Raw genomic sequence first — 55690 nt, 5'->3', positions numbered from 1 at the left:
GCTGCGCCCGAGGTCGCGCGCAAGGTGTTCAACCGGCAGCCGCTCTGGCGCAGGGTCGCGGTCGTTTTGGCCGGACCTGCCGCCAATTTGTTGCTGGCTGCGGTGCTCTATGCTGTTCTGGGAATGTGGGGCAGCCAGGAACCGGTCGCTGTTCTCGCAACCCCTCCAGCGCATAGCCCGGCCGCCGAGGCAACGATTGCGGCGGGCAGCGTATTGACGACAGTGGATGGCGCCCCCGTCGAATCCTGGACGCAGGCGCGCTGGCGGCTCATGGAGCCGCTGGCCTTGGGCGGTACCGTCACACTCGGCACTCGCTCTCCGGAGGGCGTAGACCGCATCGTGAAGCTTCAGGTACCTGGGCTGTCGCATGCATCAGCCCAAGGAACCGATCCCCTTTCGGCCGCTGGCCTGATGCTTGCCTCGCCCGTCCCTGTGGTGGGCACGCTGACCCAGGGTGGGGCTGCGCAGGCCGCTGGTTTGGAGCCTGAAGACCAGATTCGATCGGTTGGGGATCTCTCGCAGCCCACGGTGCAGCAGTTCGTCTCTGCCGTGCAGGAGCACGCGGGTAAAAAGCTTTCTTTGACGGTGTGGCGCCATGGCGCTTTAGTGCCGCTGGTCGTGACTCCCCGGCCAGAGCAGGACGCGCAGGGTCGACCGGTAGGTCGAATTGGAGCTCTCATCCAGGCGCAGAGACCACAGGTGCTGGTTCGGGAGGGGCTTCTGGACAGTATCGCGACCGGGGTCAGGCGCACGGCACAGATGAGTGCTCTCACACTGCGCATGTTGGGCCGCATGGTGGTGGGTGAATCCTCGTGGCGCAACATCAGCGGCCCTGTCACCATTGCAGAATATGCGGGGCAGACTGCGCGGCTTGGACTGGAGGCCTATCTGGGGTTTCTGGCTCTCATCAGCATCAGCATCGGCGTGCTGAATCTGCTGCCCATTCCCATGCTCGATGGCGGGCATCTGCTGTTCTACGTGATTGAAGCGCTGAGGGGTGGTCGGCCTGTCTCGGCAAGGGTGCGCGACGTGGGCCTGCGCCTGGGGCTGGCGACCGTTGTGGGGCTCACCGTGCTGGCCTTGTTCAACGACTTTGAGCGGCTTTTCAGCTGACGGGGTTGTGACTTACAATCGCGCATCGTTTGTTGCCTTGTCTCCTACGGGTTAAAGAGGATCTCCAGGATGTTATCTCCGCGGAAGTTTCGTTTGTCCAAACCTGCACTTGCGCTGATGTTGGCGACATTGCTCGTGCCGGCGGTGGCTTCGGCCTTCACGCCGTTCGTCGTGCGGGATATTCAAGTCAAGGGACTTGAACGCGTGGATCCAGGCACCATTTTTACCTATCTGCCGGTTAAGGTCGGCGAAACCTTCACAGAGCAAGAGGCTTCCGCAGCCATTCAGAAGCTGTACGGAACCGGGTTCTTCAGTGACGTCAAGATCGATGCCAAAGGAAACGTCCTGGTGGTGTCGGTAGCCGAGCGTCCCACCATTGCCTCGATTTCTTTCAACGGCATGCGTGAGTTCGATGCCAAAGAGCTGACCAAGGCGTTGGCTGGTGTTGGTTTCGGTGAAGGTCGCATTTTTGACCAGGCCATGCTCGACAAGGCCGCTTTCGAACTCAAGCAACAGTATCTTTCCAAGGGAAAGTACGGCGTTCAGATCAATCCGGTCATTACGCCGTTGCCGCGCAATCGCGTTGGGGTCAGCTTCGACATCTTCGAAGGCAGTGTTGCCACCATTTCGCGCATCGAATTCATTGGCAACAAAACGTTTTCTTCCGGTACGCTGGAAGACCAGATGGAGCTCACGACCGGCGGCATCATGACCTGGTACACCGGTACCAACAAGTACTCGCGCGAGAAGCTCGAGGGCGACGTCGAGCGCATTCGCTCGTATTATCTGGATCGCGGTTACCTCGAGTTCTCGATGGAGCCTCCCCAAGTCACAATTTCTCCAGACCGCAAGTCGATCTACCTCACGTTCTCTCTGCACGAAGGCAAGCCGTACAAGCTGGGCAAGGTTGAACTTGCTGGTGACCTGCTGGGGCTCGATGCCAAGCTCAAGCCGCTGGTAACAGTCAAAGAAGGCGAGACTTTCTCTGCCGAGAAGACCAATGCGATTGCAAAGTCCATCACTGATTATCTCGGGTCGCTGGGCTATGCATTTGCCAATGTCAATCCGAACCCGGTGCTCGACCGTGAGAAGCATGTGGCGAGCCTCACGTTCTATGTCGATCCGGGCCGGCGCGTCTACGTACGTCGCATCAACATTGGTGGCAATACCCGTACGCGTGACGCAGTAGTGCGGCGCGAGATGCGTCAGCAGGAGTCCGCCTGGTATGACGCCTCGAGCATCAAGACATCCAAAGATCGTATCGATCGTCTGGGCTACTTCACCGACGTAAACGTCAAGACCGACCCCGTACCGGGTTCTCCCGATCAGGTCGACGTCGACGTGAACGTGAAAGAAAAGCCCACTGGTATGGTGAATCTTGGCGTCGGGTATGGATCCACCGACAAGGTCATGCTGTCAGCCGGCATCAGCCAGGACAACGTTTTCGGCAGTGGCAATTCGCTTTCCCTGAACGTCAACACCAGTGCGTACAATCGCGCCGTGGTTCTGTCTCATACCAATCCTTACTGGACCCAGGACGGCATCAGCAAGACCACATCCTTGTACTACCGCCGGGTGACACCATACGATGTAGCAGGCAGTGGGTCGCTGGGTTGGTATCAGGTGCAATCCCTGGGCTTTGGCCTTAATTTCGGGGTGCCAATTTCTGAAACGGACCGTGTCTTTGCGGGGGTGACGCTTGAGCGTAATGCCTTGCAGGACATGAACATGGGGACGGACCTCAGCACCAATCCCGCCCCGTTGGCCTACCAGAATTTCGTGGATCAGTATGGCGACACCACCAACGCCGCGATCTTCACGGTAGGGTGGCAGAAAGATACGCGCGACAGCGCGCTGGCGCCGCACAAGGGCAGTTACACCCGCGTGTCGACCGACGTGTCGACCATGGACCTCAAGTACTATAAGTTCAGCGGGCAGCAACAGTTCTATTGGCCGATTGGTCGTGCGTTCACCTTTGCACTGAATGGCCAGGCTGATTGGGCCAAGACGTATGGTGAATCCGGCAAGGCCTTCCCTGTAATCAAGAACATGTTTGCCGGTGGTATCGGGTCGGTGCGCGGGTTCCAGGGGGCTTCTCTGGGGCCACAGGACACCTTGACCGGGACCTTCCTGGGGGGCTCCCGTCGTTATGTAGCGAATGCGCAGCTGTATCTGCCGTTCCCGGGCGCTTCGCGTGACAAGACGTTGCGCTGGTTCGTGTTCACCGACGCGGGGCAAGTCGGAAACACCGATGGGTCGGCTTGTGCACAAGGGATCGATGGCGCTGTAGCAGACCCATGTGGATGGAAGTATTCTGCGGGTCTTGGCTTGTCCTGGGAATCTCCGGTCGGGCCGCTGCAAATTTCTTTTGGCCATGCCTTGAATGCAAAGGAAGGCGATCAAAAGCAGATCTTCCAGTTCCAGATCGGCACCGGCTTCTGAAGCTAGCCGTTTAATGGCAAAATAGACCCTTTTACGTTGTCTGTCCCAGGTGGATTCCACATCATGTTTCTTTCAGGTTTGAAGTTTTCAGCCGTGGCTTCTCGCGTTTCGCGCGGGCCCTTTGTCTTTATGCTGGCTGCAGTCGTTGGGCTTGGCGCACTGCCCGTTTCTGCCTCGTATGCCCAGGGTACCAAGATCGGGTTCGTCAGCACCGAGCGTATCCTAAGAGATTCCAAGCCTGCCAAGGCGGCTCAAGCCAAGATCGAGGCCGAATTCAAGGCGCGCAATCAAAGTTTGCAGAAAGAGGCAGATGATCTGCGCGCTCAGGCACAAAAGCTCGACAAGGACGCCCCGGTTCTCTCCGAAGCCGATCGCATCAAGCGTCAGCGTCAGCTCCAGGACATGGACTCCGACCTGCAACGTAAGCGCCGCGAATTCCAGGAAGACTTCAACCGTCGGCGCAACGAAGAGTTCTCGGCCATCGTCGAGAAGGCCGACGCGGCTATCAAGAAGATCGCGCAACAGCAAAATTACGATCTGATCATCCAGGATGCCGTGACGGTCAGCCCGCGTGTGGACATCACGGACCAAGTCATCAAGGCGTTGGGCGGCTGATCGCCAATGCCTGTGCTGCTCCTGCCCGAGAGGGCTCCTGCGTTATCGGAGCTTCTTCGCGCAGCCGATACGGTAGGGCTGGGTTGGTCGTTGGACCTTCCTTCGGCCAGGCCCGACCCGCATATTGGCGGGATCGGGTCGCTCTCTTCTGCGGCTGGCAGCGAGATCAGCTTTCTTTCGAATCCGCGTCTGCACGCGCAGCTGGATGCGTGCCGCGCTGCCGCAGTGATTCTTCGTCCCGAAGACTGGAAAGCCTTTCGCGCGCGGCATCAGGCCCCAGTGGACTGGGTCGCGGTGCTGTGCGGGCAACCCTACCTGATGTATGCGTTGCTCGCGCAGTGGTTCGATCATCACCGTCTGGCGGGGCTGCCGACCGGTATTCACCCTAGTGCCGTCGTTGCAGACGACGCCGTGCTGGACGATGGCGTGAGCATTGGACCCCTGTCGGTCATCGAATCGGGAACACACCTGCATGCGAACGTCCGTGTCGGCGCGGGTTGCGTAATTGGCCCTGGCTGCGTTGTGGGCCCCGACAGTCTGCTGCACGCGCATGTCACGCTCTATCACGGGGTCCGGATAGGTGCCCGCGCCATTCTTCACGCGGGTGCAGTGATCGGTGCGGATGGCTTTGGCTTCGCCCCGGACCCTCGCACGTCCGGCGCTTGGGCCAAGATCGCACAGCTGGGGAGCGTGACCATCGGAAACGACGTCGAAATCGGCGCCAATACGACGGTGGACCGTGGTGCTGTCGAAGACACGGTGCTGGGAAACGGGGTCAAGCTCGATAACCAGATCATGATCGGCCATAATTGCCAGATTGGCGATCATACGGCGATGGCTGCGTGTGTTGGCGTGGCCGGGTCTACCACCATGGGCAAGCGCTGCGTCATTGGCGGGGCGGCCATGTTCGGCGGCCACTTGACGCTTGGAGACGATGTGCATATTTCAGGAGGAACTGCCGTTACCTCCGACATCCTGGAAGCCGGGCGCTACACAGGGGTATTTCCAGTGGCCGAGCATTCGGCCTGGCAGCATAATGCGGCGGTGATTGGTCAACTGGCACGGCTTCGGAAGCGCGTGCGTGCCGTCGAACGAAACGGTTGCGTCCAGGGGGCCGATCGGCCAACGGATAACCAGCAGGACAGAGAATAATGGAACTCGATATCAAGGACATCATGGAACGGCTGCCGCACCGACAGCCGATGCTGCTCGTGGACCGCGTCCTGGAAATGGACCCTGGCAAGAGCATCGTGGCCATCAAGAATGTCACCTACAACGAGCCTTTTTTTCAGGGGCATTTTGCGCACCACCCGGTGATGCCGGGCGTGCTCATCATCGAGGCCCTGGCACAGGCTGCGGCGCTGTTCTCATTTGCGGATGCGGGCGCTCCGAATCTTGCCAGCACCAAGATTGCATACTACCTGGTCGGTGTCGATGGCGCCCGCTTTCGCCGCCCCGTCGTGCCGGGCGACCAATTGCGCATGGAAGTCTCGGCCGACAAGCTCAGCCGTTCGATTTGCAAGTACACGGCAGTGGCCAAAGTAGGCGATCAAGTGGCCGCCGAGGCCAAAATCATGTGTGCGGTGCGCATTCTGGAGGAGTGATGGCCGCAGCACAGATTCACCCCACCGCAATCGTGGCGCCAGGGGCCGTGCTCGAAGAGGGCGTCACGATTGGGCCTTACAGTATTATCGGAGCACACGTTCACCTGGGGGCCGGTACGCGGGTGGGCGAGCATTGCGTCATCGACGGGCATACCACGGTAGGGCCCAACAGTCATTTCTATCGTTTTTGCTCCATTGGCGGGATTCCCCAAGATAAAAAATATGCAGGCGAAGAGACGGCACTCACGATAGGTGCAGGTAATACGTTCCGAGAATTCGTGACCGTCAACACCGGTACTGCACAAGACGTCGGTACCACTCGCTTGGGCGATGACAACTGGGTCATGGCCTACGTGCACATTGCCCACGACTGCCAGATTGGCAATCACACCGTCATCGCCAATTCGGTGCAACTCGCCGGCCATATCCACATTGGGGATTGGGCGATCCTGGGCGGATTGTCGGCCGTGCACCAGTTCGTCCATATTGGCGCCCACGTCATGATCGGCGGCACCAGTTCTGTGCGGCAGGATGTGCCGCCTTACATGATCGGTGCGGGTGATTCCTTTCGGCCCATCGGCATCAATTCCGAAGGCTTGTCTCGACGGGGCTTTACCGAACAGGACATTCAGGTGCTCCGTGAGGCATACAAGATTCTCTACCGTCGCAAGCTGAAGATCGATCAGGCCATCGAGGCTTTGTTGGCTCTGCAAACAGAGCATCCGGCCGAGCGGGCAGCGGTACAGGCGCTCGTGGAGTTTCTCCAGGCATCTGATCGGGGCATCGCCCGCCCATGACCGTGCGCGCCGCCATCGTGGCGGGCGAGCCATCGGGTGACCTGCTGGCTGCTCGCATGATTCGGGGCCTGCAGGCGAGCGCATCGCAGATTCAGGTCATGGGCATCGGGGGGCCGGAAATGACCCGCGCCGGGCTTGAGGCCTGGCATCCCATGGATGCCCTGTCCGTGTTTGGTTATGTGGATGCACTCAGGCGCGCGCCCAGCCTGATTCGTATTTGGCGCGATACTCGGCGCAGGGTGCTCGCGCAGCGCCCGGATGTCTTCATCGGAGTGGACGCGCCCGACTTCAATCTGCGCCTCGAGGAAAAGATTCGGGTGGCTGGCATTCCTACCGTGCATTTCGTGGGGCCTTCGATCTGGGCTTGGCGTTTCGAGCGCATTCACCAGATTCGGCGGGCGGTGTCTCATATGCTGGTGCTGTTTCCCTTCGAAGAATCTCTGTATCGCGAACAGGGTATTCCGGTGACCTATGTCGGGCATCCGTTGGCAGAACTTATTCCTGTACGACCCGACAGGCAGGCGGCCTGCGCACGCCTTGGGCTGGACGCGTCGCGGCGAGTCCTGGCCGTGTTGCCAGGCAGCCGCGAATCCGAGATTCGATTGTTGGCACCTCGATTCTTGCAAGCGGTCCAGCGCCTGAAATCGCAGGACCCCACATTGCAGGTGGTGGTTCCCATGGTCAACGCGCAACGACGTGCACAGTTTGAAGCAATCCAGGCTCAGTACCTGGTTTCGGGGTGCCGCGTCCTCCAGGGGCTTGCAGTGCCCGGAGAGTCTGGCAGCGGTCCGTGCGCTGACGGGGTGGATCGGACCGCCTGGCCCGTGGGTTGGCATGCAATGGAGGCTGCCGACGCAGTCCTGGTCGCCAGTGGAACCGCAACCCTGGAAACAGCGTTGTTCAAGCGGCCTATGGTGATTTCGTATGCAATCACGCCGTGGATGCGGCGTCTGATGGCCTGGAAATCGGGGCAGAATGGCCCCAGTCTTCCGTGGGTGGGGCTGCCGAACATTCTCGCGCGGGAATTCGTGGTGCCTGAGCTCCTGCAGGAGGCGGCCACGCCTGACGCTCTGGCTGCGGAGACCTGGAAGGCGCTGACCGATGTTCAGCAGAAGGTTCGTGTGCAGCAGCGCTTCACCGAATTGCACCAGAGCCTTTCGCGCGACACTCCGGCCCTCGCCGCTCGTGCCATTCTCGAGGTCTGCGGTGCCTAGGCGCGTACAAGCCGATCTGTTTGATACCCGCCCAGAAGCCGCATGGGTGGCCGGAATCGATGAGGCGGGCCGCGGACCACTCGCGGGGCCGGTCTACGCGGCAGCGGTCATTCTGAACCCGGACGCGCCCATCATGGGCCTGGATGACTCGAAGCGGCTGTCACCGCTGCGACGCGAGGGGCTGGCTCAAGAAATTCGTCAACGTGCGCTCGCCTGGGCGGTCGCGACGGCCTCTGTCGGAGAGATCGACCGCCTCAATATCCTGCAGGCGAGCCTGCTCGCCATGCGCCGCGCGTGTCTGGCTCTGTCTCGCGTACCCCAGTTGATCCTGGTCGATGGCAATCGGCTACCACGAGGACTTCCGGCCCCGGCCCAGGCGGTGGTAGGGGGCGATGGTTCCGAAGCCGCCATTGCGGCCGCCTCTATTTTGGCAAAGACTGCACGCGATGCGTGGTGTTTGCGGTTGCATGAGCAATACCCGCAGTATGCCTTTGATCAGCACAAAGGATATGGGACGGTCTTGCATCTGGCGCGGCTGGCACTCCATGGTCCGTGTCCGGCGCACCGACGCAGTTTTGCGCCGGTCAGGGTCTGGTATGAGCAACACCTTGGGGACCCCCAGTGACGACCGATTCGACGCGACACATTGCCTCACGCGAGAATCCTGATTTTCGTGTCTGGATGAAGCTTTCACAGGGTAGGGGAGGGCGTGGCGCTGCGCTGCTGGAGGGGCAGCACCTGTGCGAAGCCTGGTGTGAGGCACAAGGCATGCCGGACATGCTCATCGTGGGGGAGGCCGCCCAAACACTCCCGTGGGTGCAATCCTTGTGGATAAGGTGTGCATCGGCACGACGTGTGGTGCTTCAGGATTCCCTGGCGCGAGAGCTCTCTCGGGTCGAGCAGGGGCCAGCCGTGTTTTGCATCGTGCGACCGCCGGCGCCTGAACTGCCCCCTGAGATTCATGAGTCCTGCCTGTGTCTGGATCGGGTTCAGGACCCGGGCAATCTGGGAACGCTCCTGCGCACTGCAGCGGCGGCAGGCCTCAGACAGATTTTTCTGTCGACAGGCTGCGTGCAAGCCTGGGCGCCCAAGGTCTTGCGCAGCGGACAAGGCGCACACTTTGTGTTGGCGATTCATGAGCGCGTTGAACTGCCCGAGCTCTTCGAGCGATTGGCAGTTCCTTTGGCGGTCACAACGCTGGATCGGGCTGATTCGCTCTATGCCCTGGACCTGCGCGGGCCCTGCGCCTGGCTGTTTGGCAATGAAGGGCAAGGCGTCGCACCCCAATGGCAGACACGCGCAACGCGCCGGGTACGTATTCCACAAGCGCCGCAGGTGGAGTCCTTGAACGTGGCCGCGGCAGCTGCGATCTGTCTATTCGAGCAGCGCCGCCAGCAGCTTAGTACGTCATCCGATCCAGGCCCACTTCGTCCATGATTTTGGTCGAGATCTCTTCGATGGATCGCGTCGTCGTGGACAGCCAAGGGATGTTCTCCATCCGCATCAAGCGCTCGGAATTAGCGACTTCGTCGCGGCATTGCCGCAATGATGCGTAGACGCTGTTGGGGCGGCGCTCGTTGCGGACTTCGGCCAGCCGTTCTGGCTGGATCGAGAGCCCGAACAGCTTGCGCCTGAAGGGCAGCAGCGTGGCCGGCAAGGCGGCACGTTCGAAGTCTTCGGGGATGAGGGGGTAGTTTGCCGCCTTGACCGCGTATTGCATTGCAAGGTAAAGGCTGGTCGGCGTCTTGCCACAACGCGAAACCCCGACCAGGATTACGTCGGCCTGCTCCAAGCCTTGAATGTATTGCCCGTCGTCGTGTGCGAGGCTGAAATTGATGGCCTCGATCCGGTTGTTGTACTGCTTGCTGAGGCCATTGGTATGGGATCGGCCCACTGAACGGTTGGCGCTGGCGTTCAGGATGCGTTCGAGGCGATGCACGAAGGCGCCGAAAAGATCCAGAAAGATACAGGGTGCCGAGCGGATGTGGCTGGCGATTTCAGGGTCGACCAATGTGCTGAATACCAGGGGCGGTGGGCCACCCTCGGACGACTTTTGGGCGATCTTGCGCGCTGCCGCATCGGCCTTCTCGATTGAATCCACGAAGGGGAGGCGAACCGCCTGAAATGCGATGGTCTCGAATTGGGAAAGAACTGAGTGGCTGAAGGTTTCAGCCGTGATCCCGGTGCTGTCGGACACGATGAATACGGTGCGCTCCAGAGGAGATTCGTCTATCAATTTGATCCATCCAGCGTCAGAAACGGTACAATCCGCCAAAGGTTACCAGTCCCTCGAGGTGGAGGCAAGGCTGGTTTGCCGGGTGCACGCGACGACGGTTATTGCATTGCAATAACTCTGTTGATACGGCGTGCATCGGGCAAACACGCTTTCTCTATCTTAAAGGTGACATCATGTCGTACGTTGTACCATTCGAGCAGCTCCGCATGACGGACGTAGACTCGGTCGGAGGTAAAAACGCTTCCCTAGGTGAAATGATCAGTCAGCTGGCCACGGCCGGCGTTCGCGTCCCGGGTGGGTTTGCAACCACCGCCGATGCTTTTCGTGCCTTCCTGAAAACTTCCGGTTTGAACGAGCGCATCAATCAGCGGTTGGCTTCCCTCAATGCTGAAGACGTACGTGAGCTGGCAGCCGCAGGCGCCGAGATTCGCCAATGGGTGATCGATGCTCCATTTCCGGCCGAATTCGAAGCGGCCGTTCGTGATTCCTTTGCCAAGCTGGACTCTGATGGCAAGGGTTCCTTCGCCGTGCGTTCGTCTGCGACGGCCGAAGACTTGCCGGACGCCTCTTTTGCCGGGCAGCAAGAAACGTACCTGAACGTGGTGGGTATTGACGACGTGCTGGAAAAAATCCGGCAGGTCTTTGCCTCGCTCTACAACGACCGCGCCATTTCCTATCGGGTCCATAAGGGGTATGCCCACGCCGAGGTTGCGCTTTCTGCCGGCATCCAACGCATGGTGCGCTCCGACAAAGGCAGTGCAGGCGTCATGTTCACGCTGGATACCGAATCCGGGTTCAAGGGTGTCGTGTTTATCACCTCATCCTATGGCCTGGGCGAAACCGTCGTCCAGGGGGCTGTAAACCCCGACGAGTTCTATGTCTTCAAACCGACGCTGGCTTCGGGGCATTATCCGATCATCAGTCGGCGCATTGGTTCCAAACTGATCAAGATGGAATTCGACGAGCAGCGTGCCTCGGGCCATGCCGTGCGTACGGTCGAGGTGCCTGCGTCCGAGCGCAATCGCTATTCGCTCACTGACGAAGAAATCATCGAGCTCGCGCGTTACGCAACCATTATCGAATCGCACTATCAGCGTCCGATGGACATCGAGTGGGGTCGGGACGGCATCGACGGCAAGCTCTACATCTTGCAGGCACGGCCCGAAACCGTGAAATCGCAGCAGGGTCACCATGATGTGCAAGAGCGCTATCGCCTCAAGGCGACCGGCGAGGTCCTGGTGCGTGGGCGGGCCATTGGCCAGAAAATCGGCTCCGGCACGGTGCGGGTTGTAGGCGACGCCTCCGAAATGGACAAGGTGCGCCAGGGTGACATTCTCGTGACCGACATGACCGACCCCAACTGGGAACCCGTCATGAAACTCGCCTCGGCCATTGTCACCAATCGGGGCGGGCGGACCTGCCACGCGGCCATCATTGCCCGTGAACTGGGCATCCCCGCTGTCGTGGGGTGTGCAGACGCGACGGACGTGCTCGCCAACGGGCGTGAGGTCACTGTGTCGTGCGCCGAGGGCGACGAAGGCCGCATCTACGATGGACTCATTGAAACCGAGGTCGAAGAAGTTCGCTGGGGCGAAATGCCGCCGATTGGCCTGAAGGTCATGATGAACGTCGGCAATCCTCAGCTGGCATTCGATTTTTCACAGATTCCGAATGCCGGTGTTGGTCTTGCCCGCCTCGAATTCATTATCAACAACAACATCAACGTGCACCCCAAGGCCATTCTCGACTACCCCAATGTGGATGCCGATCTCAAGAAGGCCGTCGAGTCTGCCGCTCGAGGCTATGCCAGCCCGCGCGCGTTTTTCGTGGACAAGGTCGCTGAAGGGGTGGCAACCATTGCTGCAGCGTTCTACCCCAAGCCCGTGATCGTGCGCCTGTCCGACTTCAAGTCCAACGAGTACCGCAAGCTGGTGGGGGGCTCCCGCTATGAACCCGAAGAAGAAAACCCCATGCTGGGGTTCCGTGGGGCGTCCCGGTACATCTCCGACGACTTTGCCGAGTGTTTCCGTATGGAATGCGAAGCGCTGAAGAAAGTACGCGACGAAATGGGGCTGGTCAACGTCGAGGTCATGGTGCCGTTCGTACGCACGCTGAACCAGGCCAGGAAAGTGGTGGAGCTGCTGGCGGCCCACGGGCTCAAGCGTGGCGAAAATGGCCTGCGCCTCATCATGATGTGCGAGGTGCCATCCAACGCCATCTTGGCCGACGAATTCTTGCAGTACTTTGACGGCTTCTCGATTGGCTCCAACGACATGACCCAATTGACCCTCGGACTGGATCGTGACTCGGGCATGGAACTGCTGGCTGCCGACTTCGACGAGCGCGATGCAGCGGTACGCTTCATGCTGCAACGCGCTATCCAGGCCTGCCTGAAGGCCGGGAAGTATGTCGGGATTTGTGGTCAAGGCCCCAGCGATCATGCCGACCTCGCGCAGTGGCTGCGCGATGAAGGCATTTTGTCCATTTCGTTGAACCCGGACACCGTAGTGGATACCTGGCAGCGGTTGGCCAAGACCGAGGTAGCCGCCTAAGACTGAGCGCTGCAACCTTCCATGTCATACCATGCGATCATTTCGTCTCCATTGGGGGACATTCTCCTGGTGGCCGGCGGTCGCGGCCTCGAGGGGCTGTACTTCACCGATCAGCGAGATTGCCCGCAGGTGCCAGGGCTCGCGGCTGCACGCAAGGTAGTTACCCAGCCGTCCGCAGGCTCCTGGCATGGAAGGGCCACCAAAAGTCTCAAGGTGATGTCTTCGATCGATGGCCCCGTCGCAGGCGATCTCCCTTTTCGGTCTGGACCTCAGGCCGTTCACTCCGGATCGCCTGCCCACAAAGGGGCCCCGCAGGTGCTTGAACTCGATGCGCCCGCGCAGGCTCGGGCCGTTTTTGAGCAGACTTGCTGCGAGCTGGAAGAATACTGGCGTGGTGAACGCAAGGTCTTCGATCTGCCCCTGGCGCCGCAGGGTACTCCTTTTCAGCAGAAGGTCTGGAAGGCCTTGCTCGATGTTCCCTGCGGCTGCACCTTGTCGTATGGCGAACTGGGCGTGCAGGCGGGCTTGGGTGACGGGCACGGCCGGGCTGTGGGGACTGCTGTCGGCAGCAATCCGATCAGCATCGTGATTCCTTGCCACCGTATTCTGGCGCGTAACCGGACGTTGAACGGCTACGGCGGCGGCCTCGATCGCAAGTTGAGGCTTTTGCAGCTGGAAGGGCTGACGATCCAGTAGCGTTCAGGTCCACGTGGTGTGCAAGATCACTCTTTGTGCTGGCGCGTGTCGTGTTTCATTATCCGTTCTTTCTCGCGGGCCCAGTCTTTGTCTCGCTGAGTATCGCGCTTGTCGTGCAATTTTTTGCCGCGACCCAACCCAAAGTCCAGCTTTATCCGCCCACCCTTGTAATGCAGGTTGAGTGGCACGAGCGTGTACCCGCGTTGCTCGACTTTGCCGATGAGCTTGTTGATTTCTTCGGCATGCAGCAAAAGCTTGCGCGTGCGCGTGGCGGCCGGCGAAATATGGGTGGACGCCGTCGGCAGGGGGCTGATGTGCATGCCCAGTATCCAAATGGCACCGTCGCGCACGATCACGTAGCTTTCTTTGATCTGGACGTGCCCTGCACGGATTGCCTTGACTTCCCATCCCTCGAGCACGAGCCCCGCTTCGAAGCGGTCTTCGATGAAGTAATCGTGTGTGGCCTTGCGGTTTTCTACAATGCTCATGCGCTCTGTTGCTTTTTGGGGGCACCAAGGGTTTTCCGGGGCCTGAAAACCGCGCGGAACAAGACTCGGTAAAATCTAATCATTCTAGCCTATCCCCCTGCCTTGTCGATGCCTGCCATACAACGCTCCGTTCTGGTTCCTTACCGTTGCGAACAGATGTTCAAGCTCGTCGCGGACGTCGCGCGTTACCCGGAGTTCATGCCGTGGTGCGGTGGCACCGAAATCCAGTGGAGCAACGACCAGGGAATGCAGGCCACGGTGCAGATCCGTTTTGCCGGCATTCGCCAGAGCTTCACCACGCGAAACGACCACGAGTTCCCGCATCGAATCGTTTTTCACCTGGTGGACGGACCGTTTTCCAGCCTGACGGGCGACTGGGTCTTCCAGGCTCTGGGGGACGACGGCTGCAAGGTCACCTACACCATGGAATACGGATTTTCGAGCCGCGCCATGTCGGCCGTGATCGGACCTGTCTTCAACCGTATTGCAACCAGCTTCATCGACTCCTTCACGCAGCGAGCACGCGCCGTGTATGGCACCGAACGGTAAGGCACCGGGATGCGAATAAGTCTTGCGTTTGCGGCACCGATGGCGATCTGGCAGCAGACGCTTGAGGTCCCGACAGGGACGACGGCCCGCGAGGCGGTAGCGCTCAGCGAATTTCCTCGCCGTTTTCCCGAGTACACGGATCACCCGCTGGCCATGGGTGTCTATGGAGAGCGCTGCGATTCCGAAAGGGGCTTGCATGACGGGGATCGGCTCGAGCTGTACCGGCCGCTGGTCTTCGATCCTCTCGAGTCACGGCGGCGCCGGGCCGTCCATCGCAAGAGTAAACCGACGAAACGCTGAAAGCACATTGATTGTCATGGGTGCGACAGAGCCGGTGGCAGGATGCGCGTTATGGTGAGGCAGCACCTCCTGGTGCTACAGTGAAACGAATGATGAGCCGGCGACCTCGAGCGCATTATGTCGTGCTTTGCCACAAGCGATTCACGGCTTCCACTGTCCAATACGGAGACAATCGACATGGATTTTCGCCTCAGCGAAGAACAACAGGCCTTTGCGCAAGCAGCGCGCGAATTCGCGCAGGGCGAACTCGCACCCAATGCGGCGCACTGGGACGAGGAGCACATCTTTCCTCGCGACGCTTTTGCCAAGGCGGGTGCGCTGGGGTTCTGTGCCATGTATGCCCCCGAATCGGTAGGAGGCCTGGGGCTTCCTCGACTCGATGCCACGCTGGTATTCGAAGAGATGGCGGCTGTCGATCCGTCCACCACGGCTTTCATCACGATTCACAACATGGCGACCTGGATGATAGGGTCCTGGGCGCAAGCATCGGTTCGAGACTATTGGGGGCCAGCGCTCTCTACGGGAGAGAAGCTCGCCTCGTATTGCCTGACCGAGCCCGGGTCGGGCTCAGACGCAGCATCGCTCACCACCAGCGCCCGCCGCGAGGGTGGCAAATACATTCTGAATGGCGCCAAGGCGTTCATCTCGGGGGCGGGCGATACCGACGTCCTGGTGGTCATGGCGCGCACGGGGGGTGAAGGACCTCGTGGCATTTCGGCGCTGGTGGTACCCGCGGACGCTCCCGGTATTATCTACGGTCGCAAAGAAAACAAAATGGGTTGGCATAGCCAGTCTACCCGCCCCATTACATTTGAAAACGTGCAGGTCCCGGTAGAGAATCGCCTCGGAGAAGAAGGCGAAGGGTTTCGCTTTGCCATGAAGGGGCTTGATGGTGGACGCATCAATATTGCCGCGTGTTCGGTGGGTGCGGCGCAAGGCGCCTATGAAGCGGCACGGCGCTACATGACCGAACGCAGGCAATTCGGGCGTCCATTGGCGGACTTTCAGGCGCTTCAATTCAAGTTGGCCGACCTGCTTGCCAACGTGGTGGCATCCCGGCAGATGGTGCGCCTGGCGGCGGCCAGGCTGGACGAACAGGATCCACAGGCCTCGGCCTACTGCGCCATGGCCAAGCGGCTGGCAACGGACCTCTGCTTTCAGTCGTGTCTCGATGCGCAACAGATCCACGGGGGTTACGGTTACCTGAAGGACTATCCGCTGGAGCGCCTGGTGCGCGACACGCGCGTGCATCAGATTCTGGAAGGAACCAACGAGATCATGCGCGTGATCGTAGCGCGCCATATCCTGACTCAGGGAGCCGATTTGCGATGAGCGACGAAGTCATTTTCGACGAGATCCCTGCGCGTGGCGGCCGCCGCGTCGCGCTGGCAACGCTCAATTCGCCGCAAACCCTGAATGGCTTGTCACTGCCGATGTGCCGCTTGCTGGCACCAAAATTGCGCCAGTGGGCCGACGACGGCACCGTGGCGGCAGTGTTCTTGCGCGGCGCGGGCGAGAAGGCGTTTTGCGCCGGAGGCGACCTGCATGCGCTCTACCACAGCATGCAGACTGCGCCGGTGGGTGATGCCTGGGCCAACGTGCTGGCGCGCGAATTTTTCGAGGCAGAGTACCGGCTGGATTTTTCTATCCATACCTACCCAAAACCGCTTCTTTGCTGGGGAAGCGGCATCGTGATGGGGGGCGGGGTAGGACTGTTGCTGGGAGCGAGCCACCGGATCGTCACCGAAACCACTCGATTTGCAATGCCTGAAGTCACCATAGGGCTCTATCCCGACGTCGCGGGCACGTGGATGCTGAGCCGTATGCCGGCGGGAATAGGTGCCTTTCTTGCGTTTACAGGGTCTCAGCTGGGCGCTGCCGATTGTCTGCACTTCGGGCTCGCCGATTGGCAATGTTCGGCCTCGACCCAAGAAGAATTTTTAGCTGCGCTCACGGGGCTGGAGTGGGCTGACGATGCGGACCGTCGTCGAGTCCAGATTGATGCACTTTTGCAGTCCAGGTCTGAGGCCGGAACGCAGATCGGGCCCCTGCAGCGCCATTCCGGCGCGATTCGCGCGGCCTGCCAAGGCTCCGATTTTGTCCAGATCGGCGAGGCGATTGGCCGGTGGAAAAATCACGATGATCCCTGGCTTGCTCGCGCTGCGGCGACTTTTCTGGCGGGCTCACCGGGTTCAGCCCGCCTGAGCCACACCCTGCTTTCACTGGGCCGCCACGCGTCCTTGGCGGACGCCTTTCGCACCGAATATGTCGCGTCGCTTCATTGTTGTGCCGAACCTGACTTTCGAGAGGGCATTCGGGCGCTCCTCATCGATAAGGACAGAACGCCCCGGTGGCAGCCCTCAAGCATGCAAGATGCATCGTCCCAGTGGGTACGCCGGTTCCTGGTGCCGCCATGGCCGGCTGAGGTCAGTCATCCACTGGCAGATCTCGGGCGCTGAACCACCCGAGCACAATCAAAGAACAACACAAGGAGACATTCATGAGCACGATAGGATTCATTGGTTTGGGTCACATGGGCGGGCCGATGGCAAGAAACCTGCTGAAGGCAGGTCACAGGCTGCAGATTTTTGATCTGGTTCCCGAAGCGGTCGCCTCGCTGGAAAAAGAAGGCGCCCAGGCGGCTGCTTCTGCGGCGCAGGCGGTGAAGGGAGTGGATCTGGTCATTACCATGCTGCCGGCGAGCCGCCACGTCGAAGATCTGTATCTTGGACAAGGCAAGCTGCTGAAATTCATTGCCCAGGGAACCTTGGTTCTGGAGTGCAGCACGATTGCGGCCGAGTCGGCACGCAAGGTATCCAAGGCCGCCGCCGAACACGGCGTTCGCATGCTGGACGCTCCGGTGTCGGGCGGCACTGCAGGCGCGGCTGCGGGCACGCTCACCTTCATCGTGGGTGGCGAGGCTCAGGACCTCGAAGCAGCACGTCCTTATCTCGAGATCATGGGCAAGAACATCTTTCACGCTGGAAGTGCAGGGGCGGGGCAGGTGGCGAAGATCTGCAACAACATGGTGCTGGGGATTCAAATGGCGGGCACAGCCGAGGCGCTCGCTCTAGGAGTGGCGAGCGGCCTGGACCCCAAGACGCTCTCCGATATCATCGCCAAAAGTTCGGGTCGGAACTGGGCAACGGAACTCTACAATCCGTGGCCTGGCGTGATGGAACACGCACCTGCGTCGCACGATTATGCAGGCGGATTTGGCGTCGACCTGATGCTCAAGGACCTGGGCCTGGCGACCGAGGCCGCCATGCACGCCAAGGCATCGACACCGCTTGGGGAACTCGCCCGCAACCTGTTCGCGCTGCACAGCGCACAAGGCAACGGAAAACTGGATTTTTCCAGCATTCTGAAGCTGTACCGAAAATAGAGCCCGTAACTGCCGCGTTGGTTCAGACCGGCGCGGCAGCTGGATGGATGGATCGCAGCACAGCGTCGGGTCCGTCCGGGCTCCCAAGGGCGTAGCGTGATTCAGGTCCCTCAGACAGCAGAATCTCGGCGGCGATATGCGTCTGCCCCTGGAGGGATACCGCTTCGATGATTCGGCCCACAGGTCGATCATCATGGGCTTGCCATCGATACAAGTCGGTCAGCGGGCTCGGCAGCTCCTGCGAGCAAGATGGCGTTCCCGTTCCGTAAGCCAGGCGGCGCTTGGTTGCGCCCCGGTAATGCATTCGCGCAATGACTTCTTGCCCGGGATAGCATCCTTTGTGGAAAGCTATCGTGCCATTCAAGTCCATATCCAGTGCTGCCGGCAGAAATTGCCCTGAAGCGGTTGCGCCGATGTTCGGCCAGCCTGCAGCCAACCGTGTGGCGTTCCAGGCGGATGCGTCTGGTGAGGTCGCATCAGGGGCATCGGTGATATGCCACGCGGCGGGGACCTCCGGGGTGGACATGGGTGCAACGATCCAGTCGCCGCCTCCGAGGGTGACACATGACCACGGCGCACTCTGGTGCAGTGCCGTGGGCACACAGTCTTTACCTCGATGACCCATGACGGATCGCGTGTCGAGCCGCTGTATGGTCACCTCCTGGCGCAGCGCGTACAGGCGCAGCCGCTGAGCGATCTGTTCCGTGAGATCACTGCAGACTGCCCAGTACACGCCATGGTCAGGGGTGGACCATAGCAGGCCGTTAGCCAGAATGCGGCCCTGAGCATTGCAGTAGGCACTGGTGAACGCCTGCGAACCATCCAATTCGCCCACCGCGCAAGTGAGTTGGCCGTTCAGGAACAGCAGGGCGTCTGCACCGCTGAGGGACAGAACTGTCAGATCCCGAAGCCACCAGCTTCCTTCCTGGTCAAATTTTTCCATCGGACGTCCGCTGTGTGAAATCGGCCCCATCATACCTTGCTGAGCGCTTTGCTCATGTCGGTGGCGGCCTCGCGCATTTTTGATACTTGCTCGAGCAGGAAGTCCAGCGACACTCGTGCAGTTGGCCCGTGGCTGGCGAGTGCCGCGATCGTCTGCCCCTTGTCGTCGAGCACGGGGACGGCCACGGCCACCATGCCAAGGACGAACTCCTCCCGGTCGATGCCCACGCGTCGCTGGCGGATCACGGCCAGGTCTTGTTCGAGCGCGGCGCGATCAGTCAGAGTACGCGGGGTGTATGCGGCCAGGCTGATGCGGTCCAGTGTCTGTTTGCGAAGTGGGGCGTCCATGAGGGCCAGCATGAGCTTTCCGGTGGCCGTGCAGTGCAGCGGCACGTGGGAGCCTACGTCCATGCTCAGGCGCAGTGGCTGGCGCGTTTCCACGCGTTCCAGGTAGCGCATGCTGTCGCCCTCGAGGGCCGTCAAGTTGCAGCTTTCGCCCGTAGCGTCGACCAGGCGGGCCAGGATGGCGCGTGATGTCCGCGAGAAATGAGGTGTGCCCAGGACGGACAGCGCAAGACGAGTCATTCTGGGGCCAGGGACGAAACCCCGTTCTCCCGGAGCTTTGACGACAAAGCCGGCTTCTACCAGGGTGGCCAGGATACGCATCAGCGAAGTCTTGGGAAGTTCAAGGCGGTGTGCCAGTTGTGAGAGCGTCTGGGGATGCTGGGTGCGCGCGAGCTGTTCAAGCACACATAGCTCACGCAGGTATCGAGTGTCCGAGTCGTCCATGCAAGCCGCCGGTGAAATGAGATTGGAATTTTCTGTTCTACAAGTGAAACGCCGCACTATTTTATCTTGAGCGTGGCCCTTGCCTGACTCTAAATAGATTCATTCGGAGTTTCATGTGTTTGGGTGGGGGCGTTCATGTCTGAAGCTGTTGATTTCATCGTGATCGGAGCTGGTTCGGCAGGCTGCGTGCTAGCCAATCGTCTGAGTGAGAACGGCAAATATACGGTTTGTCTGTTTGAGGCTGGTCCGCGTGACAGCAATCCCTGGATTCATATTCCCATCGGGTATGGGAAAACGATGTTCCACAGGACGCTGAACTGGGGGTTTTATACCGATCCCGACGACAACATGCTGGGGCGGCGGATTTATTGGCCTCGGGGCCGCACCTTGGGCGGCTGCAGCTCGATCAATGGCCTGATTTACATTCGGGGCCAGAAGCGTGATTACGATCACTGGGAAGCTTTGGGGAACTCGGGATGGGGGTGGGAGCAATGCCTGCCTTATTTCCGCAAGCTTGAAACCAACGATCTGGGAGAAGGGCCTACGCGCGGGACAGCAGGTCCGCTGAGTGCCACGTCGATAAAGACTCGCCACCCGCTGGTCGAAGCCCTGATTCAGTCTGGAGGAAAACTTGGCCTGAGGCACCAGACAGACTTCAATGAAGGCGATAACGAAGGGGTTGGGTATTACCAGCTGACCACGCGCCACGGCAAGCGCTGCTCGACGGCGGTTGCCTACCTGGACCCCGCGCGGGGGCGACGCAACCTGCGCATCGAAACTGACGCACAAGTCACGGGCCTGATCCTCGAAGGCCCGCGGGCGCGAGGCGTGCGATACCGGAAGAACGGTCAGGACCGGGTTTTGAATGCCAACCGTGAGGTGATTGTCTCGGCGGGTGCCATTCAATCCCCTCAAATCTTGCAACTCTCGGGCATTGGTCCTGGCGAGCTTCTGGCCCAGCGGGGCGTGACGGTTGTCAAAGATCTGCCTGGAGTAGGCGAGAATCTCCAAGACCATCTGCAGGTTCGTCTGATTTACGAAGTCACGCGTCCCATCACGACCAACGACCAGTTGCGCACGCTGTGGGGAAAGGCGGCTATCGGCCTGCAGTGGCTGCTCTTTCGCGGTGGGCCGCTGGCCATAGGAATCAACCAGGGTGCAGCATTTTTGCGTGCGCTGCCCGATAGTCCAAGCGCCGACGTGCAGCTGCACTTCGGGACCCTCTCCGCCGACATGGCCGGCGGGGCCGTGCATGATTTTTCGGGGTGCACGTATTCCATGTGCGATTTGCGCCCCGAGTCGCGCGGATCGATTCACATTCGGTCGACCGATCCTTTCGAGGCGCCGTCCATTCATTCAAATTATCTGGACAGTGACCGCGATCGCAAAACGGCGATTGCAGGGGTGAAATACGCACGGGAACTGGCACGAACTGCCCCCTTGGACAGCTTGATGAAGCGGGAATACCGGCCGGGCAATGAGGTGCAGACCGATGACGAGATTCTGCATTTCTGCCGCGAGCATGGTGCCACCATTTTCCATCCGGTTGGAACTGCGCGCATGGGGCAGGTCAGCGACCGTCACGCGGTCGTCGATGCCCACCTGCGGGTGCATGGAGTGGACGGGCTGCGTGTCGTGGACGCCTCGGTGATGCCCACCATCGTGTCGGGCAACACCAATGTGCCCACCATCATGATTGCAGAGCGCGCCTCCGACTTCATTCTGGGAGATGCCGCCCGCCTCTGAACACACGGCAGCACCCGGCAGACCTATATGTGACCGTGCGCTGTTCAAAGCATTGAGGATCATCGTCAAGAGTGGTCCCATTACCAGGAGACTATCCATGTCCAGTTCGTCCGATTCATCCGCCGCGTCCATCTCTGCGATTCGAAAGGTCGTGGCGTCATCTTTGATAGGCGCCACGATCGAGTGGTACGACTTCTTTCTTTATGGAGTCATTGCCGGTCTGGTGTTCAACAAGCAGTACTTCCCCAGCCACGACCCCGTCGTGGGCACCATGCTTGCCTATGCGACGTTTGCGGTTGGATTCGTTGCACGTCCGTTTGGCGGTGTCCTGTTCGGACACTTTGGAGACCGCATTGGCCGCAAGAGCATGCTGATCTTCACTCTGGTTCTGATGGGGATCGCCACTTTCCTGATCGCATTGATCCCCACTTACGAATCCATCGGTATCTGGGCCCCCATCCTGTTGCTGATCTGTCGTGTCGTTCAAGGACTGGGGCTTGGTGGGGAGTGGGGCGGGGCGGTGCTCATGACGTACGAATATGCACCCAAACACAAGCGGGGCCTGTATGCCTCCTTGCCCCAGATCGGCTTGTCCATTGGCCTGTGCATGGCAGCCGGCGTCGTGGCCCTGCTCTCGGCCACGTTGACTGATCAGGCATTTTCCGCCTGGGGCTGGCGCGTCGCCTTCATGCTGTCGGCCGGGCTGGTCTTCGTGGGGCTCTATATTCGGCTGACGATTCACGAGACGCCCGAATTTGCTCGAGTAAAGGAGGCAAACGCCGAGTCACGCATCCCGTTTGTGGAGATGGCACAGCGGTATCCCGCCAACATCATGAAGGGCATGGGTGCTCGCTATATTGACGGTGTGTTCTTCAATATCTTTGCCGTTTTCGTCATTGTCTATTTGACCAATACTTTGCACCTGAATCGTACCGACGCATTGGCGGGTGTCATGGCTGCTGCCGTGGTCATGTGTTTCTTCATCCCCTACTTTGGAGCATTGTCGGACCGCGTCGGGCGTACGCGCACGTACATGTGGGGGTCATTGGTGACCGGATTTTCTGCGCTTCCCGCCTTTGCGCTCATGCACTATTACCCTGACCAGGTGCTGATCGTCTGGCTGGCCATCGTTATTCCGTTCGGGATCTTCTACGCCAGCATCTACGGGCCCGAAGCCGCCTTGTTCTGTGAGCTCTTCGACACGCGGGTCCGGTATACGGGGATTTCGTTCGTCTATCAGTTCTCCGGCATCTTTGCGTCTGGCATTACACCCATGATCGCCACGGCACTGCTGGACGCAAACGGCGGGCAGCCTTGGCTCATCGTCGCGTACACGATCTTTGCCGGCGTGGTATCGGCCTTCAGCGCGTGGCTGATCGGGCGCAGCAGCACGAAGCCGCAACTGGCTTATTGATCGGTCCGGGACTCAGGGCTGCGGAATCGTTCGCGGCCCTGGGCGCTGAACGTCAGAGCTCACCCAATCAAAAACGGACGTCCGGTCACCGGGGTGGTGGCCATCGCCATGTCCTGTTCTGCCATGATGCCAGCCTCGAACGCGAGTCGGCCGGCATGAATCGCCCATTTGAAGGCTTCGGCCATCTGCACGGGGTTCAATGCCCGTGACACGGCCGAATTCAGCAATACGCCATCGAAGCCCAGCTCCATGGCCTGGGTCGCGTCCATGGGCGAGCCTATCCCGGCATCGACAATCAGAGGCACGTCCGGCAAGCGCTCGCGCAAAGTGCGCAACCCCGACAGGTGAACCAGGCCCTGGCCCGAGCCTATCGGCGCTGCCCATGGCATCAGAAGCGTGCACCCCACGTCAAGCAGACGTTGACAGGCCACCAGGTCTTCCGTGCAGTACGGGAACACCTGGAATCCGTCTTTGACCAAGGCCTCGGCGGCCGAGACCAGCTCGAACACGTCCGGCTGGAGGGTGTGCTGGTCGCCGATGACCTCGAGCTTGACCCAGGGTGTGTCAAAGACTTCACGTGCCATATGAGCCAAGGAGATGGCTTCGGCGGCGGTATGACAGCCCGCCGTGTTGGGCAGCAGGTGACAGTGAAGTTCGCGAATCATGGCGAAATAGGGACGCCCGCCCGGATCGGACGATTGAGCGGCCGCCTGGCGCTTGAGGCTGACCGTGATCACTTCGGTGCCAGAGGCACGCACCGAGTCCATCATGATTTGGGGAGAAGGGTAGCTGGCCGTTCCCAGCAGGAAACGGCTTGTCAGGGTGGTCTGTGCGACGTTCCAGGTCATGGTCGGTCAGCCTCCAGTGATAGGTTCGAATGTCGTGATTTGGTCGCCCGGTGCAAGCAGCGTTTGATCACGTTTGGACCGAGCGACGTGCACACCGTTCAAGGCCGTGGCTACGGGTGCGTCGGCTTGGTCGACAGGGACGGCAAGCAGCGCGAGCACCTGATGCAGGGTGGCTTTTTCGGGCACATCGTGAGGGGTGCCATTGAGATGAATGAGCATGATGTTCAGTGTGCAGGGGCGGGGGCAAGTTCGGCCGGGATTCTGGCACCGTGAAGTGCCTTTGTGACCATGGCTGGAGCAATCATCCACCCATGGCGAAACAGACCGTTGATGCGAGTCAGGCCGGGTGCCTGTTCTATCAATGGCAGATTGTCCGGCAGGGCGGGCCTGAGGTTGGTCTCGGTGTGGATCAATCTTGCCTCAGCCAGCCCCGGCAGGACACTGTAGGCGGCTGACAGCAGTTCGACGGTCGTCCGCAAAGAAACTGGGGAACGGTCTTCGCTTTCGATTTCGCTGGCACCCACAATGTAATGATGATCCCGTCTGGGGACGATATAGACCCGATGCCGTGGGTGCAGAAGCCGGATAGGCCGCTTCAGTGCCACCTCGGGCGCGTGCAGCAGAAAGATTTCGCCGCGGACACCGCGTACCTGTGCGCAGCCGCTGCCCGGGCCGTCAGCGGGGCGCTGGCCCAGGCCCCTGACGTCGAACACGTGATCAAATTTATGGGAACTTGCGTCGCGGGTCTGCAGCAGACCCGAAGCCACTGTGTCCACCGATTGATTCCAGAGCCAGTGCACGCCAGAAGCGCCTTCGCAGAGTGCCTGCATGAGTTGCACGGGATTGACCGCACCCTCGTGCGGAAGCATCCATGCGTGAGCGGGTCCATGGATGTCTGGCTCCAGGCGGGTCAGATCCCGAATGGTCATGGACTGGGGTCGGTGCCCTTCGGGCGCCTTGTGCTCGATCAGGTCGACCAGATGGTGTGCAGCGCCTTCATCGCCCCGGTGGGCGAGCAACAGGCTTCCGTGGCAGTCGAAGTCGGGTGCGCCCGGAAGGCTGGCGATAATACGGCCCCACATGCCGATGGAATCCAGCCCGGCCTGGAAGACGGTGAGATCCGCACATTCGAGTTCGGCCGACGGCGACAACATCCCTGCGGCGGTCCAGCCTGCAGCCCCTCTGCCCAGCGGTCCGCTGGCAGGATCGATGACGGTCACCGCATGGCCTTCGCGGCTGAGGCACCAGGCCAGAAGACGGCCCAATACGCCGGCACCTGCAATTCCAATCTGCATTATATGTCTAGTAAAAATTATAGAAATCGGTACAATAAGTTCCTGTTATTGAAATATAAAACTTAGTGTGCCATGAGTCCAGTCCATCCCGATTCCACGGCCCCTCGACTCGACGGGGATACCCCGGCCATTCGGCTGTTTGCTCTGCTGGAGGTCATTGCCGAGAAGGATCGCTATTTCTCGCTGCAGAGCCTGGTTGAAGAACTGGGGCTTCCCAAGCCCACGCTGCATCGGATGTTGCAGCAGCTCGATAGTGCCGGAATGATTCAGCGTGACGGGGACGGCCGTCACTACAGCACTGCCGTGCGCCTGCGCCGCATCGCAGAAAACCTGCTGCTGAATAATACCGTACACGGAGCGCGCCGCAATGTGCTGCGTACGCTGGTGGCCGAAGTCGGGGAAAGCGGCAACCTCACCAGCTGTTCCGGCAATGAAGTGCTCTATCTGGACCGTGTCGAAACACCGGCCCCATTGCGCTTTTACCTGCATCCTGGCTCACGTGTGCCGTTGCATTGCTCGGCGAGCGGGAAGCTCTTCCTCGGGCAAATGGCTGTGGCACAACGCAAGCGACTGCTCACGCCGACCAGTCTCGAACGCTATACCGAAAGGACCTTGACTCGCCTGGATGCCATCGAGGCCGAGCTTCGGTCTGCGCGCACCGACGGCTATGCCATGGACAACGAAGAATTCCTGCCAGGGCTCACCTGCATTGCCATGCTGGTGCCGATGGCCAGCGGAAAATCCAATCTGGCGGTGGCGATTCAGGCCCCCACGATGCGCTTTCATGGTCGTCACATTACGTCGTGTCTTCCGGCCTTGCGCCGTGCGGCACAGGCGTTGGCAGAGATCGAGGCCGACAGTTACCCGTCGCGTGCGAGCCACCGTACGAGTGATGGCCAACGTACAAGGAAGGCTTCATGACCTCTCAGGATGCAGACCCGGCGATGCAGTTGGTCGACACACAGGAACGCTTTGGGCTGAAGTGTGATTTGCAGGTCATGGCGTTTGCCGAGGGCAGCGACCATGTGCCGGAAGTCGATCCCAATTATCGATTCAATCCCGACACGACGCTCGCCATCCTCGCCGGCTTCGCCTGCAATCGACGAGTGCTCATCCAAGGTATGCATGGGACCGGGAAGTCCACTCACATCGAGCAGGTGGCGGCACGTTTGAACTGGCCCTGTATCCGTGTGAATCTGGATGGGCACATCAGCCGGCTGGATCTGGTCGGGCGCGACGCCATCGTGTTGCGGGACGGTGCCCAGGTGACCGAGTTCAAAGAGGGTATCTTGCCTTGGGCGCTGCAGCGGCCCATGGCTCTGGTCCTGGACGAATATGACGCAGGCCGCCCCGAGGTCATGTTCGTGCTGCAGCGTATCCTCGAGCGCGACGGGCATTTCACCTTGCTGGACCAGAATCGCGTCATCAAGCCCCATCCCGGATTTCGTCTCTTCGCCACGGCCAATAGCGTGGGGCTGGGCAATACCAATGGCCTGTATTACGGTGTCCAGCGTCTGAATCACGCCCAGCTGGACCGTTGGAACATTGTGGCAGCGCTCAACTATCTTGATCCACAGACTGAGGCAGATATTGTGGCCGCACAGGTGCCCGCTGTGGCTGGCCCTGCCGAACGGCCCTTGCTGGCCGCGATGGTCGAGGTGGCTGCGTTGACCCGCACCGGGTTTCGAAATGGCGACGTCTCCACGCTGATGTCACCTCGCACCTTGATTTCGTGGGCGGAAAACCTGCAGATCTTCAAATCGCCGGCGCGAGCGTTTCGCTACGCCTTTCTGAACAAGTGCGATGAGTCGGAGCAGTCCGTTGTGGCCGAATACTACCAGCGCTGTGTCGGAGAGGAATTGCCGCTGGAATCGGCGGCCCCTCCCGAGCATGTCTGACCAGATGGATTGGACGCGGCGCCACGCTCTGGAAGCGCGGGCCGCGGCCATGGTTCGAGCGCTGACGAATCACCCCGGGATTCACTTTGAATCCGGGCACTTCTGGGACGGTGACCGCCCGCTCGCCGATGATGCGCCTCACCTGCAACGCCAGCCCGGGTTGGACGATGCTGCGACGTATCGCGCATTGGCCGATTCGGTCGCTTTGCGTGTCCTGCTATCGAGCAATGAGATCCACGCGCAACAGCTGCCGGGGGAAGACCCGGTGGCAGCCTTGATCTTCGAATGGCTGGAGCAATGGCGTGTCGAGTGCATCGCGCCGGCGCGCTGGCCTGGCATTTCCGCAAACCTGCAACGGCGCCTCCATCGCTGGATCTTCCTGTTCGAAGGCTCGGGATTGCTCGAGACACGAAGCGGACAACATCTTTTCTGCTTTGCGTTGATGGCGCAGAGCCGGCTTTTTGCGGAGCCTGTTGCGGACAGGCTCGAGGACTTGATCGAATCGGCACATTACCGCATGGGGCCCTTCCTGGCTGCGCCCCTGGCTCGCCTGCGACGCTTGCGTCACGACCAGGTCGGATATGCATCGGTCGCGCGAGATCTGTCAAGGGTGGTTGCTCAGTGGTTCAACGACCTGGTGGCCGCAGAGGACGCTCCGCCTCCGCTGCGGCATCTGAATTTTTCGATTTCGTTGTTGCCACCCAGGGCGGCAGAGGGGACGCAGGGACGTGCCGATGTGTCGGGGGTTGCGTATCAAACCCCGGATCGCTCTGGCTATTCCGTCTGGACCAGGTTGTATGATCGCATCGTCGATGCGGACAGCCTGGTACGGCCCGCCTTGTTGCTCGAATATCGCCAGCGCCTGGATGCCCACGTCGCGCGCCAATCCTGGTCACTCGCGCGGTTGGTCCAGGCTTTGCATCGAGCGCTTTTCAGGCCCGAACCTCAGGGTCGCTTGCTGGGGCAAGACGAAGGGCTGATTGACGGCCGGCGCCTGGCCCAGTTGGTGAGCTCGCCTCACAATCAGCACATCTTTTTTCGCGAGCGCCTTGAACCGTCGGTCCGCGCTCGAATCACGCTGCTGCTGGACTGTTCCGGCTCGATGCGTCACCACGGATTTCATCTGGCGCTGCTGATGGATCTTCTGAGCCGCGCCTTCGAGCGGGCAGGGGTGCCCTACGAATTGCTGGGCTTTACGACGGGCGCCTGGAATGGCGGTCGGCCCGCGCGTGAGTGGGCTTCGCGTGGCCAAACGCCACCTCAGCCAGGGCGTCTGAATGAATTGCAGCATCTGATCTTCCACGCGCAAGGCCAGTCTCGTCAGAAGGGGCGCCTTGGTCTGACTGCGGTCATGAAGCCCGAACTGTTCCGCGAAGGAATCGACGGAGAAGCAGTTCTGTGGGCTTGTGGCCGCTTGCTGGAACAGTCGGGGTCTGCGGCCGAGCGCAAGATTTTATGGGTGGTGTCTGATGGAGGGCCTATGGACGGCGCCACCTCGCTGGCCAATCCCCCCGGCATTCTGGACGCCCATTTGCGCCGTGTCGTGCATCATCAGATGCGTGAAAACGGAGTGGAAATACTGGGTGTGGGAGTCGGACAGGATCTGAGCGCCTACTATCCGCATTCCTGTGCCCTGAACCTGGACGACGGCGTGGGGATGCACGCGCTCCTGGACTTGATCCACACACTGGAGCGGCCTGCGACCGTCTGAAGCCAGAGGCCGCCGTGGGCGCGGCGTCAGCCTGCGGTGCGTCGTTGGGCGGCCTGGACCGCCGTCACGGCGATCACCTTGTAAACGTCTTCGGCCGAGCAGCCACGCGACAAATCGTTGGCGGGTTTGTCCAGCCCTTGCAGAATCGGACCCAGGGCCACCGCATGCCCGAGGCGTTCGGTCAGCTTGTAGCCAATGTTGCCTGCGTTGAGGTTCGGGAAAATCAGCACGTTGGCCTGGCCCGCTACCTTTGAAGTCGTTGCCTTGCGTTGGGCCACCGAAGGCACGATGGCGGCGTCGAGCTGCATTTCGCCGTCGATGATAAGCTGCGGCAAGCGCAGGCGGACCAGGTCGGTCGCGCGGCGCACTTTGTCCACCTGTTCGTGCGCGGCGCTGCCGAAAGTCGAAAACGACAGCATGGCGACTCTCGGTTCCAGCCCCAGCAGAGCGCTTGCGCTCTGCGCCGACGCGGCGGCAATGTCGGCGAGCTCGTCGACGGTGGGATCGATGACCAGGCCGCAATCAGAAAAGATCATGGCGTGCGAACCGGTGGGGAAGGGTTCTTCTCGCATCATGATGAAGAAGCTGGAAATCGTGTGCACGCCTGGCTGTTTGCCGATCACCTGAAGGGCGGTACGGACGACATCTGCCGTGGTGTGCACGGCCCCTGAAACCGATCCATCCGCATGGCCCAGTCGAACCATCAGGTCGGCAAAGACGAGTGGCTGGCGTACGGCTACCTGGGCCTGTGCGGGCGTCATTCCGCGCTTTTGGCGCAGTGTCCAGAGCTCTTCGGCGAAGGTATCCAGCCAGCCACTGCCCTGCGGGTCAATGGCCTGAAAGCGGCCGCCGGGGTCCGGCTCACCGATGACGAGGACCTCAGCCAGGCCATCCGCAGCGGCCCTGAAGGCTGCTTCGCGGACCCTGGGATCATCCCCCTCGCACAGGACGATACGCTTGGTGGTGCGGCGTGCAGCGGCGAGCAGATCGTCCAGTGCTTGCATGAGAGGGCTCCGGCAGGCTGCGATCAGGTGTAATCGCGATACTTTTCGAGCAGACGAACTGGCTTGGCCAGCGCATCACGGCGGAAAGGGTCTCCCAGTTCGCGGGTGCACATGATCTCGACCACCGTGGTCTTGTGATCGTTCATCTGTGCATCGATCGCCTTTTTGAGCGCGGGACCTACGTCTTCGAGTCGGTCGACGACGATTCCTTCAGCCCCCATTGCCTTGGCGATGCCGGCAAAGCTCTGGCTTTCCAGCTCGCCCGCCACGAAGCGGCGATTGTAGAAATCGACCTGATTCTTCTTTTCCGCCCCCCATTGGCGATTGTGGAACACGACGGCCGTGACCGGGATATCATGGCGCACGCAGGTCATGATCTCGCTCATGCTCATGCCCCAGGCACCGTCTCCGGCGTAGGAAACAGCTGGGCGATCGGGTGCAGCCACCTTGGCCCCGATGATGGTGGGGAAGGCATAGCCACAATTGCCCCAGCTCATGGCGGCGAAGAAACTGCGGGGCTTTTCAAAGCGCAGATAGCTGTTGGCGATGGAGTTGATGTTGCCAATGTCGGTGGATACCATGACGTCTTCTGGCATAGCTTTTTCGAGCTCGCGCAGGACTTGGCGCGGGTGAAGCCAGCGGCCCGGTTCCTTGCTTTGCTCTTCGATCATGTCGAGGCTGAACGGGTCATGCTCGTGCGTCCACTCGGTCAGTTCTTTTTCCCAGGCTTCCTTTTCGGATTTGATGCGGGCAGCCCGTTCCGCTTTGTTGCCATCGCAAGCGAGCTTCATCGAGGCCAGGCGCTGGCTGAGCGCCTTGGCGGCCGCCTTGGCATCGCCACATACGCCCACTGTGATCTTCTTGACCAGGCCGAGCATCTTGCTGTCGGCATCCACCTGAATGATCTTGGCGTTCTTGGGCCAGTAGTCCAGGCCGTGCTGCGGCAAGGTGCCAAAGGGTCCAAGGCGCGTGCCCAACGCCAGCACGACGTCCGCGTCGGCGATCAGTTTCATCGCGGCCTTTGATCCTTGATAGCCCAGCGGGCCGCACCATAGCGGGTGGCTGGCGGGGAAGGAGTCATTGTGCAGGTAGCTGTTGACCACTGGGGCGCCCAGGCGCTCGGCCAACGCCTTGCACTCTTCGACGGCGTCGCCCATGACCACGCCACCGCCCGAAATGATGACCGGGAACTTGGCCTCTGCCAGCAGCTTCGCTGCCGCGTCCAGGCTGTGTTCACCGCCAGCTCCACGTTCCAGCACCTGCGGATGCGGGATTTCGCACTTGATCTTGCCGTAGAAGTAATCGCGCGGAATGTTCAGCTGCGTGGGACCCATTTCGGCGTGAGCACGGTCAAAGCACCGCTGCGTGTATTCGGCCATGCGCGCCGGATGAGTGACGTGCCCCTGATACTTGGTGAATTCCTGGAACATGGGCAGTTGATTGGCTTCCTGGAAGCCGCCCAGCCCTATCCCGTTCGTCCCGGCCTGAGGCGTGACGATGACAACCGGCGTATGGGCCCAGTAGGCGGCGGCGATGGCCGTCACGCAGTTGCTGATGCCTGGGCCGTTCTGCCCGATCACCATCCCGGTGCGACCACTGACGCGAGCGTAGCCGTCGGCCATGTGCGCAGCGCCTTGTTCATGCACGACGGGAATGAGCTTGATGCCGGCGGGCGCAAAGATATCCATTGCATCCATGAAGGCCGAGCCCATGATGCCGAACATTTCTTTGACGCCATTGGCGACCAGTGTTTCGACGAAAGCTTCGGACGGCGTCATCTCCTGGACGCCCTGCACGACTTGGCGAGAATCGACTGCCATGGTGTGTCTCCTGAGGGGTGCGGCACGGAGTCCGCGTATTTAGTAATTTCAAATATCGAGATGAATCATTTCGATATCGCGTAGTTGAGATTCTACCCAGGGTTTTGATGTTGTCAACTAGAATTTCTGAAACTGGAACCAATCGTCTCGTATGAATAGATCCTGTGATTGGGCCAGAAGGCCGATCTGGCGCAAGCGAAACCTGGCGACTGGCCCTAGACCCTTCACGGCGGTTCTCCTACCTTAGAGACATTCGCGAAGCAGAGATCATTCGCTTCGTCACCTTGGAACTCGACAGGAGACTCTTTCATGAATCAGGAGCAGTTGCTCGCCACACTGGAGGCCTTCGGAGCGGCCTGGAACCGTCACGACATCGATGCGCTCATGTCGGCGATGCACGAAGACTGCATTTTCGAGGGTGTGGCGGGTGCCGAGGTCTATGGAACTCGCCATCAGGGGCTCGTGGCCGTGCGCAAGGCTTTCGAGTCGGCCTGGCAGACGATCCCCGACGCAGCATGGCGCAATGCGCGCTGCTGGGTGTCCGGGGACCGGGGCGTCATGGAGTCGACTTTCACCGGGACGGCGGCCGATGGCTCACGCATCGAGGCCAACATGGTCGACCTCCTGGTCTTCAAGGACGGCAAGATCGTGCTCAAGAATGCGTTCCGCAAACAACGTCCTCATTTGCCTGCACAAGCCTGAACTGCTCGCGCTGGGCCTTATCTGTCTACAGGAGAAGACAACATGGCTACTATGACCTCATCTGCGGCGAACGGAGCACAGGCGGATTCCACCACCATGCCTCGTCGTTCCAATCCCTATGACCCTTGCTACGACCCGCTGGTTTCGCCTTCGGGCTGCGGCCAGAAATATGCGCCTACCTATTGGGTTGGCACCGCAGGTGACCCTCCGCCAGACGACGGCCCCGTCACGCAGGACATGGATGCCGACGTCGTGGTGGTTGGCTCCGGCTTCACGGGGCTGGTCACGGCCTTGAATCTGGCCGAAGAACACGGTGTAGTCCCCATCATTCTCGAGGCCAACCAAGAGTCTTGGGGCTGCACCAGCCGTAACGGCGGACAAGGGCAAAACGCCTCCGGGCGCCTGTATCGCACGCAGTGGATCGAACGCTGGGGCCTGGAAACCGCCAAACGGCTGGATCGTGAAATCCACGACGGCTTTGAATACTGGAAGAGCATGGTGGCGCGCTTTCCCTGCGACGCACAGCCGGGTGGGCACATTTACACGGCGCACCGCCAGAAGAAGATGGCCTTTCTGGAGACGCAATGCCGTGTCATGCACGACGTGTTCGGGTACGACACCAAGATGCTGACACGCGAAGAGCTCTGGGAGCGCTACGCTGAAGACCACGAGGCCGTGGGTGCGCTGCACGAGCCAGACGGCGTGGGCATTCACCCGCTCAAACTGGCCTTCCAGTACATCCGTCGCCTGCGTGAGCTGGGTGTAAAGATCTACACGGCAAGCCCGGTTCTTGGGTGGGAGACCGTGGGCAGCGTGCATCACCTGCGCACGCCGGGCGGAATCGTCCGGGCTCGCCGGGTCGCGGTGGCCACTGGTGGCTACACGCCACAAGGCCTGCATCCGCTTCTGACCAACAAGATCATGCCGATTTTGTCGAACTCCATGGTGACGCGCCCACTCACCAAAGAAGAGCAGGCAGCGGCAGGGCTGAAGTCCACCACTTTCTTTACGGACACCCGTACCTTGCGGTTTTATTACCGCATGATGCCAGATGGCTCCATGCAGATTGGTAGCCGTAGTTCCATCAAGGGTGCAGATGCCGAAAACCCCAAGCACCTGGATTTGCTCAAGTTGGGCCTGGCGCGCAAGTTTCCGGCATTGAAAGACATCCCGATCAAGTATTCGTGGTGGGGGTGGGTCGATGTGAGCCATGACATGATGCCGCACATCACGCAGCCTGATCCCAACCAGCAGATCTACTACGCCATCGGGTACGGTGGCAACGGAGTCTCGTTCTCTGCGCAGGCAGGGCGTCGCCTGGCAGAGCGCATCGTGGGCAAGCCGGGTAAACAATGGGATCTTCCCATCTATAACTCGCCACTGAACGGGCATCCGTTTGCCCCGTTCCGTCGCTTGGGTCAATCCATGTTCTACAAGTATTACTACCTGCGCGACGAAATTTTTTAAGCGGCGTTTCGGCCGGCAGAAGAGGGACCATCGAATTGATGGTCCTTTTTTTTAGTGGCGTCCGGCCGCTGGTCGTGCACACGACCAGCGTGTATGGGGTGCTTCGCTTGGGCCTCATGGTGGAAAGGGCGCGCAACACCTCGCCGGACGTTACGCGAGCCAGGCAGTACCTCGTTGCAACGGCAACCGATCATATTTTTCTGGCCCTATCACCAGCTGGTTTTTGGTCCTATGACGCTTGCGTCGTTTCCGATAGACTCGTTTCAATCGTCTCGATTACCGAGACAAATATTAATAAAAAACGATGTTTTGGAGACTGCAGTGCCAGAGAGAATCACTCTTGAGAAAACCTTCAAGCCCCACTGGGTCTGGGCTATCGCTTTTGGCTCGGCGATCGGCTGGGGCAGTTTCGTATTGCCCACCGAATGGATGGAAATGGCGGGCCCGCTCGGCGTCATCATTGGCCTTTGGATAGGTGCGTTGGTCCTCAGCCTCGTGGGCATGAGCTGCGGATTTCTGGTCAAAGCCTACCCCATCACCGGTGGGGCATTCACCTACGCGTATCTGGCCTTTGGGCGCAAACACGCTTTTTTCTGCGGTTGGTTTTTGATCCTGGGTTACGCCGCCATTGTTGCCTTGAATGCTTCAGCCTTTGCCCTGATGGTGAAGTTCCTGGTCCCCGAGTTCATGAAGGTGGGCTTTCTGTATAGCGTGGCTGGATGGGACGTCTATCTGATGGAAGTCCTGATCGCCAGCGCCGTCCTGATTCTGTTTGCATGGCTGAACATTCGTGGTGCAGACGCGACGGCTCGCACCCAATTTTATTTTTGTGTCCTCCTGATTGCGGCTGCGACAGGTGTGACGGCCGCCATGGTGGCTTCACCAGCCACGGCCTTTTCCAACATGGTTCCCCTGTACAAGCCTGGCATACCTTCGTGGTCGGCGGTCGCGGCAATCGTGGCCATTTCTCCGTGGGCCTACGTGGGCTTCGATACTGTGCCGCAGGCCGCTGAAGAATTCAGCTTTTCCCCCGGTAAGGCCACCTTTCTGATCATTGCCGCCCTTGCCGTTGCCGCTTCTCACTATTCCATCATGATTCTCGCCACTGCGCTCGCCATGCCCTGGATGAATCTGGTGGGGCGCCATGACCTTTGGGGTACTGGTCAGGCAATATTCGACGTGCTTGGCAGCGTCGGCCTGGCAGCCCTGGTCGTGGCACTGTGCATGGGAATTTTCACCGGGCTGATCGGGTTCTACATCTCGTGCAGCCGGCTGATGTTTGCCATGAGTCGGGCCAAAGCGCTTCCGCCTCTGTTCAGCCGCCTGCACGACAAGCATTGCACGCCCTATGCGAGCATTGTCTTTGTGTGCGCGATCTGCCTGGTCGCACCCTGGTTTGGCCGCTCAGTGCTCCTCTGGGTTGTAGACATGTCGGCGGTCGGTATTTCGATCGCCTTCATTTACTACTGTGCAGTGGCCTATCGTTTGTTCAAATGGCATCCCGCGCAGCAATGCCCTTCCTTCTGCAAGGAAGTCTCGCCCATCAAAAAGCTTGTGGCATTGAGTGGAATGGTCTGCAGCATGGGTTTTCTCGCGCTGTTGCTGGTCCCCGGGTCACCGGGCTTCCTGGAGACCCCTGCCTGGATTGCATTGCTGTGCTGGGCAGGACTGGGGCTCGTGTTCTACGTGCTCCTGGGGCGCGAATATAGCAATACGTCAAAGGCCGAAATGGATCAGCTCATCCTGGGACAGGCGGCAGCCTGAGCGCCGAAACTCCGGCGGGGTGCCTGAAATCAGGCACCCCGTGCGATTGACAGCAGGCTATTCGAAATGCTGCACCACGTGGGCGAGTTCTTGAATGCCGTCCGGGATGTGGATGCTTTCAATCGATGAAAAGCCCAGCCGGATGTGCTGCCGGTCGCGCGACTGTGGGTCATGGTAGAAGACGCGACCAGGCTCTATCACGACGCCGGATTGCAGTGCGGCCCGTGCCAGTCTGTCGGTATCGATGTCTTCGGGGCCCTGGATCCACCAGGACGAGCCACCGTGGATGACGCGGCCATGGAATTCCGGCAAATAGGTGTGCACCGCATCTTGCAGCACCTGTGCACGCTCGGCATAGACCTGTGACAGACGGCGCAGCAGCGCGTGGTAGTGGCCCAATGAGATGAAGAGCGCAAAGGCGCGCTGCAAGTAGGCGGGGGGATGCCGGATCATGAGGCGCCGCAAAGCGCGCAGTTCCACCATGATTTCGCGAGGTGCCACGATGTATCCCAGCCTGAGGCCAGGGGCAAAGCTCTTCGAAAGGCTGCCGATGTAAATGACCCTGCCATGTCTGTCCAGGCTCTTTAATGCCGGCGAAGGATGTCCGTCATAGCGATTTTCGGTTTCGTAGTCGTCTTCGATCAGAATTGCATCCGTGCGGCTCGCAAGTTCCAGAAGGGCGACCCGCCGCTCCATCGAAAGCGTTGCATTCGTGGGGCACTGATGGCTTGGGGTGACGAAAATATAATCGCACTGCTGCAGCAAGGGGGACGGCAGCAAGCCGTCGTCGTCGACAGGTAGTGGCACCAGACGGTCTGTGCGCTGCGCAAACGTATTGCGGGCATCCGGGTAGCCCGGGTCTTCCATGCCCACCACGGTGTGGCCGTGCACCAGCAGGTTGGCCACCAGGTACAGCGCGTGCTGTGCCCCCATGGTCACCATGATTTCGTCTTCTTCAGCCCAAATCCCGCGCCGAGGCAGGATCTGATTGCGGATGGCCTCGACCAGCGCCTGATCGTCGTTGGCGATCAGGTCAGGAGCCCACATGCGGATGTCCAGCACCGAGAGCGCGCGCATGCAGCATTCGCGCCATTCGACGGTCGGAAACTGCTTGGCATCGAATTGTGCGTAAATGAACGGATAGGGCTGGCTCTGCCAATTGGCCGGCTTGATGATGTTGCGCTGAGAAGACGGATGAAACACCAGGCGCTTGGACCAATCCGTGGCGCCGTGTGCGGGTGCAGAAGGCGCTTCTTGAAAAGCGGGTGCATGCTGGGTGTTCAAGCCCTCGGCCACGTAATGGCCACTACGCTCGCGTGATTCCAGATACCCCTCGACCACGAGCTGCTGATAGGCGAAGACTGCCGTATTGCGCGCCACTCCCAAGGCCCTGGCGAGTTCGCGGCTCGATGGGATGGGTGAGCCGGGCGGCAAATGCCCGCTCAGGATGGCGGACACCAGCATCTTGCGAATGCGGCCCTGCAGGCTGAGGTTGTAGTCATCCACCCGTTCGAACAGGGCCGACCATTGAACCGAGCTTGTAGAGCCGCTTTCTGGCATGAACGGGGACCCTTAGATTTTGCCTTTCCAGGGGATCATAACGCGCTCGAGATAGCGCAACAGAAGGTCAAAGCAGAAGGCGAAGAACCCAATCACGATAATGCCCATGATGACGGTATCGCTGGCGAGATATTGGGCGGCATTGAGGACCATGAAGCCCAAACCGCGTGCTGCAGCCACCATTTCAGCTGCCACCAAGGTCGTCCAGCCCACGCCGATACCGATGCGCATCCCGGTGAAGATCTCGGGCATGGCCGCTTTCAGAATCACATGGAAGATGATCTGGGTGCTGCTGGCCCCCATGGCATAGGCGGCATGGATCTGCTCGATCGAAACCGATTTCACGCCCGCTCGTGCTGCAATAGCCATGGGTGCGAAAATCGCCAGAAAGATCAGGAAGACCTTCGGGAACTCGCCGATGCCAAACCAGATGATCACCAGAGGCAGGTAGGCCAACGGGGGCAGTGGTCGGTAGAATTCGATGATGGGGTCAAAGAGGCCTCGAACGACCCGGTTCACCCCCATCAGGATGCCGATGGGCACTGCCGTGACGAGTGCCAGCACGAACGCGCCCATGACGCGCCCCAAGCTGACCAGGGTGTGCTGGGCCAGCGTGGAGTTGGCAACGCCCACCGTGGCCGCCTCTATGAATTTGTCATAGACGGCAAAAGGAGAGGGCAGAAAAATGGGCTTGATCCAACCCATGCCCGTCACGAGGAACCACAGTGCGATGAGTGCGATGGCTGTCATTGCGCTGATGTGGCCGCTGTAGCCGGCGCCAGGGGCGCCGTAGACTTGCCCCGGCTGAGCGGCGCGTGTCTTTCGTTTGTGCGAGATCGCCATGATTTGGCTCCGGTTCAACGATTGAAAAGAGATTCAGGCGATGTTGTGCTCTGGCGAGCCCGCTGCCCGTTCGTCGCCGTAGATGATGTCCAGAACGGTTTCCCGCATCTTGATGAAATCAGGGCTGGATTTGATGGCGCGCGCGTTCGTGCCGCTGAGATAGCGCTGATTGAAATCGAGGTCATAGGTGTTGGTGACACGTCCAGGACGCGGTGACATCACGATCAGTTTTGTGCCCAGAAACAAGGCTTCTTCGACGCTGTGCGTGATGAAGAAGAGCATCTTGTGCGTCTTTTGCCAGACGTCGAGCAAAAGCTCCTGGATCGTTTCACGCGACAGCGCATCCAGAGCGGCCATCGGCTCGTCCATGAGCAGCATGGCAGGGTCGCAGGTCAGTGCGCGCGCAATCCCCACGCGCTGCTGCATCCCGCCGGAAAGTTGGTAGATCATGTGCTTGTGGAAATCCTGCAGGCCCACCAGCTCGAGGTTCCTGGCGGCAATCGGGTGCCGCTTGCTTTTGGGAACGCCTTGAAGCTTGAGACCGAATTCCGTGTTGTCGATCACATTGAGCCAGGGTAATAGCGCGTGCTTCTGAAACACGACCCCTCGATCTGCGCCCGGGCCGTTGACGGGCTTTCCGCCCAGCAGTACTTCGCCTTCGGTGGGGGTCAGGAACCCGGCAATCACACTCAGCAACGTGGTCTTCCCACAGCCCGAGGCTCCCAGTGCAACGACGAAATCTCCGGGCGAGATTTCAAGATTGACGTCTTTCAGGGCCGTGACGGCACCCCCCATCATCTGCGATGGGTAGGTGACGCTGACGTTGCGGACGCTGAGATTGGCCATGGAAGCCATGATGAACTCCTTGTGTGCGGCGAGTCGCGGAGCTGCCTTGGAACAACGCTCCGCGAAAATAGAGGCGGGCCGACGTGGCCCGCTGCATTGCTTTACTTCACGGTCTTCGCAGCTGCATCTGCATAGGATGCCGTCACGAACGGGGTGTAGCTCTTCAAGGGGGCGTTGATCTGGCGTTGCGACTTCAGGAACTTGGCGCTGGCCGTAAACGCCTTGACTGCACCGCTGTTCTCACCCCCGCCAAGCCAGCGGTCAGACTTCTGTTCGTTGGCATCCGGATAGAGCAGCAGGTTCAATGCGCTCACAATGTCCGCAGGTGAGCCGCCGATCATCTTGACGATCCCCTTGATCTCGGGAGAATCGGGGGTGAGTGAAGCCTTGCGAGCATCAAAGCCCTGGTACGACTTGGCCAGGACATCCGTGAAGGCTGCCATGAACTTCGGATTCTTGGCGGCCCAGTCCTTGTCGACCACCAGGCCGTCAAAGGTCGGGACGGTCTGTTTGCCAACGATTTCGGAGTTGGTGATCTCCGTGCCGGTTTTCATGATTTCCGTCAGGGCAGGCGGCCACACATAAGCGGCATCGATGTCACCTCGTGTCCAGGCGGCTACGATCTGGGGCGGCTGCATGTTCAGGATCTGTACGCTGCTTGGCTTGATGTGCCAGATATCGCTCAGAGCCAGCAGCAGGTGAAAGTGCGAGGTGGACACGAAGGGGACACCGACCTTCTTGCCGACCAGGTCCTGCGGCGTCTTGATGCCCGAACCATTGCGTGCGATCAGCGCCTCGGATTTGCCAATGTTGTCCAGGATCCAGAACAGCTCCATGTTGACCCCACGGGTTGTTGCCGCCGTGATGCCCGTCGATCCCAGGACTCCTACCGGGACGTCGCGGGAGGCAAACGCACTTGAGATGTCGCCGGCTGAACTGAACTGGCGCCAATCGACTTCATAGCCTTCTTTCTTAAGGGCCTTGTCAAAGGTGCCATCGGCGATGGCGCTGACGAAAGGGCCCACGATCTGTTGATAGCCAACGACCACCTTGGTGGCAGAAAATGCGCTGCTGCCCAGGCTTACAGCCCCGACAGCAAGGCCCAGCACGGTCAGCTTACGGATGAAGCGAAACGATGGTTTCACGGCAGTCTCCTCGGTAGGTGATGCGCCTGAGGTGGGCCATGAAGTTGGCCCCAGAGCATCATTTGTTCGTCCATGGTGCCTATAGTCATGCCCTTAAACTAGGTCCAGTTATGTTGAAGTTTTAGGGCCAGAAGGGCCAGCTCAGTGGGCCAGGCAGACCCGAGAGGCGCATGAATGCTGGCATTTGATCAAAATTACCCGCATTGGAAGTAAAGCGCCTTAGGGGTAAATGCTGATATCTTGCGAAGTCTGGACCCAGACCAACGGGGAGGAGGCAGGCCGCCCAGCGGCCGTGTGGCTGGACTGGCGCCAAGAATGCCTCAGGGTGCCAGCCGCAGCACAATCGCACCCAGTACCAGAATGCAAGCGCCGACCATTCGGGCGGCGGTCAGCCGCTCGTGCAGGAAGATTCCCGAAATGAGGACGCCAAACAGGATTGAAGTCTCTCGCAGGGCGGCGATGATGGCAATCGGGGCGAGCGTCATTGCCCAGAGCGCCACACCGTACGAAATCACTGTCCCGAAGCCGCCCAGTACTGCCGCCTTCCAGTAGGTACGGACGTGCAGGAACAGGGCTTGTCGATGTTTCGGCATCGCCATGGCAACCATGACCGTGCCCTGTAGCAGAAAGACCCACATCGTATAGCTCGCCGGCGCTTCCGAGAGCCTGGCCCCTGTGCCATCGACCAGCGTATAGCTGGCTATCACCAGCGCATTCAGGAGCGCGAGCTTCAGATTGGAAGGCCTGCTCGATCCGCGGTCAGACGGCCATCCCAGGCATAGAATCCCCGCACAGATCGTGCCGACTCCTGCCATGGCTGCGGGGCTCAGTGCATCCTGAAAGAAAGCGGCCGATGCCAGCGCCACCAGCAAGGGAGCCGTTCCCCGCATGACAGGGTAGCTGACGCTCATGTCGGATTCGCGATAGATCTTGGCGACCAGGCGCATGTAGGTCACTTGCAATACCAATGACGTCGCCAGGCACGGCCAGCTCGCCAAAGCAGGCTGGGTCATCCATGGAAGGCTCAGCACGGCCAGCAGGGTGGCAAAGCCGGTGATCCCTATTGCACTCAAAAGCTTGTCGGGGCTGCCTTTGATGAGCGCGTTCCAGAGGGCATGAAACAACGCGGCCACCAGCACGGAACCATAGATGAAATTCAGGCCGATCGATGCCATGGTGAATTGTGGGGTGGGCTTTTGTGGGTGGCAGGGCGCTACAGGATACCGCAACCCGCTGAGCCCCCACCCGGAATCTCGTCGGGCTCATCCCGGTGGAAGAAGGACTCGCCAACACAGAGCCATCCTGTTCCCGACATATCTATAAATATTATTTATATATGATCTAAAAAGAGTTGAATTTTTTTATTTATTACTTTTTCTTAGAATGAGCGCACGGTTCTTACTCGCGCCAAAGGTGCCTCATGCCTCCTATCTCTGCCATCCCGCATCCACTTCCTTCCGCCGTCGGCTCGCAACGCTCGAAGGCCTCCAAAAGCTCTTCACGCACACCCTCGCGCTGGTATGGTGTCCTTCTGGCGGCGGGGCTGGGCTTGGTGGCCTGGTGGCTTGGCGACCGTTTTCCTCTCATCGGTGGGCCCGTCTTCGGTATTTTGCTGGGGATGGTCTGGCGTAACGTGTTGGGCCTGTCCCCCGTCTTTGGGCCTGGTGTGGTGTTCAGCAGCCGCCAGGTGCTGAAATGGTCCATCATCGGTCTTGGTTTCGGGTTGAGCTTTGGCCAGGTGCTGCACACCGGTGCCTCTTCGCTCGCCGTTACGGCCATCACGCTGACCACCGCATTCGTTTCTGCGTGGCTGCTGGGCCGCTGGATGAAGCTGGGAGGGCACCTGTGCACGCTGATCGGCGTGGGCACCGCCATCTGTGGTGGATCGGCCATTGCCGCCGTGGCCCCCATCATCAAACCGGACGACCACGAAACAGCGCTGTCCATCTCGACCATCTTTCTGTTCAACGTCATCGCGGTCCTGCTGTTTCCCCCTCTGGGGCACTGGATGGGAATGAGTGATCACGGCTTTGGTCTGTGGGCAGGCACTGCAATCAACGACACGTCGTCGGTGGTGGCTGCTGGCTATAGCTACAGCGTCGCAGCAGGTGACATCGCGACCATCGTCAAGCTCACCCGCGCCACGCTGATCATCCCTGTGTGCATCATCATTGCGCTATGGGTAGCCTGGCACAACCAGCATTCGGAGACCAAGGTATCCCTCGCCAAGATCTTCCCGTGGTTCATTCTCTGGTTTCTGGTGGCCTCAGGCATCCGCAGTCTCGACCTGATCCCCAGTGCGCTCATCGGGCCGCTGCATATTGGCTCACAATTCCTGATCGTGATGGCACTGACGGCGATCGGCCTATCCTCAGACTTGCGGCGCATGGCGTTGGCGGGGGCTCGGCCAATCCTGCTCGGGCTGGGTGTCTGGGCGGCGGTTTCATTGAGCAGTCTGGCCGTGCAGCTTGCCATGGGCAGTCTCTAACGCAACAGACTGACATACCCGGTTCCAGTTAAACTGGCGGGCATGAAAAAAACGCTGCGTGGATTCTTGTGGCTGCTGATCATCGGCCTCGCGGCGGTGGCTGTCGCCATCGCCGCGGCGGCGTGGTGGGGCTGGAAGCAGCCCCTGCGTATGCAGGCTCCGGTGGTGGATTATCTGATCGATCCGGGAAGCACACCGCGCCAGATCGCTCAGACGATGAATGCAGCAGGGGTCCACATTTCAACCCGTGGGTTCACCTGGTTGGCGCGGTTGAGCGGGCGTGACAAACTTTTGAAGGCCGGGGCCTACGAGGTGCGCCAGGGAGACACACCCTGGACGGTGCTCGAGCGCATGGCCAACGGCGACATGACGCAGACCCGGCTCACCTTCCCAGAAGGCTGGACCGTCGCGCAAATGCGCGCGGCACTGGACGCCGATCCGGAGGTGCGCCACGATACCCTGGGCATGACTGAGGCAGAGATCGCCCAACGCCTCGGGTTGAGTACGAGTCACCTTGAAGGCCTGTTCTATCCGGACACTTACGTCTTCGGGCCTGGCACTTCGGATCTGGATATCTTGCGTCGCGCTGCACTGGCAGCTCACCAGACCCTCGACAGGCTCTGGGCGCAACGTGACCCCAGCCTGCCGTTTACAGACCCCTACCAGGCCCTGATTCTTGCGTCCATCATTGAGAAGGAAACCGGGAGCGGCGCGGACCGAGCGAAAATCGCTGGGGTATTTATCAACCGCTTGCAGATAGGGATGCCACTGCAAACGGACCCGTCCGTCATCTACGGCTTGGGGGCTGCCTACCAGGGTCGCCTGCGCAAGAAGGACCTTGAACGCGATACCCCCTGGAACACCTACACCCGGCCGGGGCTGCCACCCACCCCAATCGCCAATCCTGGCAAGGCGGCGTTGCTGGCGGCGCTCCATCCTGACCATGACCCTTATTTGTATTTTGTATCGCGAGGCGACGGCACCAGCGAGTTTTCCGTCACGCTCGCCGAGCACAACAAGGCCGTCAATAAGTACATCCTGAACCGGAGCGCCAACCCATGACCACACGTGGCTGCTTCATGACCCTGGAAGGGCTGGACGGTGCTGGAAAAAGTACGCATATCGAATGGATCGCGCACACGCTGCGAGCAGCAGGCGTGGACCTGATATGTTCGCGAGAGCCAGGAGGCACTGCGCTGGGAGAACGCCTGCGTGAAATTCTCCTGCGTGACGCCATGGATCTGCGGGCCGAGACTCTGCTGATGTTCGCCGCACGCAGCGAGCACTGGTATCAGCACATACAACCAGCGCTGGCCCGAGGGCAATGGGTGCTTTGCGATCGCTACACAGATGCGTCGTACGCGTACCAAGGGGGAGGCCGCGGCCTCGGAGCGCCTGCGATCGAAGTGCTCGAAAACTGGGCATTGCAGGGGGTCAAGCCTGATCACACCATCCTGTTCGACATCCCCCTCGAAGTTGCCCGCGCGCGGCTCGAGCGGGGTCGAGAACACGCAGACCGATTCGAGCGCGAGGGTGCCGCCTTCTTTGAACGGACCCGGGCAGCCTATCTGGCACGCGTGGCTGAAGACCCCACCCGGTTTCATGTTGTCGATGCGCGGCAAGCCATTGCAGAGGTGCGGTCTGATCTGGCCTGCTTCCTGCACGAGGTGATGCGTAGCCATGGTATCGCACCGGTGGCGCCATGAACCACGTCTGGCAGTTTTTGCCTTGGCAGCTCGCGCCCGCACGGCAGTGGCTGGACAACCGTACGCGTTTTGCGCATGCGTGGCTCATTCATGGTACGCCGGGTATCGGCCAGCTGGCGTTCGCCTTGGCAGGTGCTGCCAGTCTCCTATGCGAGTCTCCCCGTTCGGGGCTGGCGTGCGGCGAGTGCGAGGCCTGTCGCTGGGTAGCCAACGGTAATCACCCCGATTTGCGGCGGATCCGGCCCGAGGCTCAAGCCATTCAGGAGGGTGATGCTGAACAGGAAGGTAATGGCAAGAAACAGGCCTCTCGCGAGATTCGCGTTGAACAGATCCGGGAGCTGTTGCCATGGTTCAATATGGCGTCACACCGCGGGGGCTGGCGAGTTGCAGTGATTTACCCGGCCGAGGCGCTGAACACGATCTCCGCCAATGCGCTTTTAAAGATACTCGAAGAGCCTCCGGCCCATACGGTGTTCCTGTTGGTCGCCAACGCCCCCGATCGGTTGCTGGCCACGCTGGTTTCACGTTGCAGGCGCCTGCCGCTTCCGATTCCAGCGCTGGATCGGGCGCAGAACTGGCTCAAAGGTCAAGGTGTCGCAGAGGCTGGTGGGTGGCTGGCCGCGGCCGGGGGAGCTCCAGTCCTTGCTCAACAGATGTCCGCAACGGGCACCACCCCCGTCCCTGCCTGGCTGGAGACCTTTCTGAATCAGGCCTCGCAGGGTAGCGGGGCGACAGGGGCGTTGGCCGACGCATTGCTGGTCCAAGAGCCTGCCGTCTGGCTCGATGCCGCGCAGCGCCTGTGGTTCGACCTTGCTCTGGCCGCCCGCGGGCTTCCGCTACGGTATTATCCCGGAAAGGCTGATGCCATCGAGGTTCTGGCGCAGTCTCTGGATTCTCGTGCGCTGGCCGATGGCGCGAGCTGGCTGCTAGAGCAGCGTCGGCTGGCACAGCATCCGCTGAATCCTAAATTTTTGGCGGATTACGCGGCGCAGGTGCTTCTTTCTGCCGTGCGCAAAGTCTGAAACGTGTGCTTGCAACCCGCTTTCATGCCTCTATTTGAGTGACTTCGTCATGTATGTCGATTCGCATTGCCATTTGAACTTGCCAGATCTGGCTGCTCAGCTGCCAGACGTACTCGCTCGTATGCGGGCCGCGGGGGTAGGGCATGCTTTGGTCGTCGCCGTCAACCTGCGCGATTGGCCCGGTTTGATCAGTCTCGTGGAACAATACCCTCACCTGAGGGCGTCGGTTGGGGTGCATCCCGACAACGATCCAGATGACGATGACGGTCGTGAGCCTTCGTTGGACGACCTGCTCAGACGTGCGCAGCACCCCAAGGTCGTGGCCATCGGTGAAACCGGGCTCGACTATTCCCGTCAGGCTGAGCCGCTGGAGTGGCAGCGCGATCGGTTCAGGCTTCATATCCAGGCCTCGTGCGACACGGGCCTGCCGCTCATCGTCCATACGCGTGCCGCCGCTGATGATACGATCCGCATCCTCGGCGAAGGGCATGCCACGCGCGGGGTCATGCACTGCTTCACCGAATCCTGGGAAGTAGCGCAAGCGGCGATGAATCTGGGGTTCTACATTTCGTTTTCCGGCATCGTGACCTTCAAGAGTGCTGCATCACTGCAAGACGTCGCTCGCAAGGTTCCGTTGGATCGGATGCTGATCGAGACTGATTCTCCCTATCTGTCGCCTGTTCCGTATCGGGGCAAGATGAATGATCCTTCGCGAGTGATCCATACTGCCGAAAAGATTGCCGAGTTGCGAGGAGTTCCCGTGGCGACCATCGAACGCGCAACGGCCGACAACTACTTCACGCTGTTCGACAAGGCAGCAGCTTGACGGAGCATCTCTCATGACTACGCGTGTTTCAATTTCAAGGGGCTGCGGCCGTTGGCTGGTCGCAGCATCACTCGGGCTTTCGTTGGGACTGGGCAACCTGGCTTGGGCTCAACAGGCCCCGGGGCCGGACTGGTGGACCGCTATCAGCCAGGATGACGTCTCGACCACCACAGGCTTGCTGCTTCGCAACGTCGACCCCAATGCTTTCAACAAGATGGGGAACCCCGCGCTGATCCAGGCCGCCCGCGATCAATCCTGGAAGGTGTTCGACGTTCTGCGAGTGACACCTGGCGTGAAGATCGACGAGCCCAATGCTCATAACGAGACTGCGCTCATGTATTTGAGCATCGAAGGGCAGACCCAGCGGGCCGAAGCACTCATTGCCGCCGGCGCTCAGGTCAATCGCCTGGGATGGACGCCGCTGCACTATGCGGCATCCAAAGGACGGGTGGAGGTGGCCAAGATGCTGCTGGCCCACCAGGCAATCGTCAACGCTCCAGGCCCCGACGGGACGACGCCCCTCATGATGGCGGCGCTTTCGGGCAACCAGGCGATGGTCGACCTGCTCCTTGCGCACGGTGCCGACCCGACGATGTTCAATTTGGCCCACGAAACCGCTGCAGACTTCGCACGCAAGCGCAAATACACCAACCTGGCACAAAGCCTCGACGATGCGGCCGCTCAACGGCAAGCCGAGCGGCAACTGGGGGTAGATTCGAACGCGCCTGCGAAATTGCCGGACGCCGGAGCGCCGGCATCGACTGCTGCGGGTTCTCAGGGGACCCCCGTCGCGCCGCCTTCAAAGGGCACGGACGACAAGAGCTCGTTTTCCCGTTATTTTGACCTCGAGCAATCCAGCGAGCCCACGCGCTGAGCGCAGGCCTGTTTGACCCGATTGGTTCAAGGTTGCGGCAGGTATTCCGGCTTGAGGATTCCTTGCAGGCGCGGGTAGGCAATGAGTAATTCAGGCTGGCCAGAAGAATAGGGCGCAATCTGATAAGGCTGGTATTTCACAACGACACCGGTGTCAGTGAGCCCGACGTTGTCACTGGTGACGAAAGGCCACATGCGGCTGAAGTTTTCGGGATCTTCGCGGGCGGCGGGACTGGAACTCAGCCACTGATCATGAGCTGCACGAAGGGCAGCGTCGAAGGCGGGCCGGGCGCCTGGCATCAGCAGATCGTTCAGGGTGACCGCTTTCTGGATGTCATTTCGCCAGATGATGAACTCTGACCCTGAAATACCATGAGCCATCCCGGTGCGATACGTGCCGGCTTGCAGCTCCACCACCGTGAGGTGCGCGTTGCGGTACCGAGTGCGGGCATCGAGCTGGATTCTGTCTCTGGCACTTGCCGTTTTCCAGAAGTAGGTGCGCAGCCCGGCTATCGTATCGTAGGGTGGCGAGCGTGAGTCATCGAGCCATGTCATCAGGGCCAGCGCATGGTCCACCAGAGTCGTGAGTTTGGGATGGCCGGGGAATGCCAGAGAATCCACTACCATGGTGGGGCATTCACCCTCGCAGCCCGGTTGTTTTTGAGTCCATCGAACTGGTTGAGTAAACAGCCCGACTTTTTGCGTCTGCGAATTGACCGCATTGGGTACCAGGCTCAGGTCGGCCGTGGGGCCGCTGGCGCAAGCGGCCAATAATGTGGCCGCAGCCGTCACCGCCAGAAGTGTTCGGCACGCAGGGAAAAGAGGCGAAGCGAGAGTCATGGTGGTCCAGGGAACAAAATCGGATGACCGCAGCTGCACCCCCCGAATCGGGGATAATGTAGCGTTTTCAGACGCGGTCACCATGGTGAAAATCTACCACAATCACCGTGGCTGCACCGCGCGCATACGAGGATTACTGAAGTGAAATCACTGGGTGAACGCCACGAGGTTGAAACCTTGTCCGTCTTCATCAGCGGCAAAGTTCATGGCGTCGGGTTCCGGGCGGCGACGGTACGCCAGGCCCATGTTCTCAAGCTCGGTGGCTGGGTGCGCAATTTGCCTGACGGCCGGGTCGAGGCACTGCTTCAAGGCGATCGCAACGCCATCGACCGCATGCTGTCCTGGTTGCTGCGAGGCCCACCGCTGGCGCGCGTCAGTGATGTCACACACGAAGAAGTCACGACGGACCGCCGCTACGAGCGCTTCGAACAGATCTGAGAGACCTGTGGTCAGGCTGACCCCTTGATTCATTCGTCGCGATGCTTGGCCACGACCAGTTCGACGCGCCGGTTGCGCGCCCGGCCTTCGGGGGTACCGTTATCTGCAATAGGGTCCGAATCTGCGAACCCCACGGCCTTGAGATGCGATTTCGCGATGCCATTGGCTTGCAGGTACCGGACGACGCGACTCGCACGCGCGCTGGAGAGCTCCCAGTTCGACGGATAGGCGGCGCCGCTGCGCAACGGCACGGAATCCGTGTGTCCCTCTACCGTAATGTCATAGCCTGCATTGACCAGGACCTGCGCCGTCCGTTTCAATACGGCCAACCCTTCGTCACTCAAATCTGTCTGCCCCGTGCCAAACAGGATCTCGCTGTTGATGCGAAAACTGACCGAGCGTTTGTTGACGACGACTTCGACGTCCTTGCCCAGTTCTCCGAGTGCAAGAGAAGCCGCAACCGTCTCGCCTTCGGTCTGGGCATCGGAGGCAGCAGGTGCCGGAACAGGGGATGAGGATTTCGTCGGCTCGGAGAGCTCTACCGCGGCAGGCTCAGCCGCAGGCGGTAGTGCCGAAGGAGGCGGAGCCGTCGCTTCTGGTGTTGTTGCTGGTGCGGGGGCGGGGAGGGGCAAAGCCTCTTCTGCGGGTGGCAGAGCCTTTTCCGAGGAGGGCAAAGCCTCTTCTGAGGGAGTCGGCGTGAGCACTTCGGGTTCATTGGGCTGCAAGGGCAGCGTTGGGTCAGGGAACGTGCCGGCAAGAGGCGCGAGTGTCGGCACGGCAGGATCCGATTCTTGCGCCGGGGGGTCTGCGGGGGCAGCGGTATGGTGCGCCTCGGTTTCCGGGCCTGGAGTCACAAGGCTTGGCGGGGCCGTGCGCAGGTCGCTGGAAAGGGTTGGACCGTGCGGGGTCTTTGCTGAGGAGGCGGCTTCGGCAGGCTTGTGGAGAGAACCCGACAGGGCCAGCATCATGATCATGGCCACCATCAGTAAAGTGACCATATCCAGATAGGTGATCAGCCACTCTTCGCCCTGTGGTTGCGAGTCCACCGAGCCGAGGCCCCAGCGTACCCCAGGCTCCTGGTTGCGCCGTTCGCGTTGCAAATGACGCCGCGCCTGCTGCAGTTCCGCCTGCAGCGACTGCATGCGTTGGGCGATGGCTTGTGCCGGCTGCAACTCGCCGGGGTAGCGCCTCATAAGCCGACGTGCTCGGTAGTGCGCGAAGTGGCCAACGCAGGCTGTCGGCGCTCGTGAATGTCGTCTTGCACCTCGGCCATGAAGGCTTTCAACGTTTCGCGCATCAGGGCGGGGCTACGTTTCTGACTCATCATGGAAATGCCCTGTGCCAGGGTATTCATGAGGATCAGGCGTTGTTCCGTACGGCGCTCGAGTTTGACGGCCACCGGCTTGAAAACCAGGTTCGCCAGCAGCACCCCGTAAAAAGTGGTCATCAGGGCCAGCGCCATCTCGCGGCCGATGGCGGTCATGTCTCCACTCCCGAGCAGGTACAGAAGATTGACCAGGCCGACCAGCGTTCCTACCATGCCAAAGGCGGGTGCGAATCCAGCCATGACGCGGAACAGCTGCGCTTCGGCGTGTTCCTTGGCCTTGACCCGTGCGATCCGCCACTGCAGCAGATCCATGATGTCCTGCTCAGGCACGTTGTCGATCACGAGTTGCACGCCAGTGCGCAAAAACGGGTTCGAGACTTTTTCGAGTGACTTTTCTACGGCGCGGACGTCGCTTTGCATCCAGACACGGGCCACGGTGCTCAGATCTTCCAGATCCTGATCGATGGGCAGATATTCACTATGCAGCACAGTGCGCAGGAGGCCAAAGATGCGCATGACTTCGCGCAAAGGATAGGCGATGAATGTCGCGGCCGCCGTGCCCAGCAGAACGATGCCCAGCCCAGGGAGATCGATGAACAGTCGTGGGCTGGTCGCCGAAAGGAAAAGCACGACGGCAAGCAGCACGATGCTTGCGAGGATTCCAATGAGCGTGGATGGGTTGATGCGGACGGCCATGGAACGAAGACGAAGTCGGGCGGGAAGAACCTATCTTACGGGCGCTCCGAAAGTTTCGATCGGGGGAACAGAGGGGTATTTAGCCATCTGCCACATTTGGCGCTGGTACTTGGGCCAATGAAATATGGGGCAATAAAATACGCATAATGCATATTATGTAAAGTTTAAGATTGAGCCCAAGGTGCGAATGACAAGAACGAGCCAGCGAGTCGTGAACCCCGCCCCTGTCAGCATCTATCGAGGGCTCAGGTGAAGAAGGCCCAAACGGTGAACATGCCGAAGCGTGATCAGCCACGACAACGCGCCGCGTGAGCCTTGGAGAATCTACTTTTTGGCGGCCGGCAGATCCAGATGAACTGTGATCGCCAGGCGATTCCATACGTTGATGGCGGAGATTCCCATCAGCAGCTGGACCAGTTCCTTCTCGCTGAAGGCTTTGTGGGCACGCAGCCAGGTGGCATCCGAGACCCCGTGTTCGCTGATGCGGGTGACTTCTTCAGTCAGTGCCAATGCCGCCTGCTCACGCTCTGAGTACAAGGCGGGGGCTTCGTGCCAGCCGCTCAGCACATCCAGTTTGCGCTGATCCACCCCTGCCTTGCGGCACTCATCGCCATGCATGTCCAGGCAGTAGGCGCAGCCGTTGATTTGTGAGGCGCGAAATTTCACCAATCCGATCAAGGCCTCGCCCAAAGACCCGGAATGCACGTATTTTTCCAGGGCCATCATGGGCTTGTAGGCTTCCGGGTCTACCGCATGGATATCCAGCCGCTGCGAAATCGACATTGTTCAACTCCTTGTTCAACTTCATTGGATGATGCTTCAGTATAGGTCGCCTGCGGCGGCTCAAGACCCGATTCTCGACCTGACTACCGTGCCATTCCGGTCCCCTGCCTGGCGACAATGGACGGCATGCGGATGTCCCGCGATATCGATGGAGTCGGACGATGTTGATTCAGTCAGTCAAGGAAAAGGTTCGTTTCGGAAAAGAGCACTTCGAAGCCACCCCGTTAATGAAGAATGAAAAATGTGCCGTCATGGTGATCGGCCTGGAAGCTGGGCAGGCCATCCCGGTCCACCACCCGGGCAGCGATGTGGTGATCACAATCCTCGAGGGGCAAGCGACTCTGGTGTCAGGAGACCAGGATCTTGAGCACGCAGGTCCTGGCGCTCTGCTGCACGCCGCTGCGGGACAAGCTCGGGGACTGCGTGCCGATCAGCGCACGATTGCGTTGGCGGTTGCCTGCCCTCCTCCTTCGGGCGATGATCACCGCGAGGTCGCTGAGCATTTTGCCAAGGGCACCTGGCGTTGAGGCGCACTGCGCGCCGGAGGCACTGTGTGCCGATGAAACGCAAAGCCCCATCGATCGGATGGGGCTTTGTACTGCGTTCGTAGCGAACGAATGGAGCCTTATGAGAATAGATATTCGCCGGGCAGGCCCTTGCTCTTGCGCGGAGCGCTCAGCAGACTTGCGATTTTAGCCATCGCGTAACACGTGGCTTTGCGCAGAGCGCCTGCCAGATCGTATCCTTCCTGATCCCAGAGTTCTTCCTCCATGAGCCGGCGCTCAAGCTCATCGGTCAGGCGGGTGTCGGCTGAAAGATATTCAAATTTTTTCATGGCATTCCTCTTGCGTGAAAAGAGCGTTTCGCTCTGCTTGTAATTATAGGGTAAACCCTAGTTGCGCTGCAAGAGATATTGCTTCTTAAGTACAACAGGTGATGATCGCGGTCTCTTTCTCGGTATGACGCGCTTGCCTGCAACTTCTACGCTTGCGCTTGTTCCAGCTCGGGCCTGCGGCCTATCATGGAATCAACGGATAAGGGAGTTTTTCACCATGATCAATGGTCATGAGCTGCCTGATTGGGATGTCCGGGCCTGGCTCAACACTGACAATCCACTGACGCTGCAGGATCTACGAGGTCGCGTGGTGGTCGTGCACGCGTTTCAGATGCTATGCCCGGGTTGTGTGTCGCACGGAATCCCGCAAGCAAAGGCCATTCAGCAGGCGTTTCCACCAAGTCGCGTGCAGGTGATCGGCCTGCATACCGTGTTTGAGCACCACGAATCCATGAATGAGACGGCGCTCAAGGCGTTTTTGTATGAATACAGGATCCGGTTCCCGGTGGGAATCGACCGCCCTGACCCGCGAGGCAACCCACTTCCCTTGACCATGCAGGCCTGGCATCTCGAAGGGACCCCGACACTCATCATTCTGGACGCCCAGGGACACGTGCGTTTGCAGCACTTCGGGCAACTTGACGATTTGCGGGCCGGCGCGGTGATTGGTCAACTTGTGGCCGAGGCTGACGCCAGCTTTACAACCAGTGGTACCTGAAGTCAGCAGCTACTTCTTCAAAGGATCTTCGGACGCTTGCGAAGCGGCAGGTGGCTTTGCCATGAATGCGCTCAGGAGGTCGATGGGGAGGGGAAAGACCAGCGTGGAAGATTTGTCGCCCGCCACCTGACTCAGGGTCTCAAGGTAGCGCAATTGCATGGATGATGGCTCGAGTGACAGCGTATGCGCGGCGTCTGCCAGCGCCTGTGCAGCCTGACGCTCACCTTCGGCATGGATGACCTTGGCGCGACGTTCACGCTCGGCTTCAGCCTGCTGAGCCATGGCTCGGATCATGGTCTCGTTCAGGCCTATGTCCTTGATTTCAACGTTGGTGACCTTGATGCCCCAGCCATCGGTCTGCGCATCCAGAATGGTCTGCACGTCCTGGTTCAGCTTCTCGCGTTCAGTCAGCATTTCGTCGAGTTCATGCTTGCCCAATACTGCCCGCAAAGTGGTCTGCGCAAGTTGGCTGGTGGCTTCGAGGTAATGTTCGACCTGGATGATCGCCTTGCCAGGGTCAACAACGCGGAAATACACCACGGCATTGACCTGCACCGAGACGTTGTCGCGCGATATCACGTCTTGCGGCGGGATATCGAGCGTGATGACCCGCATGTCCACCCGCAGAATCTGCTGCAGAAAGGGAATCACGATGATGAGCCCAGGCCCCTTCGCGCCAGCGAAGCGCCCGAGCGTGAAAACGACCGCACGCTCATATTCGCGCAGCACGTGAAACAACCTGAACAGCAAAATGAGGAGGAATATCAGGACGATGAAGCTCACCCCTGATCCCAGGTCCAGAAACATCATGAGGATTCTCCTTGTGTTTCATGCGTTGATACGCTTGGCTGAGCGTCCACCTCGAGCGTCAGTCCATGCACTGCCCGCACTTGAACCGTTTGCCCGACCACCAGCGGCGTGGTCGCGTGAACCTGCCACGCTTCGCCGCGCACCATGGCCCACGCATGACCCCGTTCATCTGACGGCTGCGTGACTTCGCCTGTCATACCTGGAAGTTCTTCGTTGCCGCCGCGGGCCCGGCCGCGATGGGCCTGGATGGCCAAGATGACCCCAAGCAGGATGATCAGGCCCAGCATGACCAGGGCCCAAGTCGATTGCGAGCTGAAATAAACCAGCAACATGGTGGGCCTTTGAACGCTTAGCGTCGGTGACGTGCCGCGTATGCGACGAGTTCGTCGGCCAAGACTACGGCCTGATTATGCTCTGTGTCCTTGGCGCCGTAGACCAGTGTGATCGCCCTGCCCTGGGATTCGGCCAGAACTTCGGCCATGAGAGCCTGTGCCTGTTCGCTCTCGAGTTCGGCCGAGTAGTCACGTCGAAAGCCGTCCCAGCGCTCGGGCTGGTGCCCGAACCAGGTCCTCAGCGCGGAGCTGGGGGCCAAGTCCTTGCACCATTTGTCGAACTTGAAGCTTGCCTTCGACAGGCCTCGCGGCCAGAGTCGATCTACGAGCACACGAAAGCCGTCGCTATCGGCGGATGCCTCATACGCGCGCTTGATGTGCACAGACACAGTCATTTTTTTAGCCTTTGCTGGGATGCGTCATGTCCAGAGGGACGATCCATTCATCGTACTGCGCATCTGTGAGGAATCCCAGTATCAGCGCGGCTTCGCGCAATGTCGTGTGCTCGTGATGCGCTTTCTTCGCGATGGCGGCGGCTTTGTCGTAACCAATGTGGCGGTTGAGCGCCGTCACCAGCATCAGGTTCTTTGTCAGATTCTCTTCGATGCGAGGAAGGTTGGGCTCGATTCCGCTGGCACAGTGTTCATCGAACGACAGGCAGGCGTCAGAGAGCAGTTCAATGCTTTCGATTACGTTGTGCACCATGACGGGCTTGAATACATTGAGCTGGAAATTGCCTTGCGAGCCTGCGAACGCAACAGCAGCATCGTTGCCGTAGACCTGTACGCACACCATGGTCATGGCTTCGCATTGTGTAGGGTTGACCTTGCCTGGCATGATCGAAGACCCTGGCTCGTTTTCAGGGATGACGAGCTCGCCAATCCCGCAGCGGGGGCCGCTTGCCAGCCAGCGAACGTCGTTGGCGATTTTCATCAGTGCAGCGGCCAACGTGCGGAGAGCTCCCGACAGGTTTACAAGTGCGTCATGCGCCGACAGCGCAAAGAATTTGTTTTCAGCGCTGCGAAACGGTAGACCGGTGATGTCGGCAATGCGCGCAGAAGCGAGCTCACCGAATCGTGGGTGCGCGTTCAGGCCGGTGCCGACCGCTGTCCCGCCGATGGCGAGGTTGTAGATCCCGGGCAAGGCAGCCTGCACCGAATCCAGCGCAAAGTCCAGTTGCGCCACCCAGCCGCTGATTTCCTGGCCCACCGTGATCGGCGTGGCGTCTTGCAGGTGGGTGCGCCCGGTCTTGACGATCCCTTGGTAGGCCTTGGCTTTGGCGTCCAGCGTTTCGCGCAGGCGACCGACTGCCGGAAAGAAACGGTCCGAAAGCTCGGTCGCTACAGCAATGTGCATGGCCGTCGGGAAGGTATCGTTGGAGGATTGGCCACGGTTGACGTGGTCATTCGGGTGCACCGGTTTCTTGGAGCCCATGACGCCACCGGCCAGTTCGATGGCCCGGTTCGAGATCACCTCGTTGGCGTTCATGTTGGACTGAGTGCCTGAACCGGTCTGGAATACGACCAGAGGGAACTCGCTATTGTGCTTGCCTTCGATCACTTCGTCGGCAGCCCGCACCACGAGCTGTGCAATCTCGGCAGGGAGTTCGCCAAGCTCGGAATTGGCCTGTGCTGCCGCCTTCTTCAGAACGCCCAATGCGCGGATGATAGGCGCGGTCCAGCGAAAACGATCAACCCCAATGGGGAAATTCTGGATCGAACGCTGCGTCTGCGCACCCCAGTAGTGGGAGACGGGCACTTCGATGGCGCCCATGGAATCGGTTTCGGTGCGGCTGTCGGCCATGAATCATGCTCCTGAAGATGAAATTTGCGCAATCTCTGCGGTAACCGGGTCTGGATTATCGCTGAATTGACCTGCCCACGCCTGTGCGACGTCCAGCATGCGGTTGGCAAAGCCCCATTCGTTGTCGAACCAGACCAGGAGATTGGCGAAGTCGCCATTATTCACCCGGATCTGGCCCAGATCGATCACTGCAGAGTGTGCGTCGTGGTTGAAATCAATTGATGCGTGCGGTTGATCGGTGCACGCCAGAAGGTTTGGCTGTATTCGGGCCGCCTCGATGAACAAGGTCTTCAAGGCCTGGGGGTCTGTCGGGCGGGCAAGGTTGGCCGACACCTCGATCGCGGAGACGTTCAGGATAGGTACCCGCACAGCTTTGGCCTGGATACGCCCTGCCAGATGCGGCAACAT

Annotated in this window: 57 protein-coding genes (2 of these 57 only partly in view); 33 read left to right on the top strand and 24 right to left on the bottom strand. The window is 60.1% G+C overall.

All coding sequences use genetic code 11. From position 1 onward, the window contains the following. From rseP to VF285_RS13610, 9 genes are all read left to right on the top strand, one after another. Positions 1-1113, top strand: the 3' portion of a protein-coding gene (gene rseP, locus VF285_RS13650; RefSeq protein ID WP_346953181.1) for an RIP metalloprotease RseP. 228 nt of this gene lie to the left of the window's left edge; only the last 1113 of its 1341 coding nucleotides appear in the window; its start codon lies off the left edge, out of view; its stop codon occupies positions 1111-1113. Between the two features lie 69 nt (positions 1114-1182). After that, positions 1183-3555 carry an outer membrane protein assembly factor BamA gene (bamA, locus tag VF285_RS13645; RefSeq protein WP_346953180.1) on the top strand — a complete coding sequence of 791 codons (2373 nt, stop codon included), beginning with the start codon at positions 1183-1185 and terminating at the stop codon, positions 3553-3555. Positions 3556-3684: 129 nt separating this feature from the next. Then, positions 3685-4170 (top strand): OmpH family outer membrane protein, encoded by a 486-nt coding sequence (locus VF285_RS13640; protein WP_346953309.1) that lies wholly within the window; start codon positions 3685-3687, stop codon positions 4168-4170. 6 nt (positions 4171-4176) lie between these two features. Then, positions 4177-5322, top strand: a complete 1146-nt coding sequence (gene lpxD, locus VF285_RS13635) for a UDP-3-O-(3-hydroxymyristoyl)glucosamine N-acyltransferase (protein ID WP_346953179.1) — start codon at positions 4177-4179, stop codon at positions 5320-5322. After that, on the top strand, positions 5322-5774 hold the full coding sequence (gene fabZ / locus VF285_RS13630; RefSeq protein WP_346953178.1) for a 3-hydroxyacyl-ACP dehydratase FabZ: 453 nt from the start codon (positions 5322-5324) through the stop codon (positions 5772-5774). Before lpxD ends, fabZ begins: the two co-directional genes overlap by 1 nt. Continuing rightward, on the top strand, positions 5774-6571 hold the full coding sequence (gene lpxA, locus VF285_RS13625) for an acyl-ACP--UDP-N-acetylglucosamine O-acyltransferase (RefSeq protein WP_346953177.1): 798 nt from the start codon (positions 5774-5776) through the stop codon (positions 6569-6571). The genes fabZ and lpxA overlap by 1 nt, the downstream gene beginning before the upstream one ends. Continuing rightward, positions 6568-7785, top strand: a complete 1218-nt coding sequence (lpxB, locus tag VF285_RS13620; RefSeq protein WP_346953176.1) for a lipid-A-disaccharide synthase — start codon at positions 6568-6570, stop codon at positions 7783-7785. The genes lpxA and lpxB overlap by 4 nt, the downstream gene beginning before the upstream one ends. Next, positions 7778-8410 (top strand): ribonuclease HII, encoded by a 633-nt coding sequence (rnhB, locus tag VF285_RS13615; RefSeq protein ID WP_346953175.1) that lies wholly within the window; start codon positions 7778-7780, stop codon positions 8408-8410. The genes lpxB and rnhB overlap by 8 nt, the downstream gene beginning before the upstream one ends. Next, entirely contained in the window at positions 8407-9222 is an 816-nt protein-coding gene (locus VF285_RS13610) for an RNA methyltransferase (protein WP_346953174.1), read from the top strand. The genes rnhB and VF285_RS13610 overlap by 4 nt, the downstream gene beginning before the upstream one ends. Here the strand turns inward: VF285_RS13610 and ppsR are convergent. Then, positions 9185-10018 (bottom strand): posphoenolpyruvate synthetase regulatory kinase/phosphorylase PpsR, encoded by an 834-nt coding sequence (ppsR, locus tag VF285_RS13605; protein WP_346953308.1) that lies wholly within the window; start codon positions 10016-10018, stop codon positions 9185-9187. The genes VF285_RS13610 and ppsR overlap by 38 nt on opposite strands. 176 nt (positions 10019-10194) lie before the next feature. On the opposite strand from ppsR, the gene ppsA reads away from it, so the two are divergent. Together ppsA and VF285_RS13595 are read left to right on the top strand one after the other, a co-directional pair. Further along, on the top strand, positions 10195-12573 hold the full coding sequence (gene ppsA, locus VF285_RS13600; protein WP_346953173.1) for a phosphoenolpyruvate synthase: 2379 nt from the start codon (positions 10195-10197) through the stop codon (positions 12571-12573). Positions 12574-12594: 21 nt separating this feature from the next. Beyond that, positions 12595-13269 carry a methylated-DNA--[protein]-cysteine S-methyltransferase gene (locus VF285_RS13595; protein ID WP_346953172.1) on the top strand — a complete coding sequence of 225 codons (675 nt, stop codon included), beginning with the start codon at positions 12595-12597 and terminating at the stop codon, positions 13267-13269. Positions 13270-13295: 26 nt separating this feature from the next. Here VF285_RS13595 and smpB read toward each other — a convergent pair whose 3' ends face one another. Then, entirely contained in the window at positions 13296-13832 is a 537-nt protein-coding gene (gene smpB / locus VF285_RS13590) for an SsrA-binding protein SmpB (protein WP_346953307.1), read from the bottom strand. Positions 13833-13865: 33 nt separating this feature from the next. On the opposite strand from smpB, the gene VF285_RS13585 reads away from it, so the two are divergent. The 5 genes from VF285_RS13585 to mmsB all read left to right on the top strand — a co-directional run bounded on the left by VF285_RS13585 (position 13866) and on the right by mmsB (position 17991). Beyond that, positions 13866-14306 (top strand): type II toxin-antitoxin system RatA family toxin, encoded by a 441-nt coding sequence (locus VF285_RS13585; protein ID WP_346953171.1) that lies wholly within the window; start codon positions 13866-13868, stop codon positions 14304-14306. Between the two features lie 9 nt (positions 14307-14315). Continuing rightward, positions 14316-14606: an RnfH family protein gene (locus VF285_RS13580; RefSeq protein ID WP_346953170.1), complete on the top strand. Its 291-nt coding sequence runs from the start codon at positions 14316-14318 to the stop codon at positions 14604-14606. A gap of 177 nt (positions 14607-14783) precedes the next feature. Further along, positions 14784-15938 (top strand): acyl-CoA dehydrogenase family protein, encoded by a 1155-nt coding sequence (locus tag VF285_RS13575; protein WP_346953169.1) that lies wholly within the window; start codon positions 14784-14786, stop codon positions 15936-15938. After that, positions 15935-17065 carry an enoyl-CoA hydratase/isomerase family protein gene (locus VF285_RS13570; RefSeq protein ID WP_346953168.1) on the top strand — a complete coding sequence of 377 codons (1131 nt, stop codon included), beginning with the start codon at positions 15935-15937 and terminating at the stop codon, positions 17063-17065. Before VF285_RS13575 ends, VF285_RS13570 begins: the two co-directional genes overlap by 4 nt. Before the next feature lie 41 nt (positions 17066-17106). Beyond that, the gene (gene mmsB, locus VF285_RS13565; RefSeq protein WP_346953167.1) at positions 17107-17991 is read left to right on the top strand and encodes a 3-hydroxyisobutyrate dehydrogenase; all 885 of its coding nucleotides are present in this window, start codon (positions 17107-17109) and stop codon (positions 17989-17991) included. 22 nt (positions 17992-18013) lie between these two features. On the opposite strand, the gene VF285_RS13560 is transcribed toward mmsB, so the two are convergent. Further along, positions 18014-18934, bottom strand: coding sequence for a hypothetical protein (locus VF285_RS13560; RefSeq protein ID WP_346953166.1), 921 nt, complete (start codon positions 18932-18934; stop codon positions 18014-18016). Between the two features lie 29 nt (positions 18935-18963). Continuing rightward, the gene (locus VF285_RS13555) at positions 18964-19722 is read right to left on the bottom strand and encodes an IclR family transcriptional regulator (RefSeq protein ID WP_346953165.1); all 759 of its coding nucleotides are present in this window, start codon (positions 19720-19722) and stop codon (positions 18964-18966) included. A 135-nt stretch (positions 19723-19857) separates the two neighbouring features. Here VF285_RS13555 and VF285_RS13550 point away from each other — a divergent pair, with 135 nt between their 5' ends. Further along, positions 19858-21468 (top strand): choline dehydrogenase, encoded by a 1611-nt coding sequence (locus tag VF285_RS13550; protein WP_346953164.1) that lies wholly within the window; start codon positions 19858-19860, stop codon positions 21466-21468. Positions 21469-21565: 97 nt separating this feature from the next. Beyond that, complete coding sequence (locus VF285_RS13545) at positions 21566-22882, top strand: MFS transporter (protein WP_346953163.1); 1317 nt, start codon at positions 21566-21568, stop codon at positions 22880-22882. Positions 22883-22941: 59 nt separating this feature from the next. Here the strand turns inward: VF285_RS13545 and VF285_RS13540 are convergent, their stop codons facing one another. From VF285_RS13540 to VF285_RS13530, 3 genes are read right to left on the bottom strand one after another with little or no spacing between them, the layout of a single operon-like run. Continuing rightward, positions 22942-23730, bottom strand: a complete 789-nt coding sequence (locus tag VF285_RS13540) for a thiazole synthase (RefSeq protein WP_346953162.1) — start codon at positions 23728-23730, stop codon at positions 22942-22944. A gap of 6 nt (positions 23731-23736) precedes the next feature. Further along, positions 23737-23949, bottom strand: a complete 213-nt coding sequence (gene thiS, locus VF285_RS13535; protein ID WP_346953161.1) for a sulfur carrier protein ThiS — start codon at positions 23947-23949, stop codon at positions 23737-23739. Positions 23950-23954: 5 nt separating this feature from the next. Continuing rightward, positions 23955-25025: an FAD-dependent oxidoreductase gene (locus tag VF285_RS13530; RefSeq protein WP_346953160.1), complete on the bottom strand. Its 1071-nt coding sequence runs from the start codon at positions 25023-25025 to the stop codon at positions 23955-23957. A 72-nt stretch (positions 25026-25097) separates the two neighbouring features. On the opposite strand from VF285_RS13530, the gene VF285_RS13525 reads away from it, so the two are divergent. From VF285_RS13525 to VF285_RS13515, 3 genes are read left to right on the top strand one after another with little or no spacing between them, the layout of a single operon-like run. Continuing rightward, on the top strand, positions 25098-25946 hold the full coding sequence (locus VF285_RS13525) for an IclR family transcriptional regulator (protein WP_346953159.1): 849 nt from the start codon (positions 25098-25100) through the stop codon (positions 25944-25946). Then, positions 25943-26923: a MoxR family ATPase gene (locus VF285_RS13520; protein ID WP_346953158.1), complete on the top strand. Its 981-nt coding sequence runs from the start codon at positions 25943-25945 to the stop codon at positions 26921-26923. The genes VF285_RS13525 and VF285_RS13520 overlap by 4 nt, the downstream gene beginning before the upstream one ends. Continuing rightward, complete coding sequence (locus VF285_RS13515; protein WP_346953157.1) at positions 26916-28634, top strand: cobaltochelatase CobT-related protein; 1719 nt, start codon at positions 26916-26918, stop codon at positions 28632-28634. Before VF285_RS13520 ends, VF285_RS13515 begins: the two co-directional genes overlap by 8 nt. Positions 28635-28660: 26 nt before the next feature. Here the strand turns inward: VF285_RS13515 and pta are convergent, their stop codons facing one another. Together pta and xsc are read right to left on the bottom strand one after the other, a co-directional pair. Then, positions 28661-29638, bottom strand: coding sequence for a phosphate acetyltransferase (pta, locus tag VF285_RS13510; protein WP_346953156.1), 978 nt, complete (start codon positions 29636-29638; stop codon positions 28661-28663). Between the two features lie 23 nt (positions 29639-29661). Continuing rightward, positions 29662-31458 carry a sulfoacetaldehyde acetyltransferase gene (gene xsc / locus VF285_RS13505; RefSeq protein WP_346953155.1) on the bottom strand — a complete coding sequence of 599 codons (1797 nt, stop codon included), beginning with the start codon at positions 31456-31458 and terminating at the stop codon, positions 29662-29664. A 309-nt stretch (positions 31459-31767) separates the two neighbouring features. Between xsc and VF285_RS13500 the strand changes: the two genes are divergently transcribed. The 3 genes from VF285_RS13500 to VF285_RS13490 all read left to right on the top strand — a co-directional run bounded on the left by VF285_RS13500 (position 31768) and on the right by VF285_RS13490 (position 35391). Next, positions 31768-32160: a nuclear transport factor 2 family protein gene (locus VF285_RS13500; RefSeq protein WP_346953154.1), complete on the top strand. Its 393-nt coding sequence runs from the start codon at positions 31768-31770 to the stop codon at positions 32158-32160. Positions 32161-32256: 96 nt separating this feature from the next. Continuing rightward, positions 32257-33627 carry an FAD-binding oxidoreductase gene (locus tag VF285_RS13495; protein ID WP_346953306.1) on the top strand — a complete coding sequence of 457 codons (1371 nt, stop codon included), beginning with the start codon at positions 32257-32259 and terminating at the stop codon, positions 33625-33627. A 321-nt stretch (positions 33628-33948) separates the two neighbouring features. After that, on the top strand, positions 33949-35391 hold the full coding sequence (locus VF285_RS13490; RefSeq protein WP_346953153.1) for an APC family permease: 1443 nt from the start codon (positions 33949-33951) through the stop codon (positions 35389-35391). A gap of 57 nt (positions 35392-35448) precedes the next feature. Here VF285_RS13490 and VF285_RS13485 read toward each other — a convergent pair whose 3' ends face one another. The 5 genes from VF285_RS13485 to VF285_RS13465 form a co-directional block, all read right to left on the bottom strand. After that, positions 35449-36951 carry a PLP-dependent aminotransferase family protein gene (locus VF285_RS13485; protein ID WP_346953152.1) on the bottom strand — a complete coding sequence of 501 codons (1503 nt, stop codon included), beginning with the start codon at positions 36949-36951 and terminating at the stop codon, positions 35449-35451. A gap of 12 nt (positions 36952-36963) precedes the next feature. After that, a complete protein-coding gene (locus VF285_RS13480) occupies positions 36964-37794 on the bottom strand; it encodes an ABC transporter permease subunit (protein WP_346953151.1) in 831 nt (276 codons plus the stop codon). A 33-nt stretch (positions 37795-37827) separates the two neighbouring features. Further along, complete coding sequence (locus VF285_RS13475) at positions 37828-38640, bottom strand: taurine ABC transporter ATP-binding protein (protein ID WP_346953305.1); 813 nt, start codon at positions 38638-38640, stop codon at positions 37828-37830. A gap of 101 nt (positions 38641-38741) precedes the next feature. Then, a complete protein-coding gene (tauA, locus tag VF285_RS13470; RefSeq protein ID WP_346953150.1) occupies positions 38742-39785 on the bottom strand; it encodes a taurine ABC transporter substrate-binding protein in 1044 nt (347 codons plus the stop codon). A gap of 320 nt (positions 39786-40105) precedes the next feature. Further along, positions 40106-40960, bottom strand: coding sequence for a DMT family transporter (locus VF285_RS13465; RefSeq protein ID WP_346953149.1), 855 nt, complete (start codon positions 40958-40960; stop codon positions 40106-40108). 245 nt (positions 40961-41205) lie between these two features. On the opposite strand from VF285_RS13465, the gene VF285_RS13460 reads away from it, so the two are divergent. Genes VF285_RS13460 through VF285_RS13435 form a run of 6 tightly spaced genes read left to right on the top strand, consistent with a single transcriptional unit; the run spans position 41206 to position 46701 of the window. Next, complete coding sequence (locus VF285_RS13460) at positions 41206-42273, top strand: YeiH family protein (protein WP_346953148.1); 1068 nt, start codon at positions 41206-41208, stop codon at positions 42271-42273. A 42-nt stretch (positions 42274-42315) separates the two neighbouring features. After that, positions 42316-43335, top strand: a complete 1020-nt coding sequence (gene mltG / locus VF285_RS13455) for an endolytic transglycosylase MltG (RefSeq protein ID WP_346953147.1) — start codon at positions 42316-42318, stop codon at positions 43333-43335. Next, entirely contained in the window at positions 43332-43979 is a 648-nt protein-coding gene (gene tmk / locus VF285_RS13450) for a dTMP kinase (protein ID WP_346953146.1), read from the top strand. The genes mltG and tmk overlap by 4 nt, the downstream gene beginning before the upstream one ends. Continuing rightward, positions 43976-45001 carry a DNA polymerase III subunit delta' gene (gene holB / locus VF285_RS13445; protein WP_346953145.1) on the top strand — a complete coding sequence of 342 codons (1026 nt, stop codon included), beginning with the start codon at positions 43976-43978 and terminating at the stop codon, positions 44999-45001. The genes tmk and holB overlap by 4 nt, the downstream gene beginning before the upstream one ends. 49 nt (positions 45002-45050) lie before the next feature. Then, positions 45051-45827: a TatD family hydrolase gene (locus VF285_RS13440; protein WP_346953144.1), complete on the top strand. Its 777-nt coding sequence runs from the start codon at positions 45051-45053 to the stop codon at positions 45825-45827. Positions 45828-45840: 13 nt separating this feature from the next. Continuing rightward, positions 45841-46701, top strand: coding sequence for an ankyrin repeat domain-containing protein (locus tag VF285_RS13435; protein WP_346953143.1), 861 nt, complete (start codon positions 45841-45843; stop codon positions 46699-46701). Positions 46702-46727: 26 nt separating this feature from the next. On the opposite strand, the gene VF285_RS13430 is transcribed toward VF285_RS13435, so the two are convergent. Further along, positions 46728-47540, bottom strand: coding sequence for an RsiV family protein (locus tag VF285_RS13430; protein WP_346953142.1), 813 nt, complete (start codon positions 47538-47540; stop codon positions 46728-46730). A gap of 141 nt (positions 47541-47681) precedes the next feature. Here VF285_RS13430 and VF285_RS13425 point away from each other — a divergent pair, with 141 nt between their 5' ends. After that, positions 47682-47978 (top strand): acylphosphatase, encoded by a 297-nt coding sequence (locus VF285_RS13425; RefSeq protein WP_346953141.1) that lies wholly within the window; start codon positions 47682-47684, stop codon positions 47976-47978. 29 nt (positions 47979-48007) lie between these two features. Here VF285_RS13425 and VF285_RS13420 read toward each other — a convergent pair whose 3' ends face one another. The 3 genes from VF285_RS13420 to VF285_RS13410 all read right to left on the bottom strand — a co-directional run bounded on the left by VF285_RS13420 (position 48008) and on the right by VF285_RS13410 (position 50784). Then, positions 48008-49171, bottom strand: coding sequence for an OmpA family protein (locus tag VF285_RS13420; RefSeq protein ID WP_346953140.1), 1164 nt, complete (start codon positions 49169-49171; stop codon positions 48008-48010). Beyond that, the gene (locus VF285_RS13415; protein WP_346953139.1) at positions 49168-50001 is read right to left on the bottom strand and encodes a motility protein A; all 834 of its coding nucleotides are present in this window, start codon (positions 49999-50001) and stop codon (positions 49168-49170) included. The genes VF285_RS13420 and VF285_RS13415 overlap by 4 nt, the downstream gene beginning before the upstream one ends. 324 nt (positions 50002-50325) lie before the next feature. Next, entirely contained in the window at positions 50326-50784 is a 459-nt protein-coding gene (locus VF285_RS13410; RefSeq protein WP_346953138.1) for a carboxymuconolactone decarboxylase family protein, read from the bottom strand. Positions 50785-50945: 161 nt separating this feature from the next. On the opposite strand from VF285_RS13410, the gene VF285_RS13405 reads away from it, so the two are divergent. Beyond that, positions 50946-51311: a hypothetical protein gene (locus tag VF285_RS13405; RefSeq protein WP_346953137.1), complete on the top strand. Its 366-nt coding sequence runs from the start codon at positions 50946-50948 to the stop codon at positions 51309-51311. A gap of 98 nt (positions 51312-51409) precedes the next feature. Here VF285_RS13405 and VF285_RS13400 read toward each other — a convergent pair whose 3' ends face one another. After that, positions 51410-51619, bottom strand: coding sequence for a hypothetical protein (locus VF285_RS13400; RefSeq protein WP_346953136.1), 210 nt, complete (start codon positions 51617-51619; stop codon positions 51410-51412). Between the two features lie 217 nt (positions 51620-51836). Here VF285_RS13400 and VF285_RS13395 point away from each other — a divergent pair, with 217 nt between their 5' ends. Beyond that, positions 51837-52337, top strand: a complete 501-nt coding sequence (locus tag VF285_RS13395) for a redoxin domain-containing protein (protein WP_346953135.1) — start codon at positions 51837-51839, stop codon at positions 52335-52337. Between the two features lie 9 nt (positions 52338-52346). Here the strand turns inward: VF285_RS13395 and VF285_RS13390 are convergent, their stop codons facing one another. The 5 genes in view from VF285_RS13390 to VF285_RS13370 are tightly spaced (at most 17 nt apart) and all read right to left on the bottom strand, a layout consistent with a single transcriptional unit that may run on beyond the window. Beyond that, positions 52347-53132, bottom strand: a complete 786-nt coding sequence (locus tag VF285_RS13390; protein ID WP_346953304.1) for a slipin family protein — start codon at positions 53130-53132, stop codon at positions 52347-52349. Between the two features lie 11 nt (positions 53133-53143). Further along, positions 53144-53479 carry an NfeD family protein gene (locus tag VF285_RS13385; RefSeq protein WP_346953134.1) on the bottom strand — a complete coding sequence of 112 codons (336 nt, stop codon included), beginning with the start codon at positions 53477-53479 and terminating at the stop codon, positions 53144-53146. A 17-nt stretch (positions 53480-53496) separates the two neighbouring features. Next, positions 53497-53874 (bottom strand): DUF488 domain-containing protein, encoded by a 378-nt coding sequence (locus VF285_RS13380; RefSeq protein WP_346953133.1) that lies wholly within the window; start codon positions 53872-53874, stop codon positions 53497-53499. Between the two features lie 4 nt (positions 53875-53878). Then, the gene (gene fumC, locus VF285_RS13375) at positions 53879-55282 is read right to left on the bottom strand and encodes a class II fumarate hydratase (protein WP_346953132.1); all 1404 of its coding nucleotides are present in this window, start codon (positions 55280-55282) and stop codon (positions 53879-53881) included. A 3-nt stretch (positions 55283-55285) separates the two neighbouring features. After that, positions 55286-55690 carry the 3' portion of a type I glyceraldehyde-3-phosphate dehydrogenase gene (locus VF285_RS13370; protein WP_346953131.1) on the bottom strand. 678 nt of this gene lie beyond the right edge of the window, so only the last 405 of its 1083 coding nucleotides appear in the window; its start codon lies off the right edge, out of view; the stop codon is at positions 55286-55288.

It is taken from the genome of Castellaniella sp. (genome assembly GCF_036379515.1).
Taxonomy (GTDB): Bacteria; Pseudomonadota; Gammaproteobacteria; order Burkholderiales; family Burkholderiaceae_B; genus Castellaniella.
The sequence above is the reverse complement of the archived record's forward strand: the minus strand, read 5'-3'. Positions and strand labels throughout refer to the sequence as shown.

Excerpts from the sequence above, each read along its gene's own strand:
- bamA (WP_346953180.1), top strand. The coding sequence starts at position 1,183 with ATGTTATCTCCGCGGAAGTTTCGTTTGTCCAAACCTGCACTTGCGCTG.
- VF285_RS13640 (WP_346953309.1), top strand. The coding sequence starts at position 3,685 with ATGCTGGCTGCAGTCGTTGGGCTTGGCGCACTGCCCGTTTCTGCCTCG.
- lpxD (WP_346953179.1), top strand. The coding sequence starts at position 4,177 with ATGCCTGTGCTGCTCCTGCCCGAGAGGGCTCCTGCGTTATCGGAGCTT.
- fabZ (WP_346953178.1), top strand. The coding sequence starts at position 5,322 with ATGGAACTCGATATCAAGGACATCATGGAACGGCTGCCGCACCGACAG.
- lpxA (WP_346953177.1), top strand. The coding sequence starts at position 5,774 with ATGGCCGCAGCACAGATTCACCCCACCGCAATCGTGGCGCCAGGGGCC.
- lpxB (WP_346953176.1), top strand. The coding sequence starts at position 6,568 with ATGACCGTGCGCGCCGCCATCGTGGCGGGCGAGCCATCGGGTGACCTG.
- ppsA (WP_346953173.1), top strand. The coding sequence starts at position 10,195 with ATGTCGTACGTTGTACCATTCGAGCAGCTCCGCATGACGGACGTAGAC.
- VF285_RS13595 (WP_346953172.1), top strand. The coding sequence starts at position 12,595 with ATGTCATACCATGCGATCATTTCGTCTCCATTGGGGGACATTCTCCTG.
- VF285_RS13585 (WP_346953171.1), top strand. The coding sequence starts at position 13,866 with ATGCCTGCCATACAACGCTCCGTTCTGGTTCCTTACCGTTGCGAACAG.
- VF285_RS13580 (WP_346953170.1), top strand. The coding sequence starts at position 14,316 with ATGCGAATAAGTCTTGCGTTTGCGGCACCGATGGCGATCTGGCAGCAG.
- VF285_RS13575 (WP_346953169.1), top strand. The coding sequence starts at position 14,784 with ATGGATTTTCGCCTCAGCGAAGAACAACAGGCCTTTGCGCAAGCAGCG.
- VF285_RS13570 (WP_346953168.1), top strand. The coding sequence starts at position 15,935 with ATGAGCGACGAAGTCATTTTCGACGAGATCCCTGCGCGTGGCGGCCGC.
- mmsB (WP_346953167.1), top strand. The coding sequence starts at position 17,107 with ATGAGCACGATAGGATTCATTGGTTTGGGTCACATGGGCGGGCCGATG.
- VF285_RS13560 (WP_346953166.1), bottom strand. The coding sequence starts at position 18,934 with ATGGAAAAATTTGACCAGGAAGGAAGCTGGTGGCTTCGGGATCTGACA.
- VF285_RS13555 (WP_346953165.1), bottom strand. The coding sequence starts at position 19,722 with ATGGACGACTCGGACACTCGATACCTGCGTGAGCTATGTGTGCTTGAA.
- VF285_RS13550 (WP_346953164.1), top strand. The coding sequence starts at position 19,858 with ATGTCTGAAGCTGTTGATTTCATCGTGATCGGAGCTGGTTCGGCAGGC.
- VF285_RS13545 (WP_346953163.1), top strand. The coding sequence starts at position 21,566 with ATGTCCAGTTCGTCCGATTCATCCGCCGCGTCCATCTCTGCGATTCGA.
- VF285_RS13540 (WP_346953162.1), bottom strand. The coding sequence starts at position 23,730 with ATGACCTGGAACGTCGCACAGACCACCCTGACAAGCCGTTTCCTGCTG.
- thiS (WP_346953161.1), bottom strand. The coding sequence starts at position 23,949 with ATGCTCATTCATCTCAATGGCACCCCTCACGATGTGCCCGAAAAAGCC.
- VF285_RS13530 (WP_346953160.1), bottom strand. The coding sequence starts at position 25,025 with ATGCAGATTGGAATTGCAGGTGCCGGCGTATTGGGCCGTCTTCTGGCC.
- VF285_RS13525 (WP_346953159.1), top strand. The coding sequence starts at position 25,098 with ATGAGTCCAGTCCATCCCGATTCCACGGCCCCTCGACTCGACGGGGAT.
- VF285_RS13520 (WP_346953158.1), top strand. The coding sequence starts at position 25,943 with ATGACCTCTCAGGATGCAGACCCGGCGATGCAGTTGGTCGACACACAG.
- VF285_RS13515 (WP_346953157.1), top strand. The coding sequence starts at position 26,916 with ATGTCTGACCAGATGGATTGGACGCGGCGCCACGCTCTGGAAGCGCGG.
- pta (WP_346953156.1), bottom strand. The coding sequence starts at position 29,638 with ATGCAAGCACTGGACGATCTGCTCGCCGCTGCACGCCGCACCACCAAG.
- xsc (WP_346953155.1), bottom strand. The coding sequence starts at position 31,458 with ATGGCAGTCGATTCTCGCCAAGTCGTGCAGGGCGTCCAGGAGATGACG.
- VF285_RS13500 (WP_346953154.1), top strand. The coding sequence starts at position 31,768 with ATGAATCAGGAGCAGTTGCTCGCCACACTGGAGGCCTTCGGAGCGGCC.
- VF285_RS13495 (WP_346953306.1), top strand. The coding sequence starts at position 32,257 with ATGCCTCGTCGTTCCAATCCCTATGACCCTTGCTACGACCCGCTGGTT.
- VF285_RS13485 (WP_346953152.1), bottom strand. The coding sequence starts at position 36,951 with ATGCCAGAAAGCGGCTCTACAAGCTCGGTTCAATGGTCGGCCCTGTTC.
- VF285_RS13480 (WP_346953151.1), bottom strand. The coding sequence starts at position 37,794 with ATGGCGATCTCGCACAAACGAAAGACACGCGCCGCTCAGCCGGGGCAA.
- VF285_RS13475 (WP_346953305.1), bottom strand. The coding sequence starts at position 38,640 with ATGGCCAATCTCAGCGTCCGCAACGTCAGCGTCACCTACCCATCGCAG.
- VF285_RS13465 (WP_346953149.1), bottom strand. The coding sequence starts at position 40,960 with ATGGCATCGATCGGCCTGAATTTCATCTATGGTTCCGTGCTGGTGGCC.
- VF285_RS13460 (WP_346953148.1), top strand. The coding sequence starts at position 41,206 with ATGCCTCCTATCTCTGCCATCCCGCATCCACTTCCTTCCGCCGTCGGC.
- mltG (WP_346953147.1), top strand. The coding sequence starts at position 42,316 with ATGAAAAAAACGCTGCGTGGATTCTTGTGGCTGCTGATCATCGGCCTC.
- tmk (WP_346953146.1), top strand. The coding sequence starts at position 43,332 with ATGACCACACGTGGCTGCTTCATGACCCTGGAAGGGCTGGACGGTGCT.
- holB (WP_346953145.1), top strand. The coding sequence starts at position 43,976 with ATGAACCACGTCTGGCAGTTTTTGCCTTGGCAGCTCGCGCCCGCACGG.
- VF285_RS13440 (WP_346953144.1), top strand. The coding sequence starts at position 45,051 with ATGTATGTCGATTCGCATTGCCATTTGAACTTGCCAGATCTGGCTGCT.
- VF285_RS13435 (WP_346953143.1), top strand. The coding sequence starts at position 45,841 with ATGACTACGCGTGTTTCAATTTCAAGGGGCTGCGGCCGTTGGCTGGTC.
- VF285_RS13430 (WP_346953142.1), bottom strand. The coding sequence starts at position 47,540 with ATGACTCTCGCTTCGCCTCTTTTCCCTGCGTGCCGAACACTTCTGGCG.
- VF285_RS13420 (WP_346953140.1), bottom strand. The coding sequence starts at position 49,171 with ATGAGGCGCTACCCCGGCGAGTTGCAGCCGGCACAAGCCATCGCCCAA.
- VF285_RS13415 (WP_346953139.1), bottom strand. The coding sequence starts at position 50,001 with ATGGCCGTCCGCATCAACCCATCCACGCTCATTGGAATCCTCGCAAGC.
- VF285_RS13410 (WP_346953138.1), bottom strand. The coding sequence starts at position 50,784 with ATGTCGATTTCGCAGCGGCTGGATATCCATGCGGTAGACCCGGAAGCC.
- VF285_RS13405 (WP_346953137.1), top strand. The coding sequence starts at position 50,946 with ATGTTGATTCAGTCAGTCAAGGAAAAGGTTCGTTTCGGAAAAGAGCAC.
- VF285_RS13400 (WP_346953136.1), bottom strand. The coding sequence starts at position 51,619 with ATGAAAAAATTTGAATATCTTTCAGCCGACACCCGCCTGACCGATGAG.
- VF285_RS13395 (WP_346953135.1), top strand. The coding sequence starts at position 51,837 with ATGATCAATGGTCATGAGCTGCCTGATTGGGATGTCCGGGCCTGGCTC.
- VF285_RS13385 (WP_346953134.1), bottom strand. The coding sequence starts at position 53,479 with ATGTTGCTGGTTTATTTCAGCTCGCAATCGACTTGGGCCCTGGTCATG.
- VF285_RS13380 (WP_346953133.1), bottom strand. The coding sequence starts at position 53,874 with ATGACTGTGTCTGTGCACATCAAGCGCGCGTATGAGGCATCCGCCGAT.
- fumC (WP_346953132.1), bottom strand. The coding sequence starts at position 55,282 with ATGGCCGACAGCCGCACCGAAACCGATTCCATGGGCGCCATCGAAGTG.